The 57,671-nt window shown below is 71.8% G+C and carries 39 protein-coding genes, 1 pseudogene and 1 riboswitch; of the genes and pseudogenes, 14 read left to right on the top strand and 26 right to left on the bottom strand.

Going from position 1 to position 57,671, the window contains the following annotated elements:
- Positions 1-35: 35 nt before the first annotated feature.
- Positions 36-1,091 (bottom strand): ferredoxin reductase, encoded by a 1,056-nt coding sequence (locus tag ABZ321_RS49695; RefSeq protein ID WP_354903427.1) that lies wholly within the window; start codon positions 1,089-1,091, stop codon positions 36-38.
- A gap of 66 nt (positions 1,092-1,157) precedes the next feature.
- On the opposite strand from ABZ321_RS49695, the gene ABZ321_RS49690 reads away from it, so the two are divergent.
- Entirely contained in the window at positions 1,158-2,357 is a 1,200-nt protein-coding gene (locus ABZ321_RS49690; RefSeq protein WP_354903425.1) for a helix-turn-helix domain-containing protein, read from the top strand.
- An 825-nt stretch (positions 2,358-3,182) separates the two neighbouring features.
- On the opposite strand, the gene ABZ321_RS49685 is transcribed toward ABZ321_RS49690, so the two are convergent.
- Positions 3,183-4,232 carry a pectinesterase family protein gene (locus ABZ321_RS49685; protein WP_354903423.1) on the bottom strand — a complete coding sequence of 350 codons (1,050 nt, stop codon included), beginning with the start codon at positions 4,230-4,232 and terminating at the stop codon, positions 3,183-3,185.
- Positions 4,233-4,426: 194 nt separating this feature from the next.
- Here ABZ321_RS49685 and ABZ321_RS49680 point away from each other — a divergent pair, with 194 nt between their 5' ends.
- Positions 4,427-5,296, top strand: coding sequence for an alpha/beta hydrolase (locus tag ABZ321_RS49680; protein WP_344504546.1), 870 nt, complete (start codon positions 4,427-4,429; stop codon positions 5,294-5,296).
- Between the two features lie 82 nt (positions 5,297-5,378).
- Here the strand turns inward: ABZ321_RS49680 and ABZ321_RS49675 are convergent, their stop codons facing one another.
- Positions 5,379-6,800, bottom strand: a complete 1,422-nt coding sequence (locus tag ABZ321_RS49675) for a ricin-type beta-trefoil lectin domain protein (RefSeq protein WP_344504547.1) — start codon at positions 6,798-6,800, stop codon at positions 5,379-5,381.
- A gap of 116 nt (positions 6,801-6,916) precedes the next feature.
- The gene (locus tag ABZ321_RS49670; RefSeq protein WP_354903421.1) at positions 6,917-8,344 is read right to left on the bottom strand and encodes a GGDEF domain-containing protein; all 1,428 of its coding nucleotides are present in this window, start codon (positions 8,342-8,344) and stop codon (positions 6,917-6,919) included.
- A 150-nt stretch (positions 8,345-8,494) separates the two neighbouring features.
- On the opposite strand from ABZ321_RS49670, the gene ABZ321_RS49665 reads away from it, so the two are divergent.
- Both ABZ321_RS49665 and ABZ321_RS49660 read left to right on the top strand, forming a co-directional pair.
- The gene (locus tag ABZ321_RS49665) at positions 8,495-10,867 is read left to right on the top strand and encodes a diguanylate cyclase (RefSeq protein ID WP_354903419.1); all 2,373 of its coding nucleotides are present in this window, start codon (positions 8,495-8,497) and stop codon (positions 10,865-10,867) included.
- Between the two features lie 1,128 nt (positions 10,868-11,995).
- Positions 11,996-14,653: a discoidin domain-containing protein gene (locus ABZ321_RS49660; RefSeq protein WP_354903418.1), complete on the top strand. Its 2,658-nt coding sequence runs from the start codon at positions 11,996-11,998 to the stop codon at positions 14,651-14,653.
- A gap of 96 nt (positions 14,654-14,749) precedes the next feature.
- Here ABZ321_RS49660 and ABZ321_RS49655 read toward each other — a convergent pair whose 3' ends face one another.
- Complete coding sequence (locus tag ABZ321_RS49655; RefSeq protein ID WP_354903417.1) at positions 14,750-15,937, bottom strand: polysaccharide lyase family 7 protein; 1,188 nt, start codon at positions 15,935-15,937, stop codon at positions 14,750-14,752.
- Positions 15,938-16,272: 335 nt separating this feature from the next.
- On the opposite strand from ABZ321_RS49655, the gene ABZ321_RS49650 reads away from it, so the two are divergent.
- The gene (locus ABZ321_RS49650) at positions 16,273-19,884 is read left to right on the top strand and encodes a CARDB domain-containing protein (protein WP_354903415.1); all 3,612 of its coding nucleotides are present in this window, start codon (positions 16,273-16,275) and stop codon (positions 19,882-19,884) included.
- A 155-nt stretch (positions 19,885-20,039) separates the two neighbouring features.
- The gene (locus ABZ321_RS49645; protein ID WP_354903413.1) at positions 20,040-20,924 is read left to right on the top strand and encodes a hypothetical protein; all 885 of its coding nucleotides are present in this window, start codon (positions 20,040-20,042) and stop codon (positions 20,922-20,924) included.
- Between the two features lie 511 nt (positions 20,925-21,435).
- Here the strand turns inward: ABZ321_RS49645 and ABZ321_RS49640 are convergent.
- Positions 21,436-22,128 (bottom strand): DUF3662 and FHA domain-containing protein, encoded by a 693-nt coding sequence (locus tag ABZ321_RS49640; RefSeq protein ID WP_344504554.1) that lies wholly within the window; start codon positions 22,126-22,128, stop codon positions 21,436-21,438.
- Positions 22,129-22,361: 233 nt separating this feature from the next.
- On the opposite strand from ABZ321_RS49640, the gene ABZ321_RS49635 reads away from it, so the two are divergent.
- Complete coding sequence (locus tag ABZ321_RS49635; protein ID WP_354903411.1) at positions 22,362-23,789, top strand: cellulase family glycosylhydrolase; 1,428 nt, start codon at positions 22,362-22,364, stop codon at positions 23,787-23,789.
- Positions 23,790-23,842: 53 nt separating this feature from the next.
- Here the strand turns inward: ABZ321_RS49635 and ABZ321_RS49630 are convergent, their stop codons facing one another.
- The 5 genes from ABZ321_RS49630 to gcvT all read right to left on the bottom strand — a co-directional run bounded on the left by ABZ321_RS49630 (position 23,843) and on the right by gcvT (position 29,125).
- Positions 23,843-24,988, bottom strand: a complete 1,146-nt coding sequence (locus tag ABZ321_RS49630) for an amidohydrolase family protein (RefSeq protein WP_354903409.1) — start codon at positions 24,986-24,988, stop codon at positions 23,843-23,845.
- 66 nt (positions 24,989-25,054) lie between these two features.
- Entirely contained in the window at positions 25,055-26,113 is a 1,059-nt protein-coding gene (locus tag ABZ321_RS49625; protein ID WP_354903407.1) for a lytic polysaccharide monooxygenase, read from the bottom strand.
- 200 nt (positions 26,114-26,313) lie between these two features.
- On the bottom strand, positions 26,314-27,660 hold the full coding sequence (locus ABZ321_RS49620; protein WP_344504806.1) for an L-serine ammonia-lyase: 1,347 nt from the start codon (positions 27,658-27,660) through the stop codon (positions 26,314-26,316).
- A gap of 5 nt (positions 27,661-27,665) precedes the next feature.
- On the bottom strand, positions 27,666-28,058 hold the full coding sequence (locus ABZ321_RS49615; protein ID WP_344504558.1) for a glycine cleavage system H protein: 393 nt from the start codon (positions 28,056-28,058) through the stop codon (positions 27,666-27,668).
- A gap of 5 nt (positions 28,059-28,063) precedes the next feature.
- Complete coding sequence (gene gcvT / locus ABZ321_RS49610) at positions 28,064-29,125, bottom strand: glycine cleavage system aminomethyltransferase GcvT (RefSeq protein WP_354903406.1); 1,062 nt, start codon at positions 29,123-29,125, stop codon at positions 28,064-28,066.
- A 157-nt stretch (positions 29,126-29,282) separates the two neighbouring features.
- Positions 29,283-29,376, bottom strand: a riboswitch (glycine riboswitch).
- A 128-nt stretch (positions 29,377-29,504) separates the two neighbouring features.
- Here gcvT and ABZ321_RS49605 point away from each other — a divergent pair.
- Positions 29,505-31,532, top strand: coding sequence for a sigma-70 family RNA polymerase sigma factor (locus ABZ321_RS49605; protein WP_354903404.1), 2,028 nt, complete (start codon positions 29,505-29,507; stop codon positions 31,530-31,532).
- Here the strand turns inward: ABZ321_RS49605 and ABZ321_RS49600 are convergent.
- On the bottom strand, positions 31,507-32,268 hold the full coding sequence (locus ABZ321_RS49600; RefSeq protein WP_354903403.1) for a hypothetical protein: 762 nt from the start codon (positions 32,266-32,268) through the stop codon (positions 31,507-31,509). The genes ABZ321_RS49605 and ABZ321_RS49600 overlap by 26 nt on opposite strands.
- 1,051 nt (positions 32,269-33,319) lie before the next feature.
- Entirely contained in the window at positions 33,320-33,973 is a 654-nt protein-coding gene (locus tag ABZ321_RS49595; RefSeq protein WP_354903451.1) for a methyltransferase domain-containing protein, read from the bottom strand.
- Between the two features lie 214 nt (positions 33,974-34,187).
- Here ABZ321_RS49595 and ABZ321_RS49590 point away from each other — a divergent pair, with 214 nt between their 5' ends.
- Positions 34,188-36,044: a hypothetical protein gene (locus ABZ321_RS49590; RefSeq protein WP_354903402.1), complete on the top strand. Its 1,857-nt coding sequence runs from the start codon at positions 34,188-34,190 to the stop codon at positions 36,042-36,044.
- Here ABZ321_RS49590 and ABZ321_RS49585 read toward each other — a convergent pair.
- The 3 genes from ABZ321_RS49585 to ABZ321_RS49575 all read right to left on the bottom strand — a co-directional run bounded on the left by ABZ321_RS49585 (position 36,041) and on the right by ABZ321_RS49575 (position 39,095).
- Complete coding sequence (locus ABZ321_RS49585; protein WP_354903401.1) at positions 36,041-37,396, bottom strand: condensation domain-containing protein; 1,356 nt, start codon at positions 37,394-37,396, stop codon at positions 36,041-36,043. The genes ABZ321_RS49590 and ABZ321_RS49585 overlap by 4 nt on opposite strands.
- A 113-nt stretch (positions 37,397-37,509) precedes the next feature.
- The gene (locus tag ABZ321_RS49580; RefSeq protein ID WP_344504565.1) at positions 37,510-38,574 is read right to left on the bottom strand and encodes a hypothetical protein; all 1,065 of its coding nucleotides are present in this window, start codon (positions 38,572-38,574) and stop codon (positions 37,510-37,512) included.
- Positions 38,571-39,095, bottom strand: coding sequence for a sigma factor-like helix-turn-helix DNA-binding protein (locus tag ABZ321_RS49575; protein WP_354903400.1), 525 nt, complete (start codon positions 39,093-39,095; stop codon positions 38,571-38,573). Before ABZ321_RS49575 ends, ABZ321_RS49580 begins: the two co-directional genes overlap by 4 nt.
- A gap of 85 nt (positions 39,096-39,180) precedes the next feature.
- On the opposite strand from ABZ321_RS49575, the gene ABZ321_RS49570 reads away from it, so the two are divergent.
- Entirely contained in the window at positions 39,181-40,530 is a 1,350-nt protein-coding gene (locus tag ABZ321_RS49570) for a hypothetical protein (RefSeq protein ID WP_354903399.1), read from the top strand.
- On the top strand, positions 40,527-41,486 hold the full coding sequence (locus tag ABZ321_RS49565) for a hypothetical protein (RefSeq protein WP_354903398.1): 960 nt from the start codon (positions 40,527-40,529) through the stop codon (positions 41,484-41,486). The genes ABZ321_RS49570 and ABZ321_RS49565 overlap by 4 nt, the downstream gene beginning before the upstream one ends.
- A gap of 314 nt (positions 41,487-41,800) precedes the next feature.
- Here the strand turns inward: ABZ321_RS49565 and ABZ321_RS49560 are convergent, their stop codons facing one another.
- The 4 genes from ABZ321_RS49560 to ABZ321_RS49545 all read right to left on the bottom strand — a co-directional run bounded on the left by ABZ321_RS49560 (position 41,801) and on the right by ABZ321_RS49545 (position 46,158).
- On the bottom strand, positions 41,801-43,741 hold the full coding sequence (locus ABZ321_RS49560; RefSeq protein ID WP_354903397.1) for a hypothetical protein: 1,941 nt from the start codon (positions 43,739-43,741) through the stop codon (positions 41,801-41,803).
- Positions 43,742-43,825: 84 nt separating this feature from the next.
- Positions 43,826-44,248 (bottom strand): XRE family transcriptional regulator, encoded by a 423-nt coding sequence (locus tag ABZ321_RS49555; protein ID WP_354903396.1) that lies wholly within the window; start codon positions 44,246-44,248, stop codon positions 43,826-43,828.
- A gap of 106 nt (positions 44,249-44,354) precedes the next feature.
- Positions 44,355-45,638, bottom strand: coding sequence for an MAB_1171c family putative transporter (locus ABZ321_RS49550; protein WP_354903394.1), 1,284 nt, complete (start codon positions 45,636-45,638; stop codon positions 44,355-44,357).
- On the bottom strand, positions 45,628-46,158 hold the full coding sequence (locus tag ABZ321_RS49545) for a hypothetical protein (protein ID WP_344504572.1): 531 nt from the start codon (positions 46,156-46,158) through the stop codon (positions 45,628-45,630). Before ABZ321_RS49545 ends, ABZ321_RS49550 begins: the two co-directional genes overlap by 11 nt.
- Positions 46,159-46,339: 181 nt before the next feature.
- Here ABZ321_RS49545 and ABZ321_RS49540 point away from each other — a divergent pair, with 181 nt between their 5' ends.
- Positions 46,340-47,758 carry a lectin gene (locus tag ABZ321_RS49540; RefSeq protein ID WP_354903393.1) on the top strand — a complete coding sequence of 473 codons (1,419 nt, stop codon included), beginning with the start codon at positions 46,340-46,342 and terminating at the stop codon, positions 47,756-47,758.
- A gap of 29 nt (positions 47,759-47,787) precedes the next feature.
- Here the strand turns inward: ABZ321_RS49540 and ABZ321_RS49535 are convergent, their stop codons facing one another.
- The 6 genes from ABZ321_RS49535 to ABZ321_RS49510 form a co-directional block, all read right to left on the bottom strand.
- Positions 47,788-48,786, bottom strand: coding sequence for a LacI family DNA-binding transcriptional regulator (locus ABZ321_RS49535; RefSeq protein WP_354903392.1), 999 nt, complete (start codon positions 48,784-48,786; stop codon positions 47,788-47,790).
- Between the two features lie 501 nt (positions 48,787-49,287).
- A complete protein-coding gene (locus ABZ321_RS49530; RefSeq protein ID WP_344504575.1) occupies positions 49,288-50,310 on the bottom strand; it encodes a LacI family DNA-binding transcriptional regulator in 1,023 nt (340 codons plus the stop codon).
- Between the two features lie 22 nt (positions 50,311-50,332).
- A complete protein-coding gene (locus ABZ321_RS49525) occupies positions 50,333-51,148 on the bottom strand; it encodes a carbohydrate ABC transporter permease (protein ID WP_344504576.1) in 816 nt (271 codons plus the stop codon).
- A complete protein-coding gene (locus ABZ321_RS49520) occupies positions 51,145-52,005 on the bottom strand; it encodes a sugar ABC transporter permease (protein ID WP_344504577.1) in 861 nt (286 codons plus the stop codon). The genes ABZ321_RS49525 and ABZ321_RS49520 overlap by 4 nt, the downstream gene beginning before the upstream one ends.
- A 57-nt stretch (positions 52,006-52,062) precedes the next feature.
- Complete coding sequence (locus ABZ321_RS49515; RefSeq protein WP_354903390.1) at positions 52,063-53,361, bottom strand: extracellular solute-binding protein; 1,299 nt, start codon at positions 53,359-53,361, stop codon at positions 52,063-52,065.
- Between the two features lie 111 nt (positions 53,362-53,472).
- Positions 53,473-54,486 carry a LacI family DNA-binding transcriptional regulator gene (locus tag ABZ321_RS49510; protein WP_354903388.1) on the bottom strand — a complete coding sequence of 338 codons (1,014 nt, stop codon included), beginning with the start codon at positions 54,484-54,486 and terminating at the stop codon, positions 53,473-53,475.
- A gap of 122 nt (positions 54,487-54,608) precedes the next feature.
- Here ABZ321_RS49510 and ABZ321_RS49505 point away from each other — a divergent pair, with 122 nt between their 5' ends.
- Together ABZ321_RS49505 and ABZ321_RS49500 are read left to right on the top strand one after the other, a co-directional pair.
- Entirely contained in the window at positions 54,609-56,957 is a 2,349-nt protein-coding gene (locus tag ABZ321_RS49505) for a glycoside hydrolase family 2 protein (RefSeq protein WP_354903386.1), read from the top strand.
- A pseudogene (locus ABZ321_RS49500) lies at positions 56,954-57,484 on the top strand (ROK family protein); the annotation flags it as partial. The gene ABZ321_RS49505 and the pseudogene ABZ321_RS49500, both read left to right, overlap by 4 nt.
- Positions 57,485-57,671 lie beyond the last annotated feature (187 nt).

Raw genomic sequence — 57,671 nt, 5'->3', positions numbered from 1 at the left:
TTCTTGCTTCGGGCCGGTCGGGGTCGGCGCCGGTATCAGGCTTCGAGCCGGCAGGGGCCGGCGGCGGCGGAGATGCACGTCTGGACGAGGACGTTGTCGCCCTCGGTGGCGGTGGTGACCCGGCCGTCGCGCAGGTCCCTGACGGCGCCCTCGCGCAGCGGCAGCACGCAGCCGAAGCAGATACCCATCCGGCAGCCGGACGGCATCAGGACCCCGGCGGCCTCGCCGGCCTCCAGCAGCGGCGTGCCGGGGCCGGCCTCGACGACCTTGCCGGACCGCTGGAACGTCACCGTGCCGCCGTCGCCGTCCGCGGCGACGATCGCGGGCCGGAACCGCTCGACGTGGAGCTCCCGCCGGCCCGTCCAGTACCGCGTCAGCTCGTCGAGCATGTCGTTGGGCCCGCAGGCCCACGTGTCGCGCTCCGCGAGGTCCGGGACGAGCGCCTCGAGGTCGGCGGGGGAGAGGCGGCCGTCGGCGCGGGTGTGCCGCTCGACCAGCCTGACCCTGCCGTCGCGGGCGAGCCCCCGCAGCTCGTCGCCGAAGAGGACGTCGTGTCGTGTCGGCGCGGAGTGTACGAGTACCGCATCCGCCAGCCGGGTGGAGCGCAATATGCCCATCACCGGGGTGAGACCGCTGCCGGCCGTGACGAACAGGACCTTCGCCGCCGTGTCCGCGCCGGTGAACTCGCCGGTGGGGCGCTCCAGGCCGAGCAGCATGCCGGGGTGGGCACGGTCGATCAGGTGGCGGCTGACCGCACCGCCGGCGACCGCGGTCACCGTGACCGTCACCAACCCGTCGGGCCGGTCGGGCGCGCTGGTCAGCGAGTACGCCCGCCACAGCCGCACCCCGTCGACGTCCACGCCGAGCCGCAGGTACTGCCCGGGCTCGTGCCGCCGCCAGCCGCGCCCCGGGCGCAGCGTGAGGGTGACCGCCCGCTCCGTCTCCCGGTGGACCGCGACGACCTTCGCCCGCAGCACGTCGGCGTTGCGCAGCGGCGCGATCACGTCGAGGTAGTCGGCCGGCACCAGCGGCGTCGTCAGGAGCTCGACGACCCGCCAGGCACCGGCGCGCAGGGCTTGAGCAGCGGCCATGGCTCCAGCATGAGGGGATGTTCAGGATAAAATCATGACCGGTCCGCGTGAATCGAGGCGTGATTCTTGTTCCCTGAAGACAAAACCAGCGCGCTCGGCGCCTTCCGGTTGCAGGCCGGCGTCACCGAGTCACTCCGCCACGCCCTGCCGGAGGTCGCCGGTCACGCCGTGGCCGCCATCGTCCAGGAGGTTCCCGCGTACGCAGGAGCCCTCACCGGCGAGATGGGCACGAAGATCGAGCTGGCGGTCCGCGCCGCGCTCGGCGGCTTCCTGAACCTCGCCTCCCGCAAGACCGGCCCCTCACCCATGGCCGCGTCCCTCGAGGGCGCGTACGCGCTCGGCCGGGGCGAGGCCCGCTCCGGCCGCAGCCTCGACGCGCTCCTCGCCGCCTACCGGGTCGGCGCCAGGGTCGCATGGCGGGAGCTCGCCGCCGTCACCGTCGGCGCCGGCATGGCAGCACCGGCCCTGGCGCGGTTCGCCGAGCTGACCTTCGCGTACATCGACGAGCTGTCCGCGGCGAGCGTCACCGGCCACTCCGACGAGCTCGCGACCTCCGGCCGCGCCCGTCGCCGCGCCCTGGACCGCCTCGCGCAGAGCCTCCTGGTGGGCGAGCCCGCCCAGGCCGTCGCCGCGGCCGCGACCGCCGCCGAGGCCGCCGACTGGACCGCGCCGCAGACCCTGACCGCGGTCCTGCTCCCGGACAGCGGCATCCGCGCCGCCCGGCCCGTCGTCGACCTGCTCGACCCGCGGACCCTGCAGACCACCGTCGAGCACCTCCGCGACACGTCGGTCCTGCTCGTCCCCGACGCGCACGGCGCCGCCCGCGGCCACCTGCTGCGCCTCGTGGCCCCGCACGGCGCCGTCACCGGCCCGCCCGTGCCGTGGTCCCTGGCCCGCCACTCGTTCGAGCGCGCCGTCCGCGTGTCCCGGCTCTTCCCGGGCGCCGCCCCCGTCGACACCGAGGAGCACCTGGTCGACCTCGTCGTCACCGCCGACCCCCGCGCCCTGGCCGACCTGCGCGAGCAGGCCCTGGCCCCGCTCGCCGGCGAGCGCGAGTCCACCGTCACGAAGCTCGTCGAGACCCTGCGCAGCTGGCTGCTGCACCAGGGCCGCCGCGACGACGTGGCCGCCGACCTCTTCGTCCACCCGCAGACCGTCCGCTACCGCGTGGCCAAGCTCCGCGAGCTGTACGGCGACCGCCTCCGCGACCCCGAGTGGCTCCTCCTGCTGACCGTCGCCCTCGGCACCCCCACCGTCACCCCCTGAAACCCAGCGCCAGCACGGTTTGCACGACACTCACCAGCACGCACTACACTCGGTGCCTGAGCGGTGGACAGATTCGCTGTCCGATTTTCTTGCGTGCGTTACGGTGTGTTGAAAGCCGTGCGCCACCGCCGCCGCCCTCCGTTTCGTCCGCCGCAACCGCCCACGCCAGCCATCCCTCCCTGCCGGCGATTCGCAGCAACCCGGGTCGCGCGCGCCGTCACCGCGACGCTGCCACGCCCGCCCCGTCGAGTCCGCCAGCGCGGCAACTCTCGCTCGGGTGGCCGGGCCGCCCGCCTGACGTGCTCGGGTGCCAGGCCGCTCGCCCGACGTGCTCGGGTGCCGGGCCGCTCGCCTGACGTGCCAGAACGCCTCGACCGGATCTGACCTCGCGCGTGGCGTTGCGGAGGGGTCAGGTCGCCGACCGGTTTGAACTCGCCGTCGGAGCCGGCCCCGCGGGTGCTCGCCGCTTCTGGGGATCTCCACCTTGGTGTCCGGCATGCCGAACTCGGGCATGTGCTGGAACGCCAGCAGGGGGTCGTTGTCTTCTCGCCGCTGCTGGCCGCCTTGCGCTGCGGGTGTCGCCGCCCCGCGCTTGTCGTGCAGGCGGTGGAACGACGCGGCGTCGGGGCTGCCTTCCGGTTGGGTTGCCTTCCGTTCCGGACGCAGACGCTGGTCAATGCCCCTGTATGGGGCCTTTGTTCCATAGAAGGTGCGCGATCCACCTACGAGATGATCTTCAAAGTGCAGGTGGATCGCGCGACGTCTATGCGGGGCGGGGTGTTGACCAACGTCTGGGTCGGCAGGCAGGTGGGAGGGTGAGTCGGGTCAGTGTTGCGGGTGCCAGTCGCCGAGGTAGGTGTCGATGGTGGTGGCGGCGGCCTGGTCCGGGGTCAGCTGGGGGCGGTCGGCGGTGATCGCGGCGCCGGGGCCGCGGTTGTGGAACTCGGCGTAGCGGGCGTCGCGCCAGGACCAGGTGCCGAAGTCGGTCCACGGCGCGGCGGCGACGTGCGCGCCGAGGGTCGAGTCGCGGATGACGGTCTGGGCGATCGCGGCCGGGTCGTTGCTCGGGTGCCACGGGCGGCCCAGGAAGACCGTGCCGGCGGGGGCGTCGCTGGTCAGCTTGCTGTTGACGATCAGGAAGCCGAACGGGTTGGCGATCGACGTGCTCGCGGCGGTCACGTAGCCGTTGTTGGTGGTCGAGCCGCGGTTCAGGGAGCGGATCTCGCAGCGGTCGAAGACGGTGGTGGCGCGGCCGAAGATGAAGTCGACGTCGCCCTCGACGTAGCACTTGCGCAGGTAGACGCGGCTGATGGTGGCGGCGTCGGGGGTGTTGACGTACAGGGTGTCCTGGTTGCCGAGGAAGCGGACGTTGTCGAAGGCGACACGGTCGGCGCGGGTGAGGACGGCGACGGCCTGCTTCGATGTGATCTCGGGGTGGGCGGCCTCGTCGAAGTCGTTGGCGAAGGTCAGGTTGCGGGCGGAGAAGCCGGCGCCGGAGATGGTGACCGAGGCGCTGCCCGAGGTGCCCCACGTGCCGCCGTCCGGGCGGGGGGTGCCGTTGGCGCGGTCGTCGACGATCACCACCTGGGTGGGGTCGGCGCCCTGGCCGCGCAGCACGATGTCGGGCTTGTCGGCGGGGATGATCACCTGGCCGCGGTAGACGCCGGGCCTGACCTTGATGGTGAACGGCCCGGGGTTCCCGGACGGCACGGCGTCCACGGCGGCCTGGATGCTGGTGTGGTCGCCCGAGCCGTCGGCGGCGACCGTCAGGTGCGGGCCCGGCCGCGCGCCGGCGGGTGACGCGGCGAGACCGGCGGTGGTGCTGCCGGCGACCGCGCCGAGCGCGGCGGTGAGCAGGGTTCGGCGGGAGGTCATCCATCGAGCTTTGCAAACGTTTGCTGCCCCTGGCAAGACCCGAAGCACTCAGGAATGCGCTTTCATAACGGGTTTTCATGAAGGGTGGGCGCCGTCATAGCGCCGGAGGATGGTCCGTCGCGGGATTACCCGCCGGTAGCGGAGTGGCTCCAGACTGGCCTGGCATTTATTGATGCCAATATGAGGAGCCCGCCATGCACCACCTCAGACGGCTCGCCCTGGTCGTCGTCGCGGCGCTCGCCGTGACGTTCGGCGGCGGCCAGGTCACGCCCGCGCTCGCGGCCAACCCGTACGAGCGCGGCCCCGCACCCACCGTCGCCTCCATCGAGGCCACCCGCGGGTCGTTCGCCATCGGCCAGACCACGGTGGCGCGCGGCAGCGTCACCGGGTTCGGCGGCGGCACCATCTACTACCCGACCAGCACGACCGCCGGCACCTTCGGCGCCGTCGCGATCTCACCCGGCTACACCGCGTCGCAGTCCAGCGTCGCCTGGCTCGGCCCGCGCCTCGCCTCGCAGGGCTTCGTCATCATCACCATCGACACCCTGTCCACCCTGGACCAGCCGGCCAGTCGCGGCCGCCAGCTGCTCGCCGCGCTGGACTACCTGACCGGCAGCAGCTCCGTGCGCACGCGCATCGACGCGAGCCGGCTCGGCGTCATGGGCCACTCCATGGGTGGCGGCGGCAGCCTCGCCGCGGCCACGACCCGGCCCGCGCTGCAGGCCGCCATCCCGCTCACACCCTGGAACACCACGAAGACCTGGTCGTCGGTGCAGGTCCCGACGCTCATCATCGGCGCCGAGAACGACAGCGTCGCGCCGGTCGCCTCGCACGCCGAGCCGTTCTATACGAGCCTGCCGGCGAGCCTCGACAAGGCGTACCTGGAGCTCAACAACGCCTCGCACTCGGCGCCCACGTCCAGCAATGTGACGGTCGCGAAGTACAGCATCTCCTGGCTCAAGCGGTTCGTCGACAACGACACCCGCTACGAGCAGTTCCTGTGCCCCAAGCCGTCCGGGTCGGCGATCGAGGAGTACCGCGACACCTGCCCGCACTCGGGCTGACGAATTCCGTCCGTCAGTACACAAGCAGGACCCGCCGGGAGGGGGGAAACATTCCCGGCGGGTCCGTCCTGTCACAGCACTTCTACGGCAGCGTCACCCGCTGCGCGTTGGTCCCGTTGCAGTCCCAGATCTGCATCTGGGTTCCGTCGGTGGTACTGCCCGACGGGTCGTCCAGGCAGCGCCCCGACTGCGGGTTGCGCAGCGCCTGGCTGGCGGACACGTACGTCCACTGCTGCGCCCCGGTGCCGTTGCAGTCCCACAGCTGGACCTTGGTGCCGTTGGCGGTGCCGCTGGCGCTGACGTCGAGGCACTTGCCCAGCGCGCGGACGGACCCGTCGCCGGGCAGGGTCCACTTCTGGGCGGCGGTGCCGTTGCACGTCCAGATCTGGACCTTGGTGCCGTTGGCGGTGGCGCCGGCGTTGACGTCCACGCACTTGCCCACGCCGGTGAGGGTGAGCGGCCCACCCGTACCGCCGCCGCCTCCGCCACTGGAGATCAGGAAGCGGTTGTTGGCGGTGTTCCAGTGCGTCGCCAGGTAGGACCCGGCGGGCGGGTTGGTGTTGAAGTAGTCGTTCTTGTTGCAGTCCAGACGGTTGTCCTGGGCCTGGTCGGTGCAGACGATCCGCATGACCGTGCCGGGGCCGTCGTTGTAGCACATGATGTCGTAGTCGTCGGTGCAGTGGCCGTACGCGGTGTGGTTCGGCGACGAGCTCATCACCGCGCCCATCGCGTGGGTCAGCTCGTGCGCGGCCGGACCCGCCGACCAGCAGCCCGAGTCGACCCGGCTGAACGAGGCGCCGGAGTTGTTGGCGTTGTCCTGCCCCGGCCGGTCGTCGAGCGTCACGTACGCGACGCCGCACAGCGCGGTGGCGTCCACGTACATCAGGTACTTGCGGTCGGTGCGGTTGAAGCCGAGGGCCTTGATCGCGTTGACCGAGTTGCCGAAGTCGCTGAGCGCGCTGTTGGCGATCGCGACGTTCGTGACCGTGATGTTGCAGCTGCTGTCGGTGACGAACCGGACGTGCCGGGTCCCGCCGGTCTGCGCGGCGGAGGCGCTGTAGATGTCGTCGACCTGGGAGGACCAGGTGCGGATCGACGCGAGGTACTGGTTGTAGCGGTCGGCGTTGCCGGAGCCGCGCACGTACAGGACCTGCACGCGGTTGCCGGACACGCCGTCGCCGTCGCAGACGACGCTGAGCGGGTTGACCGCGAGCCCCGTCAGCGGCGGCACCGACTTGGACACGTCGAGGCCCTGGAACGGCGCGTCGGGGCCGTGCGTGCAGGCGCCCGGCACGGCCTTGACCTCGAGCAGGCCGGCGCAACGGCCGGTGCCCGCCTTGAACCCGCCGTAGACGAGACCCCGGGCGGGGTCGTCGGCGGGCATCTTGAACGTCGCGGTTTCGCCGGCGTCGGCGACCGCGGTGTGGGCTCCGAGCCCCGCCGCGACCAGCACGAGTGCGGCGGCGGCGAGCAGGAGGCGGTGCGGATGGATGGAACGTCTCATGACTACTCCCGGTGGCGGCCGGTTCGTGACATCGTGACATCGATGTCACAGGTTTGTAGCCAGTGTCGTCCTCACTATCACTTAGGTCAATATGTGCGGATCTCCAGACCGGGATCTCAGGAGGTCAGGGCCGCCGCGAGCCGCACCGTGCCGGTCTCGTCGAGGTGCGCGACACGCCCCTTGCCGGCGGTCTTCGCCGCGTACATCGCGACGTCCGCGTCGTGCAGCAGCTCGTCGATCCCGGCGTGCCCGCGCCAGCCCGCGACCCCGATGCTCGCCTGCGGCAGCAGCGCCGCCCCGGCGGTGCCGGTCGCTCCCAGCACCGCGTTCGGGACCGGCTCCTGGATCGCCGCGAGGAGTCGGCCCGCGACGTGAACGGCGTCGCCGGCGGCGTCCATGCCGTCCAGCACCACCGCGAACTCGTCGCCGCCGAGCCGGGCGGCCGTGTCGGCGCCGCGGATGCCGTCGCGGAGCCGCTGCGCGACCGCGACCAGGAGCTGGTCGCCGGCCGCGTGCCCGTAGGTGTCGTTGACCTGCTTGAACCCGTCCAGGTCGATGAGCAGCACCGCGACCGGGCCGCCACGGCGGGCCCGGGCGAGGGCGTGGCCGAGGTGCTCGCGCAGCAGCGACCGGTTCGCCAGTCCCGTGAGGTTGTCGTGGAACGCCTGATAGTGCAGGTCGGCGGCGTGCTCGGCGTTGACCAGGCCGAGGGACGTCTGCGCGGCGAGGGTCGCGAGCGACGGGCGCACCTCGGCGGACCCGTTGCCGACCAGGAGGTCACCGAAGTGCTGCTTGTCGGAGCGCAGCGGGATCCGGACGCCGCCACCCTCCGCCGCCGGCGGCACCGGGCCGGTCAGGAGCTCCACCGGTACAGGACCGGCGGCGGTCACCACGAGGTCGTCGACGACGGTGACGGCCCACCCGCCGGGGATGCCGTCGAGCAGCTCGACCGCCGCCTCCGCGCTCAGCCGCAGGATCGTCTCCCGGTCCTGCGTGGTCGCGAGCGTCGAGCCGAGCCGGGCGAACACCCGCTCCCGCGCCGCGGCCCGCTCCTGGCGCCGGGTCGACTCCGCGACCGCCGCCGTGAACAGCGCGAGCGGCGGCACCCCGGGCGCCTGCTGGAGGAACTGCGCGACGTGCGACGGCTCCGTCAACGCCACCCCGGCGACCGCGGCGGCGAAGACGAGCACCGTGAACGCGAGCACGTGCCGCCACGTGCCGTACAGGCCGCGGAACGACACGAACACGAACAGCAGCCCCAGCGTCGCCACCCAGTCCCGCATGCCGAGACCGATCGCGAGCAGGGCGAGGGCCTCGAACGGGATCATCCACGCGGGGAACGTGCCCAGCCGGTACTGGCGCAACCACCACCCGGCGAGCGCGACCGCGGCCACGGCGGCGGCGACCCGCGCCGTGACCGGCCCGGTGCCGTGGCCCAGCACCCGGGGCAGCACGGTGACGAGGTTGAAGACTCCGAAGATCACGAAGAGCCAGCGGATCCGCCCGCCCAGCTGCTTCGGCGGCGCGAGCCGTCGGAGATTCATACCCCCGTCATCGGCAGATCCTCGGTCGACGTGAGCGGTGACGGACCGCTACCCTGTCCGCACGCGATACCGCTCAGCTCGGCACCACTCCGGCCGAACAAGACGTCGGCCGGGAAACACCGGCACAGGACGAGGCGGTGAGGTCAGGCGTTGGACGAGCCGGAGCGGCGCGCTGACACGCTGGCCGACGGTGTCCGTCGGCTGCTGCTGCTCTACGCCCCGCTCTTCGCCGTCGCCCTCGGCTGGGCCGTCGCCCGCGGGCTCGGGTTCGACGGCATGACGATCCTCGGATGGCTGCCCGGGGCGCTGTCCCTCGCGGTCGCCTCCTGGTTCCTGTTCCAGGCGTCCCGCCTCGACCGGCTCGCCCCCGCCGGTCGGCGCTTCTGGCGGCTCATGGGCATCGCCGCACTGTTCATCGCGCCCGCCACGAAACCCCTGACCGAGGCGAGCCTCGGCGGCCGCAAGTCAGGGCCCGTCCTCGCCGGCGCCGTGCTGCTGCTCAGCATCGCGCTGCTGCTGGTGCTGTGGGGGCTGCTCCGGCTGCCGACCCGCAGCCGAAGTCGCGGCGACTGGCTGCGCCTCGGCCTCGACGCCGCGACCGTCCTGGTGTGCTCGGCGACGTTCCTGTGGCAGTTCGTGCTCGAGCCGATCTCCGACGCCCGCGCCGACCTGCCACGCGCCCTTGGGCTGCTGGTGCTGAGCCTGCTGTGCCTGCTCGCCGTCCTCGCCGTCGTGAAGCTCATCCTCGTCGGCACCGACGCCGTCGACATGCTCGCGCTGCAGTCCCTCGCCGGCGTCGTCGTGCTCGGCGCGGTCGGGTCCGCGCTCGTGCCCGTGCTGCAGAACGACCGGCTCGCCGGCGTCTCCGACATCATCACCACTGCCGAGGGCACGATGGTCGGCCTCGCCGGGGTCGTGCAGCTGCGCCGCGTCCGGCCGGCGACCGTGGTCCGCCGGCGGCGCCGCCCGTACAGCATCCTGCCCTACTTCGCGGTCGTCGGCGTCTATCTGCTGCTCGTCGCGAACAGCGGCGACGGCCCCGTCCTCGCCGGCGCGGTCGCCGCGACCGCCACCGTCGTGCTGCGGCAACTGCTCGCGTTCCGGGACAACGACGCGCTGCTCGGCACGGTCCGCGAGCACCAGCGGCTCCTGCACGAGCAGGCGACCCACGACGCGCTCACCGGCCTGCCGAACCGGTCCCTGTTCAACGACACCCTCGACGAGGCCTTCCACGGCGCCGCGATCCTGGTCGACCTCGACGACTTCAAGACCGTCAACGACACCCTCGGCCACCACGTCGGCGACGGCCTGCTCGTCGAGGTCGGCCGCCGGCTGCGCGCCGCCGTGCGCCCCGGCGACCTCGTGGCCCGCCTCGGCGGCGACGAGTTCGCGGTCCTGCTGCCACTCGCCGACGAGGCCGCCGCCGGTGAGGTCGCCGAACGGATCCTGGCCGAGCTCGCCAACCCCGTCACAACACACGGCCACCTGCTGACCGTGAACGCCAGCGTCGGCGTCGCGCAGCGCCCCGCTTCCGACGACCCCCAGCTGCTGCTCCGCCACGCGGACATCGCCATGTACGCCGCGAAACAGGCCGGCAAGGGACGGTTCGCCCGGTACAGCCCGACGCTGGCCGGCCTGCTCGCCACCCCGGCCCAGCGCGCCGACGAACTCCGCGCCGCGATCAACGCGGGCCGCGTCGAGCTCACCCACGAGCCGATCGCCCGCCTCACCGACGGCGCCGAGGTCGAACGCCGCCTCAGCGCCCGCTGGCCCTCCGTCGACGTCGCCGACCTGACCGTGCCCCTGGTCCGCTGGCTGCTCACCGAGGCGTGCCGCGTGACACCCCCGGGCCGCCCGTTCACCGTCGACGTGAGCCGCTCGGCGCTGCTCGCCCCCGGTTTCCCGCACGACGTCGCCGGCATCCTGGCCGCCGCGGCCGTCGCCCCCGCCAGCCTTACCCTGGCCGTGCCGGCCGCTCTCGCGGGCGAGGACGCCGGCGAGGGTACGGGGGTCCGCGGTGCACTGCAGGAGCTCCGCGCGATCGGCGTCGGCCTGGCCCTGGACCACACCGGCACCGCACACGCCCGCCTCGACCTGCTGGTCTCGTTGCCGTTCACACGCCTGGTGCTGGACGCCGCCCTGTTCCCGACTGCTGGCCCAGTCCCCGCGACCGCCCCTTTCTCCCCGGACGGCCACTACTCCGCGAACGCCCCTTTCCCCGCGGACGGCCGCTTCGCTGCGAATGCCCCCTTTCCCGCAGACGTCCGCTTCGCCGCTGATGCTCACTTTCGAGCAGATCACCCCTTTTCTCCGGGTAGCCCCTTCTCCGCGGACGACCTCGACCGCCGCCGCGATGCCCTCGTCGACGCCGTGGCCCGACTGGTCGCTGCAACGGGCGTAGAGACGGTGATCAGTGGCGTCAGCGACCCCGGCCAGGTGGCGCGCCTACGGCACCTCGGGTTCACGCTCGGCTCGGGCCCAGCCGTCACCGCGGTCGGCGACCTCCGCCTTTCGAGCCACTGACGCAGGCGCCTCGCGCCGGCGGTCGAGGCCATGCGGCGAGCGGAGGGGTACGCCCGTTGCGGCGACCAGACGGGGCCGCCGAAGCCACTCGGGCCCGGCCTGCACCACCCCCGAGCCCGGCCTGGCACTGCCGCGCCCGCCCGTGTCCGGAACCGCCGGCCTCGCCCGTGTCCGGAGACTGCCGCGCCTGCCCGAGTCCGGCCAGCCTGCCCGCTGCCGCTGTCACCCGAGCCGCCGGCCTGAAACCACCCAGGTCACTGCCTCGAAGTCACCCACGCGCAGAGTCCGAGCCGACTGAGCCGCCGGCCTGAAGTCGCTCAAGCCCGGCCCGAAGTCACCCGAGCCGCTGATCGAGGCCGCAGCTCGGGCTGCTGCCTCGGCGCCCTCCAAGGGCCGCCGACCCGCGGAACCTCCCGGCGCCTGCCGGAAGTCTCTTTGCGCCATTGATCCGGAGCTCTCCCGGCTGCTGACCCGACCACTCCGGAACCCTCCCGAGCCGCTGGTCCGACCGTGGGCCCGACCCGACCGCGGGCCCGACCCGACCGCGGGCCCGACCGACCGTGGGGTCGCGATGTCGCGCGCGTGGCCCGCGCGGGCGTCGCGGGCGCGGGCGTCGCGGGCGACCGGGCGGCTGGGTGGTGCGGGGGAGGCCTTGCTGCAAGCTGCTGCGACCACCCCATGGCGGAGGACGGCCGGAGGTTCTCGGTGGCGGCGTTCCTTCTTCAACACCGTAACGCATGCCTGCAAATCGTGACTACGGCGAGGAATGAGTCACGTGCGGAACGTAGCGGGCCAGTACAGGCGCCGCGAGCAGACGCAAACAGTCACCGGCAGTCACAAGAGAGCGCTCTCCAGTGATCGGCGCAGTGGGGGAAGGGTAATGGGCAGGTCGGAGGCATCACGCTTCGTACGGATCGAAAAATAAGTGGCGCGCGGGGTGGCTGACCTCTTGACAGGGCCGCTCGATCGGGCAACCCTCGTCCTTGGAGAGCGCTCTCCCACCCCGACTCCGGAGCCGCCGTTCACGGTCCCGGAGTGACACACCCCCCCGGATGGCCGGACCGAGCACCACCGTACCCCTACGGTGGCGCTGCCGGCTGCCGCCCGCCCTGAAACCGGGAGCAATTGATGCTGACCGCCGCACGACCGGCGCGCCGCCGCCGCCGGAATCTGATCATCGCGTCCGCCGCCGCCATGCTCATGCTGGCGACGTACGCGGTGACCACGACCTTGACGGCCTCCGCGGCCGACACCCTCCTCTCGCAAGGCAAGACCGCGCTGTCGTCGTCCGACGAGAACGGCGGCACCCCCGCCTCCGCCGCGTTCGACGGCAACACGACCGGCACCCGCTGGTCGTCGGCCGCGTCCGACCCGCAGTGGCTGCGTGTCGACCTGGGCCAGACCGCGACGATCACGCAGATCAAGCTGTACTGGGAGACCGCGTACGCGACGGCGTTCAAGCTGCAGACCTCACCGGACGGCAACACCTGGACCGACATCAAGTCGGTGACCGGGGCGACCGGCGGCGCGCAGACCTACGACGTGACCGGCTCCGGCCGGTACGTGCGGATGTACGGCACCGCCCGCGCCACCGGCTACGGCTACTCGCTGTGGGAGTTCCAGGTCTACGGATCGTTCGGCGGCACCAACCCCGGCACCTGTAACACGACGGCCAACGCCGCGCAGGGCAAGCCCGCCACGGCCTCGAGCGCCGAGAACACGGGCGCCAACGCCGCCGGCGCGGCCGTGGACGGCAACACCGGCACCCGCTGGTCCAGCCAGTTCAGCGACCCGCAGTGGCTGGCCGTCGACCTCGGCAGCAGCCAGTCGATCTGCCAGGTGACGATCAACTGGGAGGCCGCGTACGGCAAGGACTTCCAGATCCAGACGTCGCCGGACGGCAACACGTACACCACGATCAAGACCGTGACCGGCGGCACCGGCGGCATCCAGACCCTCGACGTGACCGGCACCGGTCGCTTCGTCCGGGTGTACGGCACCGCCCGCGCGACCGGCTACGGCTACTCGATCTGGGAGTTCATCGTCCGGACCGGCACCGGCCCGACGTCGAACACGCCGTCGCAGCCGACGTCCCCGTCCCCGTCGACGACCCCCTCGACGTCCACCGGCCCGATCCAGGGCGGCGGCGACCTCGGCGCCAACGTGATCGTCTTCGACCCGTCGCAGTCCAGCGCGACGATCCAGGCGAAGCTCGACCAGGTCTTCACGCAGCAGGAGACCGCGCAGTTCGGCCCCGGCCGCATCCAGTTCCTGTTCAAGCCCGGCACGTACAGCGGCCTCAACGCCCAGATCGGTTTCTACACCTCGATCAACGGCCTCGGCCAGAACCCGCAGGACGTCCGGATCAACGGTGACATCACCGTCGACGCCGGCTGGTTCGGGGGCAACGCGACGCAGAACTTCTGGCGCTCGGCGGAGAACCTGTCCGTGTACCCGGTCAACGGCATCGACCGGTGGGCCGTCGCGCAGGCCGCCCCGTTCCGCCGCATGGACATCCACGGCGGCATGACCCTCGCGTCGCCGAACTGCGGCTGGGCGTCCGGCGGCTACATCGCCGACTCCCGCGTCACGGGCAACATCAACCCCTGCTCGCAGCAGCAGTGGTTCACCCGTGACAGCACGATCGGCAGCTGGAACGGCTCGGTCTGGAACATGGTGTTCTCCGGCGTGCAGGGCGCCCCGGCGAACAGCTTCCCGAACCCGCCGTACACCACGATCAACCAGAGCCCGATCACGCAGGAGAAGCCGTACCTGTACATGGACGCCTCCGGCGCGTACCGGGTGTTCGTGCCGTCGCTGCGCACCAACAGCAGCGGCGCCACCTGGATCAACGGCCAGACCCCGGGCACCTCGCTCGCGCTGACCCAGTTCTACGTCGCCAAGCCGGGCGTCACGGCCGCGACCCTCAACGCCGCCGTCGCGCAGGGCCTCAACCTGCTCTTCACCCCCGGCGTGTACCACCTGAACAGCACCGTCAACATCAACCGCGCCAACACCGTGGTCCTCGGCCTCGGGTACGCCACGATCGTCGCGGACAACGGCGCCCTGCCGATGGCCATCGGCGACGTCGACGGGGTCAAGATCGCCAGCCTGCTCTTCGACGCCGGCCCGACGAACTCCCCGGCGCTGCTGCAGGTCGGCCCGAACGGCGCCAGCGGCAACCACGCCACCGCCCCGAACCTCATCTCCGACGTGTTCCTGCGCGTCGGCGGCGCGGGCGCGGCCAAGGCGAGCGCGGCCCTGATCGTCAACAACAACAACACGATCATCGACCACATCTGGGCGTGGCGCGCGGACCACGGCGACGGCGCGGGCTGGACCTCCAACCCGTCCGACAACGGCCTCATCGTCAACGGCCAGAACGTCCTCGCCTACGGCCTGTTCGTCGAGCACTTCAACAAGTACAACGTGGTCTGGAACGGCAACGGCGGCCGCACGATCTTCTTCCAGAACGAGCTGCCGTACGACCCGCCGTCGGCCGCCGCCTGGTCCCACGACGGGATCGTCGGCTACGCCGCCTACAAGGTCGGCGCCAACGTCACCAGCCACGAGGGCTGGGGCATGGGCAGCTACTGCGTGTTCACCACGGACTCGTCGATCGCCGCCTACCACTCGTTCGAAGTGCCCAACACCCCGAACGTGAAGTTCCACAACATCATGACCGTGTCCCTGGGCAAGGGCTCCATCACCCACGTCATCAACGACACGGGCGCCCCCGCCCTCCCGTCCGCGGTGACCCCGTCCAACGTGATCAGCTACCCCTGATCACGACCTGAGAACAGGCAGGACCCGCACAGCACACCGAGGGCCGGTCTCCCGAACGGGGAGGCCGGCCCTCGGCCGTCGCGGCACGCCGGCAGATCAGGCGTGTGAGACGGTCAGGGCGTAGAACTTGACCTTCGCGCCGTTGGTGGTGCTGTCGGAGGAGGACTGGTTGTAGGAGCCGGCCTTGAAGTACATGCCGTACTGGTTGAACGACGACGGGATCGGGTAGCTGGTGGTGCTGCCGTTGACGGTCAGGTTGATCCGGTTGCCGCCGGAGATGGCGATGACGTAGGACCACTTGACGCCGAGCGGGACGTTGCCGACGAGGTGCAGGGTCTGGCCGCCGTCGGGGGAGTTCTCGGTGCCGAGGTAGATGTCGCCGTTGGGGCGGTAGTACAGCTCCAGCAGCGGCTTCGTCGACGGGCCGCCGGTGCCGAGGTGGACCTGGCCGACGCAGACGTTCTTCGTCACGTTCGGGATGCGCAGGGTCGCGCTCATGCGGTGTGACCCGGCGAGGCGCCAGTCCGCGGCGGTGCCGTTCGCGTTCATCTCGCGCAGCTCGGAGCGGGCGTAGTTGGAGTTCGGGGTGGTGACGCCCTTCTCCGGGGCCCAGAAGGTCATCGAGCCGTCGTTCTTGTCGGTGAAGAAGTACGCCGGGTTCGTGTACCCGTTCGGGCCGCGCAGCTGCGACGACGGGATGGTCGTGGGCGCGCCGGGGGAGCCGACGGGCAGCTGCAGCTGCCAGATCGACAGGTCGAAGTTGCCGCCGGGCGCGACCGCGGGGTTCAGGCCGCCGGAGGGCGGCGGCACGGTGCCGCCGGGCAGGGTCCACGTCTGGTTGGCGGCGCCGGTGCACGTCCAGATCTGCAGCCGGGTGCCGTTCGCCGAGCTCTGCCCGGTCGCGTCGAGGCACTTGCCGGAGCCGGCGTTGACCAGGGTGCCGTTCGAGGCGGTCCACTGCTGCGCCCCGGTGCCGTTGCAGTCGTACAGCTGGATGAGCGCGCCGTTCGCGGTCGACGCGGCGGTCACGTCGAGGCACTTGCCGAGCGCCTTGATGGTCGTGCCGTCGACGGTCCAGGTCTGGGCGGCGGTGCCGTTGCAGTCGTAGAGCTGGACCGCGGTGCCGTTGGCGGGGCTGGCCGCGGCCACGTCCACGCACTTGCCGCCGAGTCCCGTGATGGGTCCCGCGGTGGCGGCGTTGGCGTCGGTACCGCCGAGCGTCACGGCGAGAACCGCGGTGGTCGCCACCAGGAGGGCTGCGCCGGCGAGGGTGGGTCTGTTCATGGGGGTGTCCCTTGCGGAAGCGGGGCGGGGGATTAGGCAAAGTGGTTAACAATAAACACTCCTATCAATGCCTTGTCAATGAACCGGTGTCGCGCATGTTGACGAACCGTCAGCCATCTGAAATCTTGGATGCCCAGCGACGCAAGAAATTTGCATAACCCGTCAAGATTTTGTGCGCCGCTGTGCAAGCCGCGTAGCAGTCGACCGCCACCGCCTGCTCCGTACACCTCACCGTCCGTCCCCGCCGCCGCGACCAGACAAGCTCCGACAGCCCGCTGGACGTCCTCCCGCGGGCTCGGTGCGTCGCGCCCCCCGCCCCGAGAGGCCAAGACGTCATGAGAACTCGAAAGACCAGGTGGCGGCTCTTTGCCGCGGTCCTGGCGACCGCGGTCATCGCCGCCACGATGCCCCCGGCCGCGCAGGCCGCCGGCGGGCCCAACCTCGCCCTCGGCAAGTCCGTACAGGCCAGCAGCTCCAACGGCCCGTACGGCACCGGCAACGTCAACGACAACAACGCCGGGTCGTACTGGGAGAGCACCAACAACGTGTTCCCGCAGTGGATCCAGGTCGACCTGGGCGCCAACACGGCCATCGACCAGGTGGTGCTGAAGCTGCCCTCGAACTGGGGCACCCGCACGCAGACCCTGGCCGTGCAGGGCAGCGTCAACGGCACCGCGTTCAACGACCTGTCGCCGTCGGCCGGGCGGGTGTTCAACCAGTCCGCGCAGAACGTGGTGACCATCAACTTCACCGCGGCCAGCGTCCGGTACGTGCGGGTCACCATCTCCGCCAACACCGGCTGGCCCGCCGCGCAGCTGTCGGAGTTCGAGATCTACGGCGCCGCGGGCACCGTCCAGCCGCCGACCGCACCCGGCAACCTCGCCTACACCCAGCCCGCGTCGGGCCAGATCCGGCTCACGTGGACCGCGTCGACCTCGGCGGCGGGCATCGCCAGCTACCAGGTCTTCGCCAACGGCGCGCTGCGGGCGACGGTCGGCGGCAACGTCCTGGTGTACACCGACACGCAGCCGGACACGGCGACGGTCGAGTACTACGTGAAGGCGACCGACCCGGCGGGTAACACGTCGGCGGAGAGCAACCACGTCACCCGGACCGGGACCACCCCGCCGAACGGCACGAACCTGGCCCAGGGCAAGGCGATCGAGGCCAACTCCTCGGTGTTCTCGTTCGTGGCGACCAACGCCAACGACGGCAACGTCGGCTCCTACTGGGAGTCCAACGGCCTCCCCGGCATCCTGACGGTGAAGCTCGGCTCCAACGCCGACATCAGCTCCGTCGTCGTGAAGCTCAACCCCGACACTGCGTGGGGCCCGCGCACCCAGGCGATCCAGGTCCTCGGCCGCGAGCAGTCCGCGACCGGGTTCACGTCGCTGAAGGCCCGCGCCGACTACGGCTTCAGCCCGACCGGCAACCAGAACACGGTGTCGATCCCCGTCAGCGGCCGCGTCGCCGACCTGCAGCTGCAGATCTTCACCAACAACGGCGCCCCCGGCGGCCAGGTCGCCGAGCTCCAGGTCATCGGCACCCCGGCGCCGAACCCGGACCTCGTCGTCACCGCCCTCACGTGGTCGCCGTCGGCCCCGACCGAGGTCACCCCGGTCACGGTCTCCGCGACGGTGCGCAACGCCGGCACCGCCGCTTCCGCCGCCACCACGGTCAACGTCAACGTCGGCGGGGCCTCCGCCGGGACCGCCGCCGTCGGTGCGCTCGCCGCCGGCGCGTCCACGACCGTCACCGTCAACGCCGGCACCCGCGCCATGGGCAGCTACCCGGTGTCCGCGACCGTCGACCCCGCGAACACGGTCGCCGAGCAGGACGAGTCCAACAACGCGTTCACCGCCTCGTCGCAGCTCGTCGTCGCCCAGGCGCCCGGCCCGGACCTGCAGGTGCTGGGCGTGTCGTCGAACCCGGCGAACCCCGCGGTCGGCGCGGCCGTCAGCTTCACCGTCGCCGTCAACAACCGCGGTACCACCGCGTCCGGCGTCAACACGGTCACCCGCGTCACCGTCGGCGGCACCACGCTCAACGGCACCACGGGCTCGATCGCGGCCGGCGCCACCGCCAACGTCGCGATCAGCGGCACCTGGACCGCGACCAGCGGCGGCGCGACCATCACCGCGACCGCCGACGCCACCGGCGTGCTCACGGAGACCAACGAGAGCAACAACACCTTCACGCAGTCGATCGTCGTCGGGCGGGGCGCGGCGGTGCCGTACACCTCGTACGAGGCGGAGGCCGGCACCTACCAGGGCACCCTGGTGACCGCCGACTCGCTGCGCACGTTCGGGCACACCAACTTCGGCACCGAGTCCTCGGGCCGCGCGTCGGTGCGCCTCAACAGCCAGGGCAACTACGTCGAGATCACCTCGACCAACCAGGCGAACTCGATCGTCGTGCGCAACTCCGTCCCGGACTCCGCTTCCGGCGGCGGTCAGGACTACACGATCAGCCTGTACGCCAACAACGTCTTCGTCCAGAAGATCACGCTGTCCTCGAAGTACAGCTGGCTGTACGGCACGACGGACGACACCGAGTCGCTGTCGAACTCGCCGCAGGCCAACGCCCGCCGCCTGTTCGACGAGTCGCACGCGCTGCTGGCGTCGTCCTACCCGCCCGGCACCAAGTTCAAGCTGCAGCGCGACGCCGGTGACACCGCGTCCTTCTACTACATCGACCTGATCGACCTGGAGCAGGTCGCGCCGGCGCTCAGCCAGCCCGCCGGGTGCACGTCGATCACCACGTACGGTGCGGTCCCCAACGACGGCATCGACGACTCCGCCGCCATCCAGCGCGCCGTCAACGACGACATGAACGGCGTCATCAGCTGCGTCTGGATCCCGGCCGGCCAGTGGCGGCAGGAGCAGAAGATCCTGTCCGTCGACCCGACCCGCGGCCAGTACAACCAGAAGGGCATCCGCAACGTCACCATCCGCGGCGCGGGCATGTGGCACTCGCAGCTCTACACGCTCACCGAGCCGCAGAACGTCGTCGGCAACATCAACCACCCCCACGAGGGCAACGTCGGCTTCGACATCGACGACAGCACGCAGATCTCCGATCTCGCGATCTTCGGCGGTACGACCAACCGCGCCAACCGCGGTCACGGTCTGAACGGCCGGTTCGGGAAGAACACGAAGATCAGCAACGTGTGGATCGAGCACGTCAACGTCGGCGCGTGGGTCGGCCGCGACTACAGCGACACCCCCGCCTACTGGAACCCGGGCGACGGTCTCGAGTTCACCGGGATGCGCATCCGCGACACGTTCGCCGACGGCATCAACTTCTCCAACGGCACGAAGAACTCCCGCGTGTTCAACTCCTCGTTCCGTACCACCGGCGACGACTCGCTCGCCGTCTGGGCCAACCCGCGGGTGAAGGACGCGGCCGTCGACATCGCCCACGACAACCACTTCACCAACAACACCGTCCAGCTGCCGTGGCGCGCCAACGGCATCGCCATCTACGGCGGCTACGGCAACGGCATCGAGAACAACCTCGTCTCCGACACCATGAACTACCCCGGCATCATGCTGGCGACCGACCACTCCCCGCAGCCCTTCAGCGGCACCACGGTCATCGCCAACAACGGCCTCTACCGGTGCGGCGGCGTCTTCTGGAACGAGGACCAGGAGTTCGGCGCGATCACGCTCTTCCCGTCGTCGCTCGACATCGTCGGCGTCACCATCCGTGACACCGACATCTTCGACTCCACGTACGACGGCATCCAGTTCAAGAACGGCGGCGGCAACATGCCGAACGTCGCGATCACCAACGTGCGCATCGACAAGTCCAACAACGGCGCGGGCATCCTCGCCATGTCCGGCGCGCGCGGCAACGCCAACCTGACGAACGTGACCATCACCAACTCCGCCGACGGCAACATCGTCAAGGAGCCCGGCTCACAGTTCGTCATCACCGGCGGCTGATCATCCGTTCCGCTGCGGCGCGGGCCCGTCCTCCTCCGGGGGCGGGCCCGCGTTGCGTTTGTGTCGGCTGGGTGACCGTCTGTCAACCGCCTGGGTCGATGGGCCGTCCGATATACGCGGCACGGCGCCGCGTCCGTCCTGGAAGGAGCCCGCAGATGCTCCGCTTCTCGTTCTTCGCTCTGACCGTCGGGGCCGTCCTGCTGCTGCCGTCCGCGGCGGTCGCGGCCACCGACCTGCCCGCACCGACCGTCACCGGCACCGCCATCGGCCCCGCCTCCGGCGCCGGCCCCGTGACCCTCATCGGGGTCCGGACCGGCCGGCACGCCGCGTACGACCGGACCGTCTTCGACTTCACCGGTGGCACTCCCGCGTACCGCGTCGAATACGGCCGGCTCGAGCACCAGGCCCGCGACGAGGCGATTCAGCTCTCAGGCCCCGCCGACCTGGTGATCGTCTTCCAGGGCCTCGCCGGCGTCCGGGACATGGCCACCCGCAACCCGCGCCTGCCGACCCTGCTGCAGATCAAGTCGGGCGGCTTCTTCGAGGGGTACGCGAGTTTCGGCCTCGGCCTCGCCGACCGGGTTGGCTTCCGCGTCCTCATCCTGCACAACCCGGAGCGGATCGCCGTTGACGTCGCCCACCAGCCGTCGCAGCCCTTCGGCACGACCACCGTCGCGCGCACCGGCACCGCCCCCGATGCCGTGGTCGCCGCGGTGCGGTCGGGCCGCCACCCTGGCTACGACCGCCTGGTCTTCGACATGGCCGGCCCCGACCTGCCGACGGTGTCCGTCTCGTACGCGTCCACCGGCCCGACGATCCGGCTCACCTTCACCGGCAACGGCTCACCCACGCAGTCGCCGCACGCGTCGTACACGGGCCCGGCCGATCACACGTTCGACCTGCCGTCCCTGCGCGCCCTGCACTTCACCATCATTGGCGCCGGCCTCATGACCGCCGACGTCACCACCGCCCACCGCAACGGCTTCCGGATCATGCTGCTCCAACACCCGACCCGCGTCGTCCTCGACGTCCGAACCTGACCGCGGCGGCCGGTGATGGCTGCCGGGGGCTCACGTTCTCCACGCCCATGATCGAAGGACGGGAACCGCCGCGCGGCTCCACGTCCTTGATCGAAGGACGGAACCGGCTGTCCGCGCGGCCAGGGCCGTCCTTGGATCACGACGGCGGGCGCAACATTCAACGCGATGGTCCCGGAGCGCCCGCTGCTCGTGATCGAAGTCGTCCGGTGGCTGTGTGGACGGCCGAGGTCGTCCTTGGATCAACCGCGACCGGGTGCTCGCTGCCAGGTCCGCCTTGGATCACGAGACGGTGGGCAACGGGCCGACGGGGGCAGGCGGGGGCAGGCAGTGGATGCGGCGCTCGGGCTGCCCCGCGTCTCGGCGCGGGCAGCGTGCCGCGCAGCGGCACATCGGGAGGGATACGGGGTGGGCGGGGCCGCCGGGCGTTCCTCTTGTCAGCGACCCTAGCACCACGCTGCAAATCGTCGGCGTGTCGTGTGAGGTCGGGATGACTGGGTGTGAAGAGAGGTGGTCAGGACGGGGGGTGCTCGACGCGGACGGAGAGGCGGGTCGTGCCGATGACGATCTCGTCGCCGGGGTTGACGGTGACGGTGGTGACCTTCTGGCCGTTGACCCGGGAGCCGTTGGCGGAGCCCAGGTCGGTCAGGGTGAGCCGGTTGCCGTCGAAGTCGAGGCGGGCGTGCTGGCGGGAGGCGCCCGTGTCGGCGAGGCGCAGGTCGGCCTGGTCGCCGCGGCCGATGACGGTGCTGCCGCGCTGGACGGCGTGGGCGTAGCCGTCGTCCGTGACGAGGCGGACGCCGCTGTCGGGGCCGCGCCGGGTGCGCTGGTCCGCGCCGGTGTACACCTGGGCGTCGACGCGGAAGAGGCCGGTCTCCAGGTTCTCGCCGCGGGACACCTCGACGAGGATGTCGCCGTAGACGGCCCAGCCCTGCTCGCCGATGTACTCGGCCTGCGACTGGGCGAGCTCGCGGGCGAGGGCGGCGGCGTACGCGGCCAGGCGCTCGTGGTCGGCGGGGGACAGGACGATCACGTAGCGGTTGGGGACCAGGATGCGGCCGCCGGGGATGCTGGTCTTCCCGGCGTTCGCCTCGGTCTGCATCGCGTTGAGGATCTCCACCGGGTGGACGACACCCTTGAACACCTTGGCGAAGGCGCCCTCGACCAGACCCTCGAGACGCTTCTCAAACCGCTGCAGTCCGCTCACGCCGACACCTCCGCTCCGCTCCGGCGTCGCCGCGAGCCACCCTGCGCCTATGGTGAGCGGGCCTGCGGCCCGCTCACGCCTCAACGGTAGCGGGCATGAACGTTTCACGACCGTCGTGGTGCCGACAAGGCCGGCGGCAAGGGTGCTGAGCTGGGGAAAGGGCCAGGTCAGAGATGTCCCGGGACATCGGTGTAACTGGCGTCACCCGGAAGGAGCACCCAGGATCGCCGGTCATGAAGGTCTTGCACAAACGTGGACTCCTCGCGGTGGGCGCCGCCACCGCCCTCGCGGTCACCGGGATCATCGTCCTGCCCGCCGTCAACGCGTCCGCGGCCAGCGGCTGCCGTGTCGCGTACACGGTGAACCAGTGGCCGGGCGGGTTCACCGGCAACATCACGATCACCAACCTCGGCGACGCCGTGAACGGCTGGACGCTCGGCTTCACGTTCCCCGACGCGGGGCAGAAGGTCGGGCAGGGCTGGTCGGCGACGTTCAGCCAGAGCGGCGCCGCGGTCACCGCCCGCAGCCTGGACTACAACGGCGGCCTGGCGACCGGCGCGTCGACGAGCATCGGCTTCAACGGTACGTGGACCGCCGCCAACCCGACGCCGGCGACGTTCACGCTCAACGGCGTGACCTGCACCGGCGGGGTCACGAACAGCCCGACGCCGTCGAAGTCCCCGTCGAGCAGCCCGTCGCCGAGCACCAGCCCGAGCACGCCGCCGCAGGGTGGCACGCCGCTCGCGGCCAACGGGCAGCTGCACGTCTGCGGCGTCAACCTCTGCAACCAGAACAACAAGGCGATCCAGCTGCGGGGCATGAGCACCCACGGCATCCAGTGGTTCGCCTCCTGCGTCACCAACGCCTCCGTGGCCGCGCTTGCCGACGACTGGAAGGCCGACCTGCTGCGGATCGCGATGTACGTGCAGGAGCAGGGCTACGAGACGAACCCGGCCGGGTTCACCAACCAGGTCAACCAGTACGTCGACCTGGCCGAGTCCAAGGGCATGTACGCGATCATCGACTTCCACACGCTGACGCCGGGTGACCCGAACTACAACCTGGACCGGGCCAAGACGTTCTTCGCCTCGGTCGCGCAGCGCAACGCGAACAAGAAGAACGTCATCTACGAGATCGCCAACGAGCCCAACAACGTGTCGTGGCAGGGGATCAAGTCCTACGCGGAGCAGGTCATCCCGGTCATCCGGGCGGCCGACCCCGACGCGGTCGTGATCGTCGGCACCCGCGGCTGGTCGTCGCTCGGCGTGTCCGACGGCACCGACGAGTCCGAGATCGTGTCGAACCCGGTGAACGCGCAGAACATCATGTACACGTTCCACTTCTACGCCGCATCGCACCTGGACAACTACCGCAACGTGGTGTCGCGGGCGGCCGGCCGGCTGCCGCTCTTCGTGACCGAGTTCGGCACGGTCACCTACACCGGCGGCGGCAACGTCGACCTCAACAGCAGCGCCGCATGGCTGGACCTGCTCGACTCGAAGAAGATCAGCTACGCGAACTGGACGTACTCGGACGCGAACGAGAGCAGCGCCGCGTTCAAGCCGGGCACCTGCTCGGCGGGCAGCTGGACGAACCCGAACCAGCTGACCACCTCCGGCGCCTTCCTCCGCGGCCGGATCCGCACCGCCGACAACTTCTGATCCACCCGCGAAACAGGGGGCGGGACGCGCGCGCGTCCCGCCCCCGACGCACGTCAGACCAGCAGGGCGAAGTCCCGCTTCACCACGCGGCCGTCCACCAGCACGGTCCGCACGTCCGACGCGGTCACGCACGAGACGACCGCGCCCGCCCGGTCGCCCCGCAGGTGGCCGAGCCCGTCCAGGAGCAGCAGGTCGGCGCGTCCGCCCGCTTCGACGGTACCGACGACGCCGGCGAGACCCACGGCCCTGGCGCCGTCGAGTGTCGCCGCGAGCAGCAGGTCCCCGGACGGCGGCACCGACGCGGAACCCGTCGCCAGCCGGGCCGTGCGCAGCGTGTCCCGCAGCGGCTCGAACAGGTCCGGCGGGTTGTTGATCACGACGTCGACGCCGAACGCGGGCCGCGCGCCGGCCTCCGCCAGCCGCCCGTACGCGGACCCGCCGTGCCCCATCACCGCCTCCACCGTCGGCGTCACCACGACGGCCGTGCCCGACTCGGCGAGCAGCTTCGCGTCGTCGGCGGTGACCGCGTTGAGGTGCACGAGCTGCAGGTGCGGGCCGAGCAGCCCCTCGTCGTGCAGCCGCCGCACGCACGGGCCGGCGACGTGCGCCGCGACCATCACGCCGAGCTCCCGGCCCCGCCTGATCGCGGCGGCGGCGGTGTCCCAGTCGCCGTACTCGGGGCCGAGGATCGACAGCGCGCCCGTGACCCGGCCGGTGGCGCGCCCGAGTGAGGCGGGGTCGCAGAACCCGACCACGGCGCGGATGCCGGACGTCTCGAACGCCTCGACCACCGCGTCGGTGTGCTCGGGGGAGTGGGTCGCGTTGCTGTAGTCGAAGACCGTGGTGACGCCCGCGTTGAGTGCCGCGCGGGCGCCGAGGAGCGTCGCCCGGCCGGCGTCGGCGGGGGACATCGCGGCCAGGGCGGCGCCGAGCACCTCCACGAAGTACCGGGACATGGGCATGTCGGCGCCGGAGCCGCGCAGCGGCGCCTGCCACACGTGCCGGTGCGCGTCGACGAACCCCGCGGTCACGGTGAGCCCCGTCGCGTCGATGACGTCACACGAGGGATCGGCCTGGGCGGCGAGCGAAGGACCGACGGCCGTGATCACGCCGCCGGTACAGAGAACGTCGGTGCCCGGCAACTCCGGACCGTTGCCGGGCACGACGTGAGCGTTCTGAATGAGCACCTGACGATGCACGTACACCTCCGAGAAAAGCTTTCATGAAAGCTATCTCGAAAGTCATGTGCTCCGCAAGGCGCGGGGTCAGGTGGCGGTGCAGGTCACCGCCGGTGCCGAGTTGGTGCCGTTCCAGGAGCCGTTGAAGCCGAAGCTCGTGGACTGCCCGGCGCCCAGCTTGCCGTTGTAGCTCACGTTCGTGGCCGTCGAGACGGCCCCGCTGGACGTGATCGCCGCGTTCCAGAACGAGGTGATCGTCTGGCCGTTGGCCCAGGTCAGGCGGACCGTCCAGCCGTTGGTCCCGGCCGCGCCGGCGGTGACGGTCACGTTGGCGCCGAAGCCGCCGCTCCACTCGCTGGTCTTGGCGTAGCTCGCCGAGCAGCCGCCCGGCGGCACCGAGACCGACGCCGACGCCGACGGTGACGTCGACGGCGACCGCGAGGCCGACGGCGACGTGGAAGGCGACCGCGACGGCGACGCGCTGTTCGAAGGCCCGGGCCCACCGGTGAAGATCACGTCACTGCAGAAGTAGTACGACTGGTCCAGGTGGCTGGCCTGCCAGATCGTGTACATGACGTGCCGGCCGGTCCGGCTCCCGGCGTTGACCTGCGCCTGGTACTGCGGCGCCGGCGCGTACCGCCCGGTGCTGTTGACCAGTTCGAGGCTCGCCCACGTCAGCGGCTGCGTGGTCGGGTCGAACCCCTGCTTGGTGATGTAGACGCGCAGGTAGTCGGCGCCGTGCTGGGCGGCGTCGGTGAGGGTCAGCGTGAAGTTGTTCGGCTTCGTCGCGGCGACCCACGCCCCGACGGTGTCCATGGAGGCGTACCGGCCGTTCTGCGTACGCCCACCGCTGCACAGCTGACCGTCGGGGATGGCGGCCTGGTGGTTGCCGGCGACGCCCTCACGGTAGAGGCCGTTCCAGTTCCACATCGTGTCCGGGTTGGCCTGCCAGGCCTGGGCGCACATCGGGTCGGTCTGGGACATGTTCGGGTTCTGGAAGTCGCTGCCCCACCTGGCCCAGCAGCCGTAGTTGCGCGACGGCGGGTCGGTGACCGAGCCGTGCGCGGCGGCGGGACTCTGCGCGACGACGACCGCGGCCACCGCGGCGGCCAGGGTGGCGACCGCGCCGATGGCGAACGGTCTCATACGGGCTGAAAGTTGCACTGGGAACTCCGTCACGTCGATGCGAGTTGCATGCATGGCGACGCCTGCGGCGCAGCTCAGATGCTGTCCGCGGCGCTGTGCGGCTCCCACCTACATGATACCCGCGCCATGGATCACCGTGAATGGACAGGTCCCCGAGCGCCCATGCGCACACGCGATCCAGCCACGGGGGAACTACAGTCTCAGCACTCGATGACGGTGACGGCCAGGCCGCCGCGGGCGGTTTCCTTGTACTTCACCGACATGTCGCGGCCGGTGTCGCGCATGGTGCGGATCGCCTTGTCGAGGGTGACCTTGTGGCTGCCGTCGCCGTTCAGGGCGAGACGGGCGGCGTTGATGGCCTTCACGCTGGCGATGGCGTTGCGTTCGATGCAGGGGATCTGGACGAGGCCGCCCACCGGGTCGCAGGTGAGGCCCAGGTTGTGCTCCAGGCCGATCTCGGCCGCGTTCTCCACCTGGGCGGGGGTGCCGCCGAGGACCTCGCACAGGCCGGCGGCGGCCATCGCGCACGCCGAGCCCACCTCGCCCTGGCAGCCTACCTCCGCGCCGGAGATGGAGGCATTGCCCTTGATGAGGATGCCGATGGCGGCGGCGGTGAGGAGGAAGCGGGCGACGCCGTCGTCGGTGGCGCCGGGGACGAAGCGCGTGTAGTAGTGCAGGACGGCGGGGATGATGCCGGCGGCGCCGTTGGTCGGGGCGGTGACGATGCGGCCGCCGGAGGCGTTCTCCTCGTTGACGGCGAGGGCGTAGAGGTTCACCCAGTCGAGGACCTTCAGCGGGTCGGCGCCGTCGGCGGAGGCCTTCAGGTCGCGGTACAGTGCCGGCGCCCGCCGCGGCACGCGCAGCCCGCCGGGCAGGACGCCGTCGCGGGAGCAGCCACGGTCGACGCACGCCTGCATGACGGACCACAGGTGCAGCAGCCCGGCCCGGGTCTCGGCGTCGGGGCGCCAGGCGCGTTCGTTGGCGTACATGACGGCGCTCACCGGCAGGTCCAGCGAGGCGCACAGGGCCAGCAGCTCGCCGCCGGTCGCGAACGGATGCGGCAGCCGCGTGGTGTCGGGCACGATGCCGGTGTCGCCGACCACGAAGCCGCCGCCGACGGAGAAGTACGTCCGCTCGAGCAGCGGCGCGCCGTCGGCGGAGAAGGCGGCGAACCGCATGCCGTTCGGGTGCTCGGGCAGCGACTTGCGCCGGTGCAGGACGACGTCGTCGTCGACGGAGAACGCGACGGCACGGCCGGTGGCGAGGCGGAGCAGGCCGGTGCGGCGGACGTCGTCGACGCGTTCGTCGGCGGTGTCGGTGTCGACGGTCGCCGGGTCCTCCCCGAGCAGGCCGAGGACGACGGCCTTCGCGGAGCCGTGGCCGTGGCCGGTGGCGCCGAGCGAGCCGAAGAGCTCCGCCCGCACCCGGGCGACCGGCAGCCCGTCCAGCGCCGACGCGAAGCGGCGGGCGGCGCGCATCGGGCCGACGGTGTGCGACGACGACGGGCCGATGCCGACGGAGTACAGGTCGAACGCGCTCAGCGCCACCGGGCTCACCCGACCAGGGCGGCGTAGGCGGCGGCGTCGAGCAGCTCGGGGGCGGCGCCCGTGAGGCGGAGCGTGAAGAGCCAGCCGCGCCGGTACGGGTCGTCGTTGACCGCTCCCGGTTCGGTGGCGATGAGCGGGTTGACCGAGACGACGACGCCGTCGGCGGGCGCGACGAGGTCGCTGACGGACTTCGTCGACTCGATCTCCCCGCACGGCTCGCCGGCGGTGACCAGCGTGCCGACCTCGGGCAGCTGCACGTAGACGATGTCGCCGAGCGCGGACGCGGCGAACGCGGTGATGCCGACGACGCCGTCGGAGAACCACTCGTGGTCACGCGTGTAGGACAGGTGCGACGGGATCGCGGACATGGCGCTCATCTCCGGCTGGTTCGACGACATGACGTTCACTTCGGCGGTGCGACGTAGAAGGGCAGTTGCACGACGGTGGCCTCGACGCTCGCGCCGCGGACGTCGACGGCGAGCCGGGTCCCGGGCTCGGCGAGGGCGGACGGCACGTACGCCATCGCGACGGGATGGCCGAGGGTCGGCGACAGCGCGCCGCTGGTGACGGTGCCGGCCACCGCGCCGGTCGCCGGGTCGAGCACCTGGTAACCGGCGCGCGGCGCCCGCCGGGATCCGGTGACGAGCCCGGCCAGGACCTCGACCGGCGCCGAGTCGCGCTGGCGGCGCAGGGCGGCGGCGCCGACGAAGTCGCGTTTGGAGAAGTCGACGAGGCGGGCGAGGCCGGCCTGCAGCGGGGTCCGCCGGACGGACAGCTCGTGCCCGTACAGCGCCATCCCCGCCTCGAGGCGCAGCGTGTCGCGGCAGGCCAGCCCCGCCGGCGTCGGGCCGCGGTCGAGCAGCGCCCGCCACACGGCGACGGCGTCATCCGGGCGGCAGTAGACCTCGAAGCCGTCCTCGCCGGTGTACCCGGTCCGCGCCAGCAGCACGTCCCGCCCGGCGAGCGGGAACGGGCGGATCGCGTAGTACCGCAGCGGCCCCGGGTCGAGGATCGACGCCGCCGAAGGCCCCTGCACGGCGATCAGCGCCCAGTCGGCGGACGTGTCGCGGACGGTGACGTGGAAGCCGTCGGCGTGCTCGCGGAGCATCGCGAAGACGACGGCGGTGTTGGCGGCGTTCGCGACCACCAGGTAGCGCCGGTCCGCGAGGCGGTAGACGACGAGGTCGTCGAGGACCCCGCCGGTGTCGTGGCACAGCATCGTGTACCGGGCGCGCCCCACCTCGATCGCCGACAGCCTGCCGACGAGCGCGTAGTCGAGGAACCGGCCCGCCTCGGCGCCGGTGACCTCGAGCTGGCCCATGTGCGACAGGTCGAACAACCCGGCGGCGCGCCGCACCGCGTGGTGCTCGGCGAGGTCCCCCTGGTAGCGCAGCGGCATGCGCCAGCCGGCGAAGGAGGTGAAGGTGGCGCCGAGATCGCGGTGCACGTCGAAGAGCGGTGTCACGGAGGCTCCCTGGGTCCGGATGCCGTCGCGGACGGCACCCCTGCTGGGTGACCTCCCCGCTCTGTCATCGGAGCCTGAGAGCTTCGCCGCCCGCGACGAGCGGGACGGTTTGCACCGTGGGCGCAGGACACGGATCGTCCTGACTTTCCAGAGTCGCCTGACCGCGGCGGTACCGATGCCTGAGAGATTCTGGGGAGAACGTTGCTCCTTCGGCGCCTCGGACTGACCGAGGGCTCTCCCGTCGCGGGTCGTGCAGCGCGATATGCGGTTGTGGTCAGGACCGTAAGTCCCGCCGCACCGCCCCGTCAAGCCCGGAAAGTGTTATGACACGAGACCGGAGGGGGTCCGCCAGAGGGTGAAGGAACAGACGGGAACGACAGTGGCACAGTCCGACGAGGTCCTCGTGGCGGCGGCCCGCGACGGTGACCGGGCCGCCGTGGAGGCCCTCGCCGCGCGCTACCTGCCGCTGGTCTACTCCGTCGTCGGCCGCGGCGCCGACCGGGACCTCGACGTCGACGACATCGTCCAGGACGCGATGGTCCGGGTCGTGACGGGGGTCTCGACGGTACGGCAGGCCGGGCGTTTCCGGTCGTGGGTGGTGACGATCGCCCTGCGGCAGCTCGCCGACGCCCGCGCGGAGGCCCGCCGGGCCAGGCTGACCCGCGGCGAGGACCAGCCGGACGGCCTGCCCGACACCGCCGACCCGTCGGCGGACTTCGTCGGCCTCGCCGTGCTGCGGCAGGTCCTGGACGTCGAGCAGCGGGGTATCGCGGAGGCGGCCCGCTGGCTGGACCCGGCGCACCGCACGGTGCTGTCGCTGTGGTGGCTGGAGGCCGGTGGTCACCTGACCCGCGCCGAGGTCGCCGACGTCCTCGACCTGCCGGCCGCGTACGCCGGGGTGCGGGTGCAGCGGATGCGCGAGCAGCTCGACGTGGCCCGTTCGGTGGTCCGTGCCCTGGACGCGTCGCCCGGCTGCCCGGCGCTGCGCGAGGTGGTGGCCGGCTGGGACGGCGAGCCGGACCCGTTGTGGCGCAAGCGGATCGCCCGGCACGTCCGCGACTGTCCACAGTGCACGGAGCGGTCCCGCCGGCTCCCGGCGGCGGAGGGCCTCCTTGCCGGCCTGCCGCTCCTGGCGCCCCCACCGAAGGCGGCCGCCGGCGGGTGGGCGCTCAAGGCCTTCGCGCTGGCCGGCGGGGCCGCGGCCCTGGCGCTCGCGCTCGTGATCGGCGTGACGGTGTGGCGGCAGCCCGACGAGCCGCGGCGGGAGGTGCCGGCCGCCCGGCCGCCCGCGACCGCCCAGGCGCCCGCGCCGTCCTCGCCCGCCGCTTCCCCGGCCGCACCGTCCCCGTCCGTGCCGCCGTTCTTCGCCACCGTGCCCGCGGTGCCGAAGGTGGCCGAGTTCGCGCCCGCGGGTGCGGTGCGCCAACAGCAGCGGGTGGCGGGCCGCGACAACGGGCAGAGCACCCGGTACGGCGACCGGTCCGTCTGGATCTTCGGCGACACCACGCTCAAGGACCCGTTCGGCTTCCTGTCCAACAGCGGCGCCGCCACGAAGGACCTCGACGCGTCCGACGGCATCGACCTCACCTCCGGCAGCCCCGTCGCCGTCGACGCGTCGAAGCCGCCGGTCGAGCTGATCGTCCGTAGCGGGACCGAGCTGGAGTACGAGCGGACCCACCCGGCCCGGTTCGCGTTCTGGCCCGGTCCTGTCGTCGCGGACCCCGCCCGAGGCCGGATCCTCGTGTTCTACGGCAAGCTGTGCCGCGCCGCCGACCCGTGCACCGGCCCCATCGGCAAGGGCCTCGGCACCGGCATCGCCGCGATCGACATGGGCACCGGCGCCGTCACCCGCCTCACCGCCGTCAACGGCCCCGCGGTCACCAGCCTCGAAGGCACCGACCCGACGATGTTCTTCCCCGACGGCGCGGGGTTCAGCTCCGCCGCCGTCACCGTCGGCGACGTGCTCTACGCGTACGGCGCCTGCACGTACCAAGGCTGCAAACTCGGCAAGGTCGGCCTCGCCGACGTGACGGACCGTCGCAAGTGGACGTTCTGGACGGGCGGCGGCTGGACGGCCGACCCCGCGGCCGGGGCGTTCACGATCGCCGCCGGCGCGGCCGGGCAGACCGTCCTCTACGCCCCGGCGCTGAAGGCGTGGATCAACACGTTCATGCCGTACGGCAGCAACGACGTCATGTTCCAGGTCGGCGGCGCCCCGTTCGGCCCGTGGTCGAAGCCGGTGAAGGCGGCGCCCGTCCCGGCGGGCGGCGACGCGGCCAACTACGCGCTGTTCGCGCATCCGGAGTACGCCCGCCAGGACGGTCTCGTGCAGTACCTGACCTACTTCAACCCCGCGAGCGGGGAGCAGCGGATCGCCCGCATCAGGTTCCAGCCGGGCCGAACGTGAGCCTGATGAGGCGCCGTTCGCCGCTGTCCGGGTGGAAGTACGACAGGTACTGGACGAGCCCGTCACGCCGCGCGTACTCGGGGTGGCCGAACAGCGCGTAGTCGGTGGCCTTCCCGCCGGCGGTCGCCATCGCCTTCACCGGCTTCGACCAGAGCCCGAACGGCACCTTGTTCGCCTGCTCGTACGCCTTCTCCGCGGCGGACCTCGGGATCAGCTCCACCGGCGCCTTCGACGCGTCGACGGTGACCGGGTTGTTCGACGTGAGGTCGATGCCGTCTCCCGCGTCGAGGTCCTTCGTGGCCGCGCCGCTGTTGGACAGGAAACCCCACGGCTCCTTGAGCGTCGTGTCGTCGAAGATCCAGACGGACCGGTCGCCGTGCCGGGTGCTCTGCCCGTTGTCGCGGCCCGCCACCCGCTGCTGCTGCCGTACCGCACCCGCCGCCACGGCCTCGCTCACCTCCGGCACCGCGGGCACGGCGGCGAAGAACGGCGGCGGTGCGTTCCCCGCGGCCGACTTCGCCGGCGCACCCCCGGACGCCCCGCGCGACGCCGCGGCGGTGCTGGACGGACTGTTCGACGGTGCGGCGCCCCCGGCGCCGGCCCCAGCGCCGGCGGACGGAGCCGTGCCGGTCTGGCTCCGGCCCTGGGTCTGGTTCTGGCCTTGGGGTCCGCACCCCGACCCGGCGAGCAGCACGACGGCCGCAACCCCGGCCGCGGACAGGTGGCGCAGGTTCACTTCATCCCCTTCGGTTCGATGGTCCGGATCCACAGACCCGCGCGCCCCACGACCCGTAACACTTCCTCCGTACCACCCTTGCCACCGCCACCCCTCGCCGCGCAGGGATGTCCATTTCCGGGATCGATCTCGCTGGTCGGTCTGGCGTGTCCCCGCGCGTCACCCTCGCGCAGACGTTGGTCAATGCCCGGAGATGTCCGATCTCCGAGATCGACGCTGTGCGATCTACCCCTCAATTGGAGATCATCTTGGGGGTGGATCGCGCAATGTCTATTGCGCAAAAGCCGCAAACGCGGGCATTGACCAATGTCTGTGTTGGGGCGCGGGGGAGGTTGGGCGGGTGGAGTGAGGTTGCTGTGGGGGAGTTGCGGGCGTCGGTGGGGGTGCCGGTATTGGTGAGCGCGGCGCGTAGGTCGGGGCGGTGGTGCAGCGGTTGCGGATCCGGGGCGTGGGCGGCTGGGCCTGAGTTGACGTCGGGGGTGTGTGGGGTGGCCGGGCCTGGGTTGCGGCTGACGCTGGGGTGTGGGGGCCGCCGGGCTGAGGTTGGGGGTGTGTGGGTGGCTGAACTTTGGTTGCGGCTGAGGTTGGGGCGGTGGTGCGAGAGTTGCGGATCGAGCGGCTGGCCTACTCTGGGGGAATTGGGCCGGGTGGGCGGGGGAAGCGGCGCAGGCTGGACGGCGGTGTGCGTCGCGTTGCGTGACGACCTGGCTGGCGAGGGCTGCGTCCGGAGACCTCGCCGCGTCCGGCTGTCCGGACGCGGCCTTGTCAGGGCAGTGTGCGGGTCGCCGGTGCCCGGGGGTTCTGATGGGCCTGCGGTCGGGTTTCTTTCGCCGGGGTTGCCGCGGTTTTTTGTGCACCATGTGAAGCCCGGGCTCGGAGCGCCGGGGGCGTAGTGGTTCCGGGTGGCGGCGCGAAAGTTTCCCGGCTGACGGTTGGCCGAACGGCGGGGCGTGGCGGTGGGGCAGGTGGACCTTACGGAGAGGTGCCTGACCGACACCGCCGGCGACGTCGTGTGGCTGGGGTCCGGGTGGTGGTGGTGGTGGCGAAACTTTCAGGCGGGGCGGCGGGCGATCGCGATCACGGACTGGCCGAACGGTGGGGTGACGAAGCGTTCGGCGAAGCGGGTCATCGGGGCGACCGTCGAGTCGTAGAACTTGACCATCATGCCGGGGCCTGGCTTCTGGCGCAGGAGGCAGGTGGAGACGTAGTAGCCGATCAGGCCGAGCGAGTTGGCGTAGTGCAGCTTCTCGATCTCCAGGTCGGCGGCGAGCAGCACCTCACGCATGGTCTTCTTGGTGTACCGGCGGACGTGGCCGGTGGCGATGTCGGCGGGGCCCATCGCGAAGGGGAACGCCGGCACCACGATGATCACGTGGCCGCCGGGGCGGACCAGGGAGCGCATGGTGCGCAGGGCGCCCAGGTGGTCCTCGATGTGCTCCAGGACGTTGTACGACACGGCGGCGCTGTGCTCGGCGGTGATGTCGCTGGGCAGCATGAGCTCGCGGATCGACACCTCGCGGTTGGCCGAGAAGCGCTCCTTGAGCGCGAGCAGCCGGTCCGGGTCGGCCTCCGTGACCGTCATGCGCGGAGCGTGCTCCAGCCACTCCGCCGCATAGTCGCCCAGGCCCGCGCTGACCTCGATCGGGTCGTCGCCCAGGTACGGCGTCGCGAACGCGACGAACCACTTGCGGTGGTTCTTCGCCATCGCGAGGCCCTCGAGCACCTCGGACTGGATGAGCTGGTCACCGAGGATCTCCGAACTGCGATCCCGATCGCCTCCAGGCGGCACGGCGTTCTCCTCGGTAGCTCGGCGATCCAACGGTCTGATCATGTTATCCGGAATTGGCGTAGTTTATCGGCGTCGATGCCGGGAGGCCAGTGCGTGCGTCACGGGCCCCTGGACAGCTATGGTCTCACCCGTGAAAACCGGCGGAAAGAACGCGCTTGTCGTCGTGAGCTACGTGGTCTTCTCCGTCGTGCTCTTCCACCATCTGTGGGCGGCACCCCAGACCCGGATGCTGGCCGACAACAACCAGGACCAGGTCTTCTTCGAGTGGGTGCTCACGCACGCCGCGCGGCTGTTCACCCATGGTGACACCCCGTTCTTCACCGACCAGCTCAACGCCCCGCTGGGCGTGAACCTGATGGCCAACACGTCCATCCTGGGCCTCGCCCTCCCGCTCGCCCCGATCACGCTGCTGTTCGGGGCGCCGGTCACGTTCGCCGTCATCAGCACGATCGCGCCGGCCGGCACCGCCATCGCCTGGTTCTTCATGCTGCTGCGCTGCGGCGTGGTCCGGACCCGGACGGCAGCCTACCTGGGAGCGCTCTTCTGCGGTTTCGGCCCCGCGATGATCTCGCAGACGACCGGTCACCCCAACATCGCCGGCCAGTTCATGATCCCTCTGATCCTGTGGGCCGTGTTCCGGATGCGCGAGCCGGGCGACACGGTCCGCAAGGGTCTCGTGCTCGCCGCGCTCGTCGTGTACCAGTGCTTCATCAACGAAGAGGTCCTGTTCCTCGCGGCGTTCGCGTTGCTGGTGTTCCTGCTGGTGTTCCTGCGGCCAAGCGAGATGCTCCCGGCCGCGCGGGCGGCACTGCCGGCGCTCGGCGTCACCGCCCTCGTGGCGGGGGTCGTCATGGCGTACCCGCTCTGGCACCAGTTCACCGGCCCGCAGGCGTACCACGGGCTGCCCGACTTCGTGCACGGCTTCAGCGCCGACCTCTACGGGTTCTCGAACTTCAGCCGCCGCTCCATCCTCGGTGACATCCCGCGCATCGAGAAGCTCGGCGGCCCGACGGAGGAGAACACGTTCTTCGGCTGGCCGCTGCTGCTGCTCCTGCCCGCCGCCGCGGCCTCCCTCTGGCGGCACCGGGGCGCCCGGGCGCTGTTCGTCACCGCGGTCGTGTTCTCGCTGCTGTCGCTCGGCCCGATCGTGCGGTACAAGGGCGAGGAGACCACCTGGCACGGCCCGTGGCGCTACCTGGTCGACCTGCCGCTGTTCGACTCGGTGGTGCCGACCCGGGTCGCGCTCGTGGTGACCCCGCTCGTGGGCGTGCTGCTGGCGATCCTCGTCGACCGGTTCGTGGTGCCGCCGCCGGTCACCCGGCCGGAGCCGGTCGAGGAGGCCGCGTTCGCCTCGGAGGCGCCGGCCACGGACGCCGTCGCGGACACCGACGGCACGGACGAGGGCAAGGCCAGAGACAAGGCCAGGGACACGTTCCAGGACGACGATGAGGAGCCGCTGCCGTACGCGGGCCGCTGGCTGTGGGCCGCCGCCCTCGCGATGGCGCTGCTGCCGCTCGTACCGACGCCGCAACCGACGAACGACCGGCCGCTGGCGCCCGTGTTCTTCAGCAGCGGCATGTGGCGCGAGCACGTGCCGGACCAGGCCACCGTCGTCGTCATCCCCGGCGGCTGGTGGGAGGGCCTCGACGCGATGCGCTGGGCCGTCGACTCGGACATCGACTTCAAGATCGCCGGCGGCTACTTCCTCGCCCCCGACCCGAACGACCCCGAGCACAAGGCCATGTTCGGCCCGACGTACCCGCCGACGTGGAGCCTGCTGGGCCAGGTCGGCAACGACGGCGTCGTGCCCCAGCTCGGCCCCGAGCACGTCGCCCAGGCCCGCACCGACCTCGCGTACTGGAAGGCGGACCGCATCATCCTCGCCGACAGCCACGGCAACAGCGACGCCGTGCGCCAGACCGCCGACCAGCTCTTCGGCCCCGGCGAGCACATCGCCGACGTGTGGGTCTGGAAGGTGCAGCACTAGGCGTCGAGCGCCTGGGTGTCGAGCGCCTGGGTGACGATCAGCTCCTCGATGCCGTAGAGGAACGTGGTCATGTCGTCGCGGGGCATGAGGGCGCTGTCGGCGGTCATGGCGAGCTCCAGGGCGCCGGGGGCGTCCTGGGCGTCCAGGGCGAACGACACGCCCCGGCGCGGCTCGTGCTCCACCGGCCAGGTGAGCGTGGTGCGGGTGAGGGCCTCGCGCAGCGGCGTCGGCGCGGGTGCGGCGAAGCCCAGCGCCGGCATCAGCCCCCGCTGGTCGTTGACGAAGCACGAGTGGTCGCAGGTGCTGTCGAGGGCGGCGACGTCACGGTCGAGGGCGAGCTTGTCGTAGTACGCGTGGCGTTGCGCGGACATGGCGGCGCCGAACGTGCGGCGCACGAGGTCCGGGAACGCGACCCGGGTGCCGGTGAGGTGGAACAGTCCTTCCTGGGCGATCGTGGTGACCCCGTCCGCCATGCCCGGCAGGAACCGGTTGTTGACGACGACCTGGAAGACGGCCTCGTCGACGCCGGTGATCCGGGTGGCGGAGGCGGCGGCCGCGGCGAGGACGACCGAGGCGGGGGTGACGGACAGGTCGGCCGCGACCCGGTCCAGCGCCAGGCCGAGCGCGGGGGAGTTGAGCACCGCGTTCGGGAACGTGGCCGCCGGCGCGGTGCCGGCCCGGGCCGGGAACATGCTCGCCGGGCCGCTGCCGAGCTTCGACAGCCACGAGCGGCGGGCAGCCGCGTCGCGCCGGCGGCCCCGGTCGGAGGTCTGGAACGCCGCCTCCTCGAGTGGCTGCAGCAGGTCCCGTTGCGGCAGCGTCCCGTGTACGAGCGTCGCGAAGTCCGCGAGGAGGTTGCGCAGACCCCATCCGTCGGAGGCGGTGTGCGACAGGAAGAACACGACGTAGCGGATACCGCCGCCGGCGTGGACGACGCCGACCCGCAGCGGCCACTCCCGGGTCGCGTCGAACGGGACGGCGAGCAGCTCGTCGCGCAGCGCGTACGCGGCCTCGGTGACCGCCTCCCCGGCGGCGAACCGGGTCACGAGCGGGATGCCGCCCGAGGCGTGCACGACCTGGTCGAGGCGGCCGTCGTCGGCCGAGCGCAGCCGCGTCCGCAGCGACTCGTGCAGCAGCACCAGCGACCGCACCGCGGCCTCGACGCGGTCCGCGGGGACCGGCGACGGCAGCGGCATGCCGCCGGAGACGTTGTACCGGGCGGCGTCGGTGCCGAGGTTGCGCACCACGTCCCAGATCGCCTGCTGCCCCCACGTGGCCGGCCCCGACCCGGCCCGCCCGCCGCTGAACGTGACCTCCGACCGCCGGTCCGCCTGGATCTCCACCACTGCCATGCCGCACTCCCACCGTGTAGCCCGCCGAATACCCGAGTGTTGTGCACCGCGGCGGCCGTGTCGACGGCGCCGCGAAGCTGTATATGCAGGGGTCCGTACGGTTCCCGGGCCGCTCACAGGCAGTACGTGCGGACCTTGACGACCGGCAGCCCCAGCGGGCCGGCGACGCTCGTGGCGTCCTGCTCGGTGGCGAAGTACACGACCGTGTAGGAGGTCGCCGGCAGGCCGCCGAGCGCCGCCGCGGACCCCACGTCGCAGCCGGTCGGCACGACCGAGGCCCGATACCCGAGCCGGCCGAGGTCGCCGGCCTTCTCGGTGACCGGTCCGCCCTCGACGCCGGCGACCACCGCCCATGCCTCGCCCCCGTTCACCGGCTTCGTGGCCCGCACCGTCGACGCCGGCGGGGCGCAGGTCGCCTTGTACGGGCACATCCGGCCGACGAGTTCCTGGGTCAGGAGCGTCTCCCACCTGTCGGCGCCGAGGCCGTCGAGCACGGCGATCGCGGTGCCGACCCGGACCACCACGAACCTGTACGGCTCCCCGGTGTGCTCACCGGCGCCGTCGCGCGGCAGCGCCACGGTGACGGTCAGCGCCTCGGCGCCGAGCGGCGGGCTCGCCACGGGCTGCAGCACCTCCGCGTCCCCGAAGCCGCTGCACTGCCGCATCCGCGGGCGGAGGTCCCGCATGACGGCCTTGGCGGCGTCCTCGTCCGCGTACACGTACAGGGACTGGGTGGCCTGGACCCGCTGCGCCTCCTTCCCGAAGAACAGCGCGAGGGACCGGCGGGCGGCCGGCGCGCCGAAGCAGCCCACGTTGTAGTCGTGGTTGTCGATGGCCTGCTCGGCGCCCGCGTTGCCCGTGTCGCCCGTGTCGCCCAGGCCGCCCGCCTCGCCCACCAGGAAGCCCGGCGGGACGCGTTCGGGGCGGTTGCCGGTCGGGGTCGGCGCCGCCGGTACCGACGCCGAAACCGCAGGCAGGATCGGCGCGGCCTGCCGGTCGGGGTCGTGCAGGACCGACCACCCGCCGGTGAGGACCGCGAGGACGGTCAGTCCGGCGACCACCACGCGCCCCGCGCGGCGGCGCCGCCCAAGGGTGGCGATCCGAGCCGCCGGCGGCGCGACCGCGGCCGCGTCGACGTGCTGCCGGAGCTTCGAGAACGCGTCGTCGACGCCGGTCATGGTTGCCTCACATCCTGCGGGTCGGCGGCCGGGTCGGCGGCTGGGTCGGCAACGGTCAGCATCGGGGCGAGCGCCTGCCGGCCGCGGGCCAGGCGCGCCTTCACCGTGTTCTCCGGCGCGCCCTCCATCCGGGCGATCTCCGCGACCGCGAACCCGCCGAGGTGGTAGAGCACGAGGGCGCGGCGCTGCGGCTCGGGCAGCCGGCGCAGCGCGGCCACGAGGTCCAGCGTCGCCGGGTCCGGCTCGGGCACCGGCGCCGGCGGGCCGTGCCGGGTCCAGCCCGCGAACGCGGTCCGGGCCCGCCGCCACCTGCTGATGACGAGGTTGTGCCCGACCCGGCCGATCCAGGCCCGCGGGTCGTCGTACGCGCTGATCCGCTGCCACCGCGACCAGGCCCGCACGTACACCTCCTGCGCCACGTCCTGCGCCTCGCCGAGGTCGCCCGTGTACGCGACGAGCTGCGCGACGAGCCCCCGGTAGGTGTCCCGGTAGAACTCCGCGAACGTGTCGGCGTCTGCCATGCCCAGGAACACGCCGCCGGCGAGCGCCCGGTTGCATACGGAAAAGCATTCGTTCCAGTGATTTTCCGCGTGCCACCGTACGGGCATGAACGACTTCGTGCGGCACCTCCAGCGGCACGACACGGCGCTGCGGGTCCCGCGCGCCGGAGCCGTGCTGTTCGACGACGAGGCGGTGCACGCCTCGGCGTACCTCGCCGACCCGCAGCGGTACGCGCTGACCGCCCTCACCCCGGGGATCCTCGCCCCGCAGCGGGCCCGTCTGCTGCTGCAGCTGCTCCTCGCCTCCCGGGCCGGGCTCGGCGACGCCGTCCGCGACACCCTCGCCCGGGTGACCCGCGTGCTGGCGCTCGGGCTGGCACCCGCCGACGTGCTGACCGTGCTGCTCGCCGTCCGGCGCCGCCGCGCCAACCACAAGCACGTCACCCGGACCGCGCTCACCGTGCTGCTCGAGCACCCGCGGGCCGCCGAGATCGTGGCCGCGCGGCGGGCCGTCGTGCAGGACTGCTTCGAGCACGCCCTCGGCCGCGGCACCGCCCGTGCCGTGCTCGACGCGGTGCGCCGTGGCTCCGCGCCGCGGCACCGCCTGCTGCGGTCCGTGCCGTCCGCCGGTGCCGTCGCGTCGCTGGTGCCGCTGGTGTACGAGCACCGCGCCGGCACTTCGCTCGTGCCGCTCCCGGCGACGGGTGGCGGTCTCGACCTGCGCACTGACCGGCCGGCGACCGTGACCGCCACCAACCGGGGCGACCTGGCGGCGACGCTCGTACACCTGCTGCGCGGCGGGCCGAGCGACGACCTGCGGCCGGCGGTCGAGCGCTACACCGACGCGGCCGTCGCCGGGCTGCCGCGCTACGAGGGCACGGTCGCGCTGGTGCTGGACGACTCGGCGTCGATGCGCGGGTACGGGGAGCGCGAGTGGGCCGTGGCGTCGCAGGTCGCCGCGCTGCGGCTGGTCCTGCAGCGGGTCTGCGCGCGGCTCGTGGTGGTGCCGGTCGGCGGTTCCTCGTCGGGCGTCTCGGCCGGCGTCTCGCCGGGCTTTTTGTCGGGCGGGTTCGGTGGGGCCACCGATCTTGCCGCCGGGGTGCTGGACGCGTTGTCCGGTGTGGATGCGCCGGACGTCGTCGTGGTCGCCTCCGACGGGTACGAGAACGTGTACCCGGGCGACCTGGCGTGGGTCACCGCGGCGCTGCCGGGTGCGGGGGTGCGCACGCCGGTCGTGTTCTGCCAGGCCACGTACGGCCCCGCCGACGACCTGACGCTGCGCCGGCCCGCACCCGCACTGCCGCAGCTGCCGTTCTGGCACACCGATGACCTGGCGCCGCTCGTACTGTGGCTGCTGTCCCATGTGGACGGTGCCGCCGCGGACCGGTGGATCGTCGCGGAGCTGCGCCGCCGTCTGTCGGTCTTCGAGTCCGTCGTGGAAGGAGGCTCGTCGTGAACCTGCCAGTCCCGGCCGGGGTGGACACCGCCGGCTACCGGCTCGGCCCGCCGCAGCGGGCGGGCGCGCTGACCATGGTGCCGGTCTTCGGGCCGTCCTACCCGGGCATCGCGCCGCCGCGCAGCGGGCTGAAGCTCAGCCGGGTCGTCACGTACGGCCAGGTCGAGCTGACCAACCCGTCGGCTTCCGGGGTGGCCGTCGTGCCGCTGCACGTCGGCTACATCCAGGACGCGGCGCAGAACCACGCCCTGTGCCGGTCGGCGTTCATCGCGGCCGGCCAGACGCTGCGCTTCGACGACGCGTGCTGCGTGCAGGAGAGCCAGGGCGGTTACCTGTCCGAGCGCGACCAGTGGTTCTTCATCCTGCCGGTCGAGCTGCGCGCGGCGGCGCTGGGGCTGCGGGGGACCAACCAGTACAGCAAGCTGTGGGGCGACATCGCGCGGTTCAACGGCCGGTACGGCCTGCCCGCCCGCGGCCACCTCGAGCAGGTGCTGACCCGCAAGCGTGCGGTGCTCACCCAGTACCAGAGCCGCCTGGAGCTGCTGGACGGCCAGCTCGGCGCCCTCTTCTTCGTCGGCGACACCCTCGCCGGCGTGGAGATCGCGCCGGACCCCGTCTACTTCGCGGAGGTCTGGATGGCGCTGGTCTGCTTCGCCTACGGCCCGGCCGCGTGGTTCGCCTCTGCCCCTGTTGCCGTTGCTGCTGGTCCTGGCGCCCCTTGCGAGGCCGGCTCGCTGGACGACATCCGGGCCGCCCTGCACCGGCGCCGGCAGTCCGTGGCGGACGAGGTGAGCGAGTGGCTGTCGCGCGCCGCATGGCAACCGGACTCGGTCGTCGAGGACGAGCGCTACCTCGACCTGCGACTGTCCACTGTGTCCGGCCCGGCCGCCGCCGGCCAGGTCGTGACGGACGGCTCCCGTCTCGTGTACGCGTCCCTGTTCGCCACGGCCCTGTAATTCGGTTGGCGCCACGACGCGGATCCGGTTGAATCACAGGTGTTGCGGGACTGCGCCAGGCCTCGCCGACAGGCCCCCCGATTCCAAGTCGGGGCACAAGTCGCTTAGAGAGCGGCCTATTTATGTCGGCACGGCGCTGGCCACACGCACCGCACCGCCTCCCAGGCGCCACTCCCGGACCTCCGGGGGTGGCGCCTTCCTGCTTCCCCCACCCCACGACTTCCGCCGCCTGTGCAACGGCCCGGAGCTGCGGGGTGGCTGCTCCGGGCCGGTGGTTGGAACTTCGGGTCGGGCGTGGGGCCGACCGCAGGGGCCTAGCGGGTGGCGTCCGACTGGTCGCGGGCGTCGCGCTGGGTGGGGACCGGGTGGTCCGAGGAGTGGCGGGCGTAGCCGTTGCCGGCGGTGGGGCGGTCGGCGTCCTGGGCCTCGTGTGCGGCGGACCTCGGCTCGAACAGGCTGCGTGGCCTGGTCTCGCCGCGGCCGTTGGGGGCGAGCGGGGCGTGCTCGCCGGAGCGGCTGTCGCCGTCGGTGTCGCTCCCGGCGCCGTTGCCGTTGAGGCCGCCGTTGCCGTTGACGCCGTTGGGGGTGCCGAGCGCCGCGTGCTCGCCGGATGCGCTGTCGCCGGCCGGGTCGGCGTCGTCGGCTTCGGTGTCCTGAGACGCGGGGTCGGCGCCGTTCGTGGGGATTCCGGCGAGCGGGCGGCCGGCGAGGGGGTGGCCGGTGCCGGTGATGGGCTGGCCGGTGAGCGGGTGGACCGCGACGGGCTGGCCGGTCAGCGGGTTCACGGCGACCGGCTGGGTCGCCGGCTGGCCGGCCACGGGCTGTGGCTGACCGGAAGGCTGACCGGAGGCGGGCTGCGGCGCGGACCCGGCCGACGGCTGGCCGCCGCCCGGCTCCTGCTCGGCCAGGCGCTGCTGCTCGGCGAGGCGCTGCTGGTCGGCGGCGCGTTCCGCGGGGGTGCGGACCGGGATCTTCGTGTACTCGCCGGTCTCGCCACCCGCGGCGGCGGCCATGACGGCGGCCGCGGCCAGGTCGGCGACCCGCTTCGCCTCACGCTGGACGCGGGCGCGGACCTCCTTGGCGTGCCGCTCCGCGCCCTCGGCGGCCGAGCGGGCCTCCTCGAGGCGGGCCATCTCCTCGGCCAGGTCCTGGCGGGTCTCCTTCAGGCGCTGCTGGAACTGCTGGACCTCACGCTCGGTGGTCGCACCCTCGCGGCGGGTCTGGGCGAGGCGCTGCTGGTTGGACTCGAGCTCGGCCTGCAGCTGGGACAGCGCCTGCCGGCGGGCCTGGATCTCGCGCTGGACGGTGGCGAGCTGGTGCTGGGCGGCGGTGTTCTGCTCGTCGCCGCGGCGGCGCAGCTCGGTGACGTGCTGCTCGGCCTCGGCCTTGACGGCGGCGCACTGCTCGTCGACGCCGGCCCGCTGGCGCACCAGCTCCTCCTCGACCGTCTCGCGGTGGTCGGCGATCTCCTTCTCGGTCGTCTCGCGGTGGTCGGCGATCTCCTTCTCGGCCTGCGCCTTCCACTGGGCCAGCTCCTGCTGGGTCTGCTTGCGGGCGGCCTCGATCTCCTGCTGGATCTTGAGGTGGGCCGCCTCCAGGAGGGCCTTCGCCTGGGCCTGGGTGTGCTTGATCTGGGCGGCGCTCTGCTCGTTGATCCTGGCGGCCTCCTGCTCGGCGCGCTGCTGCGCGGCCTCACTGTTGGCCCGGAGCCGCTCGGCGACCTCACGGATCTCGGCGAGCTCGGCCTGCGCGGCCGCGCGGCGCTCCTCGTACGCCTGCTGCTCCTCGGTGCGGCGCTGCGCCAGCTCGTCCTCGAGGTCCTGCAGGGTCTTCGCGGCCAGCTCACGGGCGTCGGCGAGGACCTTCTCGGCCTCGGCCTGGTGCTTCGTGGCCCGCTCCTGGGTGGTGCTGGTGATCTGGTTGGCCTGCTTCTCGGCGAGCGCGAGGATGTCGTCGACCATCGGCCCGAGGTGCCGGAACGAGGCCTTGTCGACCTGCGCCGGCCGGTCCCTGACCTCGTTCAGCTCCTGCTGGAGCTGCTGGCGCTGTGCCTGCATCGACCGCAGCCGGGTGTCGAGGTCCTGCCGGTCGGCGTCGATCCGCCGGCGCTCCTGCGCGAGCTGGGCCAGCTCGCGGTCCCGCTTTGCGAGGTACTGGTCGACCTGTCCCTGGTCATACCCGCGAAGCGCGACCTTGAAGGCCGGCCGCGCGCCGGAATCCTCGCGAGCCGTCGCCAGCTCTCCGCCCTGGGACATGTGCCAACCCTCCATACCATCGCGAGCGCGATCCGCCGCCACGCTACCGTCGCCTGCCCTCGGGCCAACACCCCGCCCGGCGTGTCAGTTTCGCACCACATCGGCGGCCGGAGGATCGTCCGGAAGGCCCTCGATCCTGCGCGCGTGCTCGATCATGCCGTGGATCGCCTCGAGGGTCGGCCCCGACAGCCCTGCCGCGCGCAGCGCCATGGTGCGCACCGCGTTGTCCCGCAGCGCGGCGAGCAGCTCCAGCTGCTCGTCGATGCGCCGCGCGGCCTCGTCATCGAGGAAGTATGCGGCGTTGACCCCGAAGAACTCGGCGAGTGCCTCGAGGTGCCGTTTGGTCGGGTTGTCCCGTGCTCCTTTGCGCAGCTGCCAGATGTACGTGTGGGAGATCATCACTCCGCGTGCCCGGATGGCGGCGGCGACCTCCTCGTAGCTGTACTCGCCGCGACCCGGCGGGTGGACCGTGCTGAAGAGACGGTCGAGCTTCTCCGCGAGGGTCACATGGCCTCCTGGGACGTAGACGCTTGACAATCGCACCCCTGCGATGGAAATCTCCATCATAAGCTCAGATTTATGGACGATGTCGCCCCATAAACTGAAGTTGACGTCATCCTTCCGGGTGGGACGGATCGTGGCCGGCGAAGGCAACGGGGGTGGCCACGACGCCCTGCGCGGCCGCGACGCGGTACCGCCGCGAGAGGCCGAGCAGCGCCCGGACTTCGGCGTCGACATCGGGCCCGCCGGCCGACTGGGAGGCGTTCGGCGGGCCGGGGGCCTGCCCTGCGGTGTGCACCGGAGCATGCACAGGTGCCGGCCTCTGAGCTGGTGCCGGGCCGCTGCCGGGGGGCAAGCCCGGCGCCACCGCACCGTCACCGGCCGTCACGGATCCGCCGGAGTCATCCATGGAACCGCGGGAGCGCAGGACCGCGGCCCGCAGGGCGGTGGCGTCGGCGTCGGTGTCGCCCGCGCGGCCGGTGAGGAGCCACTGGGCGTCACGGATCTCGATGATCCGGCGGTACAGGCGAAGCTCGACGCTGCGAAGAGCGACCAACTCGCCGAGGCGGCCGGGTGGGTCGCCGAGCACGACACCGGGCGCGGCGGTCGCCAGGTCCCGCCACAGCGGGCGCAGTCGCTGCAGGGCCACGTAGCGTGACGTCCAGCGCCGCAGGCCGCCCATCGCGGGCAGGGCGGCGCCGGTGCCGAAGAACAGCAGCATCATGGCCAGCAGCATCCGGGAGACGCTCTGCGCGGCGGGATGGTCGAGGGCGCGGCTGCCGGCGGCGTGGCTGATCTGGTAAATGACGCGGTTCGCCATGAACAGCAGCCCGACCACGGCGCCGGCGCTGAGCAGCCACATCCCGATCCGCAGCCGCCACGGCGCGGCACCCCGGCCGGCGGGGCGGAAGAGGACCAGCGCGCAGATCAGCCCGACGGTCAGCCCGAGCTGCGTCAGCGTGGCGTACGCGGTTACCAGCGGCGTCCCGGCCTGCTCGTAGACGAAGTCGTAGCGCTCGGGGCGGCGCGGGGCGAGCAGGAACAGCACGGTCATCGCCACGGCCGTCACGCTCAGCAGCACGTACGCGGCGCGGCGGAGCTTGGCGAAGCGGGCCGGGTCCGGGGACAGCAGCCCGACGAGGTGGACCATGCCGGCGGACGCGGCGACGGTCGCGAGGTTCTTCAACGGCACCGAGATGTCCGGCACGTGCAGCACGGTGTCGGTCGCGTACGAGATCTCCCGCCGGTTGAACGTGAACGACACCGTCGCCAGCAGCACGACGAGCCGGATGGCCTTGCCCCGCGGGGTCTGCGGCGTCGCGAACCGCCAGATCGTGAACGCCCAGAACGTGGTCAGGACCAGGATCTCGACGAAGTCGACGGCGTCACCGGCCACGGCGCTCGACCAGGAACGGCTCGGCGAGGGCGTCGTACAGGTTGCCCAGGGCGGGGTCGGCGGGCGGCCGGGCGGCGGCCGTGGTGGCGGCCCGCTCGTTGAGCATCGTGGCGATCATCTCCGCGACCTGTTCCTGTGGCGCGCTGTACGACGAGCGGTGCAGCACCCTGGCGACGGTCGCCGGGTCCAGGTCGGGCAGCAGCAGCGCGGTCACGTCATCGGGCTCCGGCTCGGGCGCGACGTGGTCGCACAGGATGTGGCCGATCTCGTGCAGGATGATGTGCTGCTGGTGCAGCCAGCCGGCGCCGGCCGCGTAGAAGACGTGGTCGGCCTTGTCGGTCGCCAGCCACAGCCCGCACGCGGTGCCGTCGACGCCCGCGGCTGGCAGCTGGTGCAGGTGCAGGTCGCGCCCGCGCGCGGCGGCCACCGACGCGCAGAACGCCCGCAGGTCGAACGGGTCCGGGACGTCGAGCCCGGCCAGCATCCGCTTGACCTGTTTCTCCAGCGTTCGCAGCCGCATCCACGCTCCAGCCGACCATCGGTGCTCATTCGGGTCTCACCATAGGCCCCCGGTCGGACCGGCAGGTGGCTCCGGCGTCCGACGTCACTTTCATTTGTTCACCTCTATTGACAGCGTTCGAGGAGTCGTCGTACGTTGCCTGCACTTACTCGGTTCAGTAAACCTTCTTCAAGGAGCCCCCGTGCGAAGAGCCTGGATCGTGGTCGCCACCGCCCTGGCGACCGCAGTGACCGCCGTCGTCGCCGTGGTAGCCCAGCCGCGGCCCCAGTCCGCCGAAGCGTTCCCCGCGTCGTCACGCAGCGCGCTGATCGGCTACCTGAGCGGGATCAGCGGGCAGTACACCGTCACCGGCCAGCACAACCGTGAACCCAACGCCGACCCGACCAAGTGGACCAGGGTCGCCCAGCAGCTCACCGGCCAGACGCCGGGCCTGTGGGGCGGCGACTTCCTGTTCCAGTCCGCCGACGTGTCGTCCCGCCAGACGATGGTCAGCGAGGCGATCCGGCAGTGGCAGGGCGGCTCGCTCGTCGCGCTGACCTGGCACATGTGCCCGCCGACCGTGGGCTCGACCTGCGGCTGGGACAGCGCCGGCGTGCTCAGTCACCTGAGCGACACCCAGTGGAGCCAGCTGGTCACCGACGGTACGTCGCTGAACACCGCCTTCAAGAACCGCCTCAACGAGGCCGTGCCCTACCTGCGGCAGCTGCAGAACGCCGGCGTGCCGGTGCTCTTCCGCCCGGTCCACGAGATGAACGAGGGCTGGTCGTGGTGGGGCGGCCGGCCGGGCGCGAACGGCAGCCGCAAGCTCTTCCAGATCGTGCACGACTATTACGCCGCCCAGGGCCTCACCAACCTCGTGTGGGTGTGGAACGTCAAGGACGTCAACATGGGCTCGATCGCCGACTACTGGCCGGGCCCGTCCTATGTGGACCTGGCGACGCTCGACATGTGGGTGAAGTACGCGCCGAGCACCTCGGACTACCAGGCGATGCTGAACATCGCCGGCGGCAAGCCGATCGCCCTCGCCGAGGTCGGCCAGGTGCCGAGCGTCGCGCTGCTGCAGGCGCAGCCGCGGTGGACGTATTTCATGGTGTGGGCGGAGTACCTCACGGACCCGGCGTACAACAACAACGCGGCCGTGCAGAACACGTACTTCAACAGCCGGGTCCTGGTCCGGGGCGAGTTCACCGTGCCCGGCTCCGGCGGCGGGGGCGGCTCGGGGACCGGCCAGATCACCGGCCTCGCCGGCAAGTGCCTCGACGTGGCCGCGGCCGGCACCGCCAACGGCACCAAGGTCCAGCTGTACACGTGCAACGGCACCGGCGCGCAGCAGTGGACGGTCGGGACCGACGGCACGATCCGGGCCCTCGGCAAGTGCCTCGACGTCGCCGGCGGCACCAACGCGGACGGCACGAAGGTCCAGCTCTGGGACTGCGTCGGCAACGACCACCAGCGGTGGAGCCGGGTGGGGCAGACCCTGGTCAACCCGGCGACCGGCCGGTGCCTGGACGCGACGGGGCAGTCCAGCGCCGACGGCACCCAGATCCAGATCTGGACCTGCAACGGCCAGACCAACCAGCGATGGACCCTGCCGGCGTGATTTTGCCGGTGTACCGTCCCCGCGGTCGCTCAGGCGGCGGCGGGGGCGGTGCTGTCCCGGACGGCCAGGGTGGGGTTGGTGTACCGGACGCTGCGCGGCGGCCGCCCGTCGACGCACTCCAGCAGGAGCCTGGCCGCGCGGGCACCGTAGTCGGCGATGTTGCGGCGCAGGACGGTCAGTGCCGGGTGGACCACCTCGCACAGCGGCGAGTCCTCCCACGCGAGCATCGACACCTCGTGCGGCACGCGGACACCCATCTCCGCCGCGACGCCGAGCCCGGCAAGCGCCATCACGTCGCTGTCGTAGACGATCGCGGTCGGCCGCTGCTTGCCGCTGAGGATCCGCCGGGTCGCCTGCGCGGCGGCGTCGCCCGTGTAGTCCGCGGCGACCACCGTCACCGTCATGGCGGTGCCCCTGGTCGTCGCCGCGATCGCGTCGGTACGCGCCTGCGTGTGCAACATGTCCGGCGGCCCGCTGACCCGCGTGACCCGCCGGTGCCCGAGCGACGCGAGGTACCCGACGACCTTCCCGGCCGAGGCCGCCTCGTCGGTCCACAGGTTGGCCAGGCCCGGGATCTCCCCGGTGCCGCCGACCACCACCGCCGGCAGGTCGAGCGCGAGCACGGCCGGCACCCGCGGGTCGTCGCGCTGCAGGTCGCACAGCACCACCCCGTCGACCCGCCGCTCGGCGTGCCACCTGCGGTGGACGGCGATCTCCTCCTCGGCGTTCGCCACGAACTGCAGGGCCAGCCCGAACCCGCGCGCCGACAGCTCCACCTGGATGCCGCTGATCAGCTGCCGCCGGAACACCTCGATGCTGAACGCCGCCGACGTACGCCGCAGCGTCAGCCCCACCGCGTCGGACGACGCCCCGTGCATCGCCACCGCCGGCCGGTGCACCGCGAACCCGAGCTCCGCCGCCACGTCCTGGATCTGCCTGCGCAGGTCCTCGGACACCCCGGGCCGCCCGTTCAGCGCATACGACACCGCGACCCTCGACACCCCGACACGCTGAGCGATGTCACTCATCGTCGGCCGCCGCCCCATCCGCAGCATCCTAGCCGCTCCCACCCTCACGACCCATGATCCGGTAAACCTTGTGTACCCAGGGGTGCACAAGGTCTTCCGGATCATGGGGCAGTGGCAGCCCTCGCTTGCCGGGCTGGTTGGTGCCCGGGGTCGTTTCTCATGATCCGGAAGAGTTTTTGTCGCCCTGGCGACCAGAAGTCTTCCGGATCATGAGGTGCCCGCGCCGCCCAGCCCTCGCAATGCTGCGCGGGCGCCCTTTCCGTGATCCGGTAGACCTTGTGTAGTCAGGGGTGCACAAAGTCTTCCGGATCATGAGGTGGCCGCGGCGGCCGGCCACCGAGTGCGGCGCGCACGCGCAATCCGGCCGCGCGGAGCGCTGGCTGTGCGAGCGCAGCGAGCATTGGGGGTCCGGGGTGAGAATCCCCCGGCGGGCCCCGCCGCGGCAGCGGTGGGGAGGTGAGCTACAGCGCAGCTGAAGGCGGGAAACAGTGGGTGACAGCGCTATTGCGGAGCAACAGGCGAGCAGCTGTCGCGGAGAAGGAGGCGGGGGGTGGTGTCCTGGAAATCGGTGGCGGGGGCGCCGTCGAGGTGGGCGAGGAGGGTGCGGGCGGCGTTGGCGCCGTAGGCGAGCACGTCGCGGGCCAGGGCGCTCAGCGCCGGGTACGCCATCTCGCACAGCTGCGAGTCGTCGCCCGCGATGATGGACAGGTTGCCGGGGACGTCGAGGCCCAGCTTGCGGGCGACGTGCAGGCCCGCGGTCGCCATGATGTCGTTGTCGTAGGTGATGGCGGTCGGCGGGCGGGCCGAGGTGAGCAGCTGCTCGGTGGCCCAGGCGCCGGCCTCCCAGGTGTAGTCGGTGTCGATGACCTCGGCGCTTTCCAGGCGGTGCCGCGTGGCGGCGGCGCGGAAGGCCAGGGTGCGGATGCGGGTGTGTTCGAGCGCCGCGAGCCCGGCCACGCGGGCGATCCGCCGGTGGCCGATGGCGGCGAGGTACGCGAGCGCCTCGGTGAGCGCGGCGGCGTCGTCGCTCCAGACGGCGGGGATCGAGGAGCCGGGGCGCGGGTGGCCGACGAGGACGGCGGGCAGCCCCATCGACGACAGCGCGGCGATCCGGGTGTCGTCGGCCCACAGGTCGGTGAGGATGGTGGCGTCGATACGGCGGGCCGCCCACAGGCCGCGCAGGGCCTCGATCGCCCGGTCGTGGTCGGCGACGACCTGCAGGACGAGCGCGGTGCCGGTCGCCGACAGCTCGGTCTCCAGGCCGGCGATGAACTTCATGTAGAAGGGCTCGACGCCGAGGGTGGCCGCGTCGCGGGCGACGACCAGGCCGATCGCCTCGGCGCGGGACACCGACAGGCCGCGGGCGGCGGCGCTGGGTTGCCAGCCCATCTCGGCGGCGATGGCGAGGATCCGCTCGCGGGTGCGGGCGGACACGCCGGGACGGTCGTTGAGCGCGAACGACACGGCCCCGATCGAGACCCCCGCGGCCTCGGCGATGTCGTTGATGGTCGGCCGTCGCGTCACCAACCCATTCTCCAACAACACGTCATTTCGTGGCTCCGGAGGTGAAGCCGTTGTAGATGAACCGCTGCAGGAACAGGAACAGCAGCAGCGTCGGCACGATGACCAGGATCGCGCCGGCGGAGATGGTCTCCCAGTGTGCCCCGAACGGGCCCTTGAAGCGGAACAGCGACGTGGAGATCGTCCCGAGGCCTTCCGACGGCATGTAGAGGAACGGGATGTAGAAGTCGTTGTAGACGAAGATGCCCTTGATGATGACGACGGTGGCGATCGCGGGGCGCAGCAGCGGCAGGATGACGCTGCGGTAGATGCGGAAGGTGGAGGCGCCGTCGAGGCGCGCCGCCTCGTCCAGCGACACGGGGATGCCGCGCATGAACTGGACGAAGATGTAGATCGCGACGATGTCGGTCCCCAGGTACAGCAGGATCGGCGCCCACCGGCTGTCGAAGGCGCCCAGCGCGTCCACGACCTGGAAGGTGGTCACCTGGGTGGTGACGCCCGGCACCAGGGTCGCGACGAGGAAGGCGCCGACGACGACCTTCTTGAAGCGGAAGGTGAAGCGGTCGATGGCGTAGGCGGCGAGGGTGCCGACGAACACGGTGCCGACGACGGAGACGACCAGGATGAGCGCGGTGTTGGCGAAGGCGGTCAGCATCCGTCCGTTGGTGAACGCGGTGGCGTAGTTGGAGAGGTTCGTCCAGTCGTGCGGCAGGGCGAGGGGGTCGCCGCCGCCCACCATCTCCTCCGGCGTCTTCAGCGAGGTGAGGAACACCGACACGAGCGGCAGCAGCACGACGACGGAGGCGACGACGAGCGAGAGATACTTGAAGGCCTTGGTCATGTCAGGTCGGTCCTCTCCTCTGGTACCAGACGCCGCTGCACCCACGTGACCAGCAGCACGATCAGGAGCAGCACGACCGCGGCCGCCGAGGCGAGCCCGAACTTGTTGAACTGGAAGGCGAGCTTCACGGTCTGGATGACGAAGGTCTTGCTGTCGCCCGCGCCGCCGGTCATCACGAACGGGATCTCGAACACCGACAGCGACCCGGACACGGCCAGGATCACGCTGAGGCTGAGGATCGGCTTGATGCCGGGCGCGACGATGTGCCGGAACACGTGCCAGCGGTTGGCGCCGTCGAGCTCGGCGGCCTCGTGCAGCTCCGGCGGGATCGCCTGGATCGCGCCGAGGAAGAGCACGAAGTTCAGCCCCAGGAAGCGCCACACGGACACCCCGCTCAGCGACACGTTGACCAGGTCGGGGTCGCCGAGCCAGAGCAGCTCGTGGTGCACGCCGAACAGCGCGAGCACCGCGTCGAGGGTCCCGCCGGGGCGGAAGAAGTACAGGAACACGAACGAGACCGCGACGCCGTTGATGAGGTACGGGAAGAACAGGATCCCCTTGAACAGGTTCCGCAGCCGCAGCTTGAAGCTGAGGATGAACGCGAAGTACATCGCGACCGCGGTCTGCACGAAGGCGGCGAGCAGGTAGTACACGCTGACGACGAAGACGCTGAACAGCTCCGGGCGGGTGAAGAGCTGCACGTAGTTGTCCACGCCGACGAACGCGGGGTCGGGGTCGAGGCCGTCCCAGTCGGTGAAGCTGTAGGTGACCATGCTGGCGACGGGGATGTACGTGAAGACGACCAGCAGCGCGAGGGCGGGCAGCAGGTAGAGCCAGGGGAGGAGTCGGGATCTCACGGCGCTCCGAACACAGCAGAAGGGTGGCGCCGCCCGAAGGCGACGCCACGACAGACGTCAGAGGTTCTTCGCGGCCTCGGTCCACCGCTTCGACAGGTCGGCGAGGACCCCGCGCAGGTCGCCGGGTGCGGCGCCGCGGGCGGTGTCGACCAGCTTCTGCCGGTAGTCGGGCTTGCTGATGCCGACCTCGGAGGCGTTGTCGACCTTGGTGAGCTTCGCGGACTCGGCCTGCGACAGCTCGATGAACTTGACGCCGGCGGCGGTGAACGGCTGCATCGCCGGCGGCAGCGGGGCGCCCTTGACGGCGGAGATCGCCTGGTTGACGGTGGCGCTGTCGGACTTGTCGATGAACCAGTCGAACCAGGCCCGGGCGGCCGCCTTGTTCTTCGAGTGGCTGTTGATCGCGTACTGGTAGTCGGGCGCGACGACGGAGCAGAACTTGCCGTCCACCTGCTTCGGGAACGGCATGTAGCCGATGACCGACGGGTCCTTGCCGGCCTTCTTCGCCGCGTCCTGCATCTGCGCGATCGCCCACGAGCCGAGCCACATCGTCGCGACCTTGCCGGTGGCGATCTGCCCCTTCGAGTCCTCCCAGTTGGTGGTGGTCGGGTCGGCCTCGGAGAGCTTGTTCTTCACGATGTCGAACAGCAGCGTGTCGCCGGTGGCGAGGTCGGCGCCGGCGGCCCACGGGTCGCCCTTGACCAGGTTGTCGTTGGCCTTCGGGTCGCAGCTGACCGAGCCGACGACCTGCGACCAGGAGCTCAGCGGCCACCCGTCGTGGTAGTTGGTGTAGTACGGGGTGGCCGCGGTCTTCGATCTGATCGCCTGCAGCGCGGTGATGAACTCGGCGGGCGTGGTCGGCCACGTCGTGACGCCGGCCTGGGCCCAGACGTCCTTGTTGTAGACGAAGCCGTTGACGTAGGCGAAGCCGGCGACGCCGTAGACCTTGTCGCCGACCTTGGCCTTGTCGGTGAAGCTGTACTTCGCGCTCAGGTCGGCGGCGGAGCCCAGCGGCGCGAAGTACTTCGGGTAGTCGTCGGTGACGACGGTGTTGGGGATCAGCAGGACGTCACCGTAGTTCTCGGTGTTCATCCGGATCTTGACTTCGCCCTCGTAGTCGGTGACGCCCTCGAACTTGACGGTGACCTTGGGGTACAGCTGCTTGAACTGGTCGGCGTACTTCTGCATGGTGCCGTCGGTGACGAGGTCGGTGCGGTTGGTCAGCACGGTGATCTCGCCGGAGACGGCGGCGGGGTCGGTGGGGGAGACGGCGTCGGCGGACTGCTTCGGGTCGGACCCGCTGCCGCACGCCGCGAGGGAGAGGGCAAGCGCGACCGCAAGTGTTCGGCGGAACATGGGCGCTCCATTCGAGGGGTGTCTAAAGCGTTTTAGTTCGAGCGAACGCAGGATGACACCGTTGTCAGGCGAATGGGAAGAGCCCTTAACCGATCCGTGACCTGAGCGGCGTCAGCGGGGCGGGGCGGTGCTGCCGCGCGGGGTCAGGTGCGCCGGGGCGCCGTGTGCGCTGGTCACGGGCTCGCCGGCGATCGCCGCGAGGAGGGTGCGGGCGGCCAGTTCGCCGTACGCGCCGATGTCGCGGGTCAGCGCCGTCAGCGGCGGGTGTAGCAGCCGGCAGATCGGCGAGTCGTCCCATGCCACGATCGACAGCTCGGCCGGCACGGAGACGCCCAGCTCGCGGGCCGCGGTCAGCCCCGCGACGGCCATCACGTCGTTGTCGTAGAGCAGCGCGGTCGGCGGGTGCGCCCCGCCGAGCAGCTTGCGGGTCGCCCGCGCGGCCGCCTCGCCGGTGTAGTCCGCCGGGACGGTCACCGCGTCGGCGATCCCGAGCCGGGCGCACACGCCGGCGAACGCGGCCGTGCGGATCGCGGTGTGCGCCAGCTGCGGGATGCCGCCGACCCGGGCGATCCGGCGGTGCCCGAGCGCCGCCAGGTACTCCACCGCCTCCACCATGGACTGCTCGTCGTCGCTCCACACGCTGGTCAGCGACCCGCTGACGCCGGGCGGGCCGATCACGACCGCGGGCAGGCCGAGCTCCTGCAGGGTGCTCACCCGCGGGTCGCCGACGTTGACGTCGCAGACCAGCACGCCGTCGACGCGCCCCTCGCTGAACCACCGCCGGTAGAACGCCAGCTCCTCGTCGCGCCCCGGCGCCATCTGCAGCAGCAGCGCGTAGGACTGCCGCGACAGCTCCAGCTCCAGGCCGCTGATCAGCTCCATGAAGAACGGCTCGACGCCGAGGGTGCTCGGCGGCCGGCGCAGCGTCAGGCCGACGACCCGGGTCTTCGCGCCGGCCAGGGCCCGGGCGTTGCTGTCGGCGTGGAACTGCAGGCGCTCGGCGACGGCCAGGATGCGCTCCCGGGTGGCCGCGGACACGCCCGGCCGGCCGTTCAGCGCGTACGAGACGGCCCCCTTGGACACGCCCGCCTCCCGGGCGATGTCGGCGATGGTCGGTCGTTTCACCTGCAACCGCCTTTCTCGGTTCACCGATGCTAGCCGCTCGCGGCCCCTCGTTGACAGGTTGCGACGACCGCCGTTACCGTCAATCTTCACTTACTCGGTTCACTAACGCGACGAGGTTGAGCATGTACCGCGCGCTGCACGACAACTGGACGCTGTCCGGGCCCGACCATGCCGGCGTCCCCGCCACCGTGCCCGGCTGCGTGCACACCGACCTGCTGCGGGCCGGGCTGATCGACGACCCGTACGTCGACGACAACGAGCACCGGCTCGGCTGGATCGGCCGGACGGACTGGACCTACACCACCACCTTCCGGTGGGCGCCGGACGGCCACGACCGTGTCGACCTGGTCTTCGACGGCCTCGACACGGTCGCCGAGGTCGAGCTCAACGGCACCGTCCTCGGCCGGACCGCCAACATGCACCGCCGCTACCGGTTCGACGCCACGGCCCACCTGCTCGAGGGCGGCAACATCCTGCGGGTCACGTTCACCGCCCCGTACGCGTACGCCGAGGCGGAGGAGGCGCGGCTCGGCGCCCGCCCCGGGCCGTACGACGAGCCGTACCAGTTCATCCGCAAGATGGCCTGCAACTTCGGCTGGGACTGGGGGCCGACCCTCGTCACGTCCGGCATCTGGCGGCCCGTCGGCCTGCACTCGTGGTCCGGCGCGCGGCTCGCCGCCGTCCGCCCCCAGGTCCGCGCCGACGGCGTCGACGTCACGGTCGAGATCGAGCGCGCCCGCACGGCGGAAGCCGTCGCCGTCACCGCGACCATCGACGGCACCGGCGTCGAGGTCAAGGTCCCCGAGGGCGCGACCACGGCCACCCTCTCGCTCGACGTCGCCGACCCGCGGCCGTGGTGGCCGCTCGGCTACGGCGAGCAGCACCGCTACGAGCTGACCGTCACCGCCGCCGACGACACCTGGTCCCGGATGGTCGGGCTGCGCACCGTCACCATCGACCCGGACGCCTTCCGGATCGTCGTCAACGGCACCCCCGTCTTCGTCCGCGGGTTCAACTGGATCCCGGACGACTGCTTCCCCGCCCGTACCGACGCCGCGACCCTCGAAACGAGGTTCGGGCAGGCGGTCGGGGCGGGCGCCAACCTGCTGCGGGTGTGGGGCGGCGGGGTCTACGAGTCCGACGCCTTCTACGACCTCGCCGACCGGCTCGGCCTGCTCGTCTGGCAGGACTTCCCGTTCGCGTGCGCCGCCTACCCCGACGACCTCGCCGCCGAGGTGGAGGCCGAGGCCCGCGACAACGTCGAGCGCCTCATGCCGCACCCGAGCCTCGTGCTGTGGTGCGGCAACAACGAGAACATCGAGGGCTACCAGCACTGGGGCTGGCAGTCCTCGCTGGGCGACCTGACCTGGGGCGCGTCGCTCTACCACTCGGTGCTGCCGGGCGTGGTCGCCGCGCTGGACCCGGGCCGTCCGTACTGGCCGGGCAGCCCCTACTCCGGCGCGCCCGACCGCGACGTGAAGGACCCGAGCACCGGCACCGTGCACATCTGGACGGTCTGGGGCAGCGACGACTACACGCGGTATGCGGACTACACCCCACGGTTCGTGGCGGAGTTCGGGTTCCAGGGGCCGCCGGCGTACGCGACGCTGCGGGCGGCCGTCTCGGACGACCCGCTCACGCCGGACTCGCCGGGGGTGCTCCACCACCAGAAGGCCGCGGGCGGCAACGAGAAGCTGCTGCGCGGCCTGGGCGCGCACCTGCCCGCGCCGGCGACCTTCGACGACTGGCACTACCTGACGCAGCTCAACCAGGCCCGCGCCGTGTCGTTCGGGGTCCAACGGTTTCGCTCGCTCATGCCGTACTGCATGGGCACGGTCATCTGGCAGCTCAACGACTGCTGGCCGGTCACCTCCTGGGCGGCCGTCGACGGCGCCGGCCGGCGCAAGCCGCTCTGGTACGAGCTGCGCCGCGCCTACGCCCCGCGCCTGCTCACGTTCCAGGGCTCCGCGCTGGCGCTCGTCAACGACGACGCGGCACCCTGGACGGGCCCGCTGGAGCTGTCCCGGCGCTCGCTGTCCGGCGCCGTGCTCGCCTCGTCGTCCGTGCCGGTGACGGTGCCGCCACGGGCGGTCCTCGAGGTCCCGCTGCCGCCGGAGCTGTCCACGGCGGGTGACCCGCGGCGGGAGCTGGTCGTGGCCTCCGCGGGGCCGGCCCGGGCGATCCGGTTCTTCGAGGAGGACCCCGCGGTGGACTACCCGGTCGCGACGTTCACCGGTACGGTCGCCGCGGTGCCGGGCGGGTACGAGGTGACGGTCACGGCGACCACGGTCCTGCGGGAGCTGGCGCTGTTCCCCGACCGGCTCGACCCGGCCGCGGCGGTCGACGACCTGCTCGTCACGCTGCTGCCGGGGGAGTCCGCGACCTTCACCGTCACCACCGGCCTGGAACTGTCCGCGGCCGACCTGCTCAGCCACCCGGTGCTGCGCTGCGTCAACGAGGCCCGGCCGTGACCGCCGTGCTCGCCGTCGACGTCGGCGGCACGAAGTTCGCGGCGGCCGTGGTCTCCGCCGGCGGCGTCATCCAGGACCGCCTTGAGGTGCCGCTCGCCGGCCAGGACCCCACGTCGGTCCTGCGCCACCTGGTCACGGCCCTGGCGGGCGGCGGGGTGGCGGCGGTGGGCGTCGGCACCGCCGGCCCCCTCGACCGGGTCCGCGGCACCGTCAGCCCCGTCAACATCCCCGCCTGGCGCGACTTCCCGCTCACCGGCACCCTGTCCACCTGGCTCCCGGACGTCCCGGTCACCATGGCCGGCGACGCCCAGTGCGTCGCCCTCGGCGAGTGGTGGCGCGCCCCCGTCGGCGGCTCCCTGCAGGGCTCCCTGCTGGGCATCGTGGTGTCGACCGGCATCGGCGGCGGTCTCGTCATCGACGGCCGCCCGTGGCTCGGCACGACCGGCAACGCCGGCCACATCGGCCACATCACCGTCGACCCGTCCGGCGCCCCCTGCCCCTGCGGCGCCACCGGCTGCGTCGAGACCATCGCCAGCGGCCCCGCCATGGTCCGCTGGGCCCTCGCCAACGGCTGGGAACCCGGTCACGCCGCCGACGCGCGGGCGCTCGCCGGGGACGTCGGGTGCCGGGCCAGTCACGTGTGCCGTTCGAGTGGACGATCAACCCCTACCGCGGGTGCTCGCACGCGTGTGTCTACTGCCTCGCCGGCGACAC

Source organism: Dactylosporangium sp. NPDC006015 (genome assembly GCF_040614215.1).
In the GTDB taxonomy this organism is placed as follows: Bacteria; Actinomycetota; Actinomycetes; order Mycobacteriales; family Micromonosporaceae; genus Dactylosporangium; species Dactylosporangium maewongense.
Note: the sequence above shows the minus strand (reverse complement) of the source record. Positions and strands in the feature narration are given on the sequence as shown.

Coding starts and splice junctions, on each gene's coding strand:
- ABZ321_RS49695 (WP_354903427.1), bottom strand. CDS start 1,091: ATGGCCGCTGCTCAAGCCCTGCGCGCCGGTGCCTGGCGGGTCGTCGAG.
- ABZ321_RS49685 (WP_354903423.1), bottom strand. CDS start 4,232: ATGACCTCCCGCCGAACCCTGCTCACCGCCGCGCTCGGCGCGGTCGCC.
- ABZ321_RS49680 (WP_344504546.1), top strand. CDS start 4,427: ATGCACCACCTCAGACGGCTCGCCCTGGTCGTCGTCGCGGCGCTCGCC.
- ABZ321_RS49675 (WP_344504547.1), bottom strand. CDS start 6,800: ATGAGACGTTCCATCCATCCGCACCGCCTCCTGCTCGCCGCCGCCGCA.
- ABZ321_RS49670 (WP_354903421.1), bottom strand. CDS start 8,344: ATGAATCTCCGACGGCTCGCGCCGCCGAAGCAGCTGGGCGGGCGGATC.
- ABZ321_RS49660 (WP_354903418.1), top strand. CDS start 11,996: ATGCTGACCGCCGCACGACCGGCGCGCCGCCGCCGCCGGAATCTGATC.
- ABZ321_RS49655 (WP_354903417.1), bottom strand. CDS start 15,937: ATGAACAGACCCACCCTCGCCGGCGCAGCCCTCCTGGTGGCGACCACC.
- ABZ321_RS49650 (WP_354903415.1), top strand. CDS start 16,273: ATGAGAACTCGAAAGACCAGGTGGCGGCTCTTTGCCGCGGTCCTGGCG.
- ABZ321_RS49645 (WP_354903413.1), top strand. CDS start 20,040: ATGCTCCGCTTCTCGTTCTTCGCTCTGACCGTCGGGGCCGTCCTGCTG.
- ABZ321_RS49635 (WP_354903411.1), top strand. CDS start 22,362: ATGAAGGTCTTGCACAAACGTGGACTCCTCGCGGTGGGCGCCGCCACC.
- ABZ321_RS49625 (WP_354903407.1), bottom strand. CDS start 26,113: ATGAGACCGTTCGCCATCGGCGCGGTCGCCACCCTGGCCGCCGCGGTG.
- ABZ321_RS49615 (WP_344504558.1), bottom strand. CDS start 28,058: ATGTCGTCGAACCAGCCGGAGATGAGCGCCATGTCCGCGATCCCGTCG.
- ABZ321_RS49595 (WP_354903451.1), bottom strand. CDS start 33,973: ATGGCGAAGAACCACCGCAAGTGGTTCGTCGCGTTCGCGACGCCGTAC.
- ABZ321_RS49585 (WP_354903401.1), bottom strand. CDS start 37,396: ATGGCAGTGGTGGAGATCCAGGCGGACCGGCGGTCGGAGGTCACGTTC.
- ABZ321_RS49580 (WP_344504565.1), bottom strand. CDS start 38,574: ATGACCGGCGTCGACGACGCGTTCTCGAAGCTCCGGCAGCACGTCGAC.
- ABZ321_RS49575 (WP_354903400.1), bottom strand. CDS start 39,095: ATGGCAGACGCCGACACGTTCGCGGAGTTCTACCGGGACACCTACCGG.
- ABZ321_RS49570 (WP_354903399.1), top strand. CDS start 39,181: ATGAACGACTTCGTGCGGCACCTCCAGCGGCACGACACGGCGCTGCGG.
- ABZ321_RS49560 (WP_354903397.1), bottom strand. CDS start 43,741: ATGTCCCAGGGCGGAGAGCTGGCGACGGCTCGCGAGGATTCCGGCGCG.
- ABZ321_RS49545 (WP_344504572.1), bottom strand. CDS start 46,158: ATGCGGCTGCGAACGCTGGAGAAACAGGTCAAGCGGATGCTGGCCGGG.
- ABZ321_RS49535 (WP_354903392.1), bottom strand. CDS start 48,786: ATGAGTGACATCGCTCAGCGTGTCGGGGTGTCGAGGGTCGCGGTGTCG.
- ABZ321_RS49525 (WP_344504576.1), bottom strand. CDS start 51,148: ATGACCAAGGCCTTCAAGTATCTCTCGCTCGTCGTCGCCTCCGTCGTC.
- ABZ321_RS49515 (WP_354903390.1), bottom strand. CDS start 53,361: ATGTTCCGCCGAACACTTGCGGTCGCGCTTGCCCTCTCCCTCGCGGCG.
- ABZ321_RS49505 (WP_354903386.1), top strand. CDS start 54,609: ATGTACCGCGCGCTGCACGACAACTGGACGCTGTCCGGGCCCGACCAT.